51 protein-coding genes, 1 tRNA gene and 1 pseudogene (1 of these 53 running past the window's edge) are annotated in these 57,671 nt (G+C 46.0%); 39 read left to right on the top strand and 14 right to left on the bottom strand.

Annotation, left to right across the window (positions count from 1 at the left end; genetic code table 11):
• Positions 1–234 carry the 3' end of an MATE family efflux transporter gene (locus MU515_RS15240; protein WP_260261277.1) on the top strand. Its footprint begins 1,110 nt before the window's first position, so only the last 234 of its 1,344 coding nucleotides appear in the window; its start codon lies beyond the left edge, outside the window; it ends in the stop codon at positions 232–234.
• A 47-nt stretch (positions 235–281) separates the two neighbouring features.
• Here the strand turns inward: MU515_RS15240 and rraA are convergent, their stop codons facing one another.
• From rraA to efp, 3 genes are all read right to left on the bottom strand, one after another.
• On the bottom strand, positions 282–797 hold the full coding sequence (gene rraA, locus MU515_RS15235; RefSeq protein WP_260261276.1) for a ribonuclease E activity regulator RraA: 516 nt from the start codon (positions 795–797) through the stop codon (positions 282–284).
• Positions 798–872: 75 nt separating this feature from the next.
• A complete protein-coding gene (locus tag MU515_RS15230; RefSeq protein ID WP_260261274.1) occupies positions 873–1,790 on the bottom strand; it encodes a 1,4-dihydroxy-2-naphthoate polyprenyltransferase in 918 nt (305 codons plus the stop codon).
• 115 nt (positions 1,791–1,905) lie between these two features.
• Positions 1,906–2,472 carry an elongation factor P gene (gene efp, locus MU515_RS15225; protein WP_260261273.1) on the bottom strand — a complete coding sequence of 189 codons (567 nt, stop codon included), beginning with the start codon at positions 2,470–2,472 and terminating at the stop codon, positions 1,906–1,908.
• A 32-nt stretch (positions 2,473–2,504) separates the two neighbouring features.
• Between efp and epmB the strand changes: the two genes are divergently transcribed.
• The 3 genes from epmB (at position 2,505) to MU515_RS15210 (ending at position 4,587) form a co-directional block, all read left to right on the top strand.
• The gene (gene epmB / locus MU515_RS15220; protein ID WP_260261272.1) at positions 2,505–3,527 is read left to right on the top strand and encodes an EF-P beta-lysylation protein EpmB; all 1,023 of its coding nucleotides are present in this window, start codon (positions 2,505–2,507) and stop codon (positions 3,525–3,527) included.
• On the top strand, positions 3,527–4,006 hold the full coding sequence (locus MU515_RS15215) for a prepilin-type N-terminal cleavage/methylation domain-containing protein (RefSeq protein ID WP_260261271.1): 480 nt from the start codon (positions 3,527–3,529) through the stop codon (positions 4,004–4,006). Before epmB ends, MU515_RS15215 begins: the two co-directional genes overlap by 1 nt.
• A gap of 77 nt (positions 4,007–4,083) precedes the next feature.
• Positions 4,084–4,587, top strand: a complete 504-nt coding sequence (locus MU515_RS15210; protein ID WP_260261270.1) for an MgtC/SapB family protein — start codon at positions 4,084–4,086, stop codon at positions 4,585–4,587.
• An 85-nt stretch (positions 4,588–4,672) separates the two neighbouring features.
• Here MU515_RS15210 and pfkA read toward each other — a convergent pair whose 3' ends face one another.
• From pfkA to MU515_RS15195, 3 genes are all read right to left on the bottom strand, one after another.
• Entirely contained in the window at positions 4,673–5,635 is a 963-nt protein-coding gene (gene pfkA, locus MU515_RS15205; RefSeq protein WP_260261269.1) for a 6-phosphofructokinase, read from the bottom strand.
• 270 nt (positions 5,636–5,905) lie between these two features.
• A complete protein-coding gene (gene fieF / locus MU515_RS15200) occupies positions 5,906–6,814 on the bottom strand; it encodes a CDF family cation-efflux transporter FieF (protein ID WP_260261268.1) in 909 nt (302 codons plus the stop codon).
• A 119-nt stretch (positions 6,815–6,933) separates the two neighbouring features.
• The gene (locus MU515_RS15195) at positions 6,934–7,428 is read right to left on the bottom strand and encodes a CpxP family protein (RefSeq protein ID WP_260261267.1); all 495 of its coding nucleotides are present in this window, start codon (positions 7,426–7,428) and stop codon (positions 6,934–6,936) included.
• Between the two features lie 181 nt (positions 7,429–7,609).
• Here MU515_RS15195 and MU515_RS15190 point away from each other — a divergent pair, with 181 nt between their 5' ends.
• The 4 genes from MU515_RS15190 to trmL all read left to right on the top strand — a co-directional run bounded on the left by MU515_RS15190 (position 7,610) and on the right by trmL (position 10,993).
• A complete protein-coding gene (locus MU515_RS15190; protein ID WP_260261266.1) occupies positions 7,610–8,296 on the top strand; it encodes a response regulator in 687 nt (228 codons plus the stop codon).
• Positions 8,296–9,681 carry an envelope stress sensor histidine kinase CpxA gene (cpxA, locus tag MU515_RS15185; protein ID WP_260261265.1) on the top strand — a complete coding sequence of 462 codons (1,386 nt, stop codon included), beginning with the start codon at positions 8,296–8,298 and terminating at the stop codon, positions 9,679–9,681. The genes MU515_RS15190 and cpxA overlap by 1 nt, the downstream gene beginning before the upstream one ends.
• 65 nt (positions 9,682–9,746) lie before the next feature.
• Positions 9,747–10,364: a superoxide dismutase gene (locus MU515_RS15180; RefSeq protein WP_260261264.1), complete on the top strand. Its 618-nt coding sequence runs from the start codon at positions 9,747–9,749 to the stop codon at positions 10,362–10,364.
• Between the two features lie 152 nt (positions 10,365–10,516).
• A complete protein-coding gene (gene trmL / locus MU515_RS15175; protein ID WP_260261263.1) occupies positions 10,517–10,993 on the top strand; it encodes a tRNA (uridine(34)/cytosine(34)/5-carboxymethylaminomethyluridine(34)-2'-O)-methyltransferase TrmL in 477 nt (158 codons plus the stop codon).
• Between the two features lie 60 nt (positions 10,994–11,053).
• Here the strand turns inward: trmL and MU515_RS15170 are convergent, their stop codons facing one another.
• On the bottom strand, positions 11,054–11,596 hold the full coding sequence (locus MU515_RS15170; RefSeq protein WP_260261262.1) for an FxsA family protein: 543 nt from the start codon (positions 11,594–11,596) through the stop codon (positions 11,054–11,056).
• Positions 11,597–11,784: 188 nt separating this feature from the next.
• Here MU515_RS15170 and MU515_RS15165 point away from each other — a divergent pair, with 188 nt between their 5' ends.
• The 15 genes from MU515_RS15165 (at position 11,785) to MU515_RS15095 (ending at position 31,633) form a co-directional block, all read left to right on the top strand.
• Complete coding sequence (locus tag MU515_RS15165) at positions 11,785–13,665, top strand: sensor domain-containing diguanylate cyclase (RefSeq protein ID WP_260261261.1); 1,881 nt, start codon at positions 11,785–11,787, stop codon at positions 13,663–13,665.
• Between the two features lie 226 nt (positions 13,666–13,891).
• Complete coding sequence (gene aspA / locus MU515_RS15160; protein WP_260261260.1) at positions 13,892–15,331, top strand: aspartate ammonia-lyase; 1,440 nt, start codon at positions 13,892–13,894, stop codon at positions 15,329–15,331.
• A gap of 168 nt (positions 15,332–15,499) precedes the next feature.
• Positions 15,500–16,807 carry an anaerobic C4-dicarboxylate transporter gene (locus MU515_RS15155; protein WP_260261259.1) on the top strand — a complete coding sequence of 436 codons (1,308 nt, stop codon included), beginning with the start codon at positions 15,500–15,502 and terminating at the stop codon, positions 16,805–16,807.
• Positions 16,808–17,296: 489 nt separating this feature from the next.
• Positions 17,297–18,745 (top strand): YfcC family protein, encoded by a 1,449-nt coding sequence (locus MU515_RS15150; RefSeq protein WP_260261258.1) that lies wholly within the window; start codon positions 17,297–17,299, stop codon positions 18,743–18,745.
• Positions 18,746–19,882: 1,137 nt separating this feature from the next.
• Complete coding sequence (gene arcA / locus MU515_RS15145; RefSeq protein ID WP_260261257.1) at positions 19,883–21,106, top strand: arginine deiminase; 1,224 nt, start codon at positions 19,883–19,885, stop codon at positions 21,104–21,106.
• Between the two features lie 70 nt (positions 21,107–21,176).
• Complete coding sequence (gene arcC, locus MU515_RS15140; protein ID WP_260261256.1) at positions 21,177–22,088, top strand: carbamate kinase; 912 nt, start codon at positions 21,177–21,179, stop codon at positions 22,086–22,088.
• Between the two features lie 103 nt (positions 22,089–22,191).
• Positions 22,192–23,202 carry an ornithine carbamoyltransferase gene (locus MU515_RS15135; RefSeq protein WP_260261255.1) on the top strand — a complete coding sequence of 337 codons (1,011 nt, stop codon included), beginning with the start codon at positions 22,192–22,194 and terminating at the stop codon, positions 23,200–23,202.
• Between the two features lie 457 nt (positions 23,203–23,659).
• Positions 23,660–24,589 (top strand): aspartate carbamoyltransferase, encoded by a 930-nt coding sequence (gene pyrB / locus MU515_RS15130; RefSeq protein ID WP_260261254.1) that lies wholly within the window; start codon positions 23,660–23,662, stop codon positions 24,587–24,589.
• Positions 24,590–24,605: 16 nt separating this feature from the next.
• Entirely contained in the window at positions 24,606–25,070 is a 465-nt protein-coding gene (pyrI, locus tag MU515_RS15125; protein ID WP_260261253.1) for an aspartate carbamoyltransferase regulatory subunit, read from the top strand.
• A gap of 359 nt (positions 25,071–25,429) precedes the next feature.
• Positions 25,430–25,897 (top strand): arginine repressor, encoded by a 468-nt coding sequence (locus MU515_RS15120; RefSeq protein ID WP_260261322.1) that lies wholly within the window; start codon positions 25,430–25,432, stop codon positions 25,895–25,897.
• A gap of 173 nt (positions 25,898–26,070) precedes the next feature.
• Entirely contained in the window at positions 26,071–27,849 is a 1,779-nt protein-coding gene (locus MU515_RS15115; RefSeq protein WP_260261252.1) for a protein-disulfide reductase DsbD, read from the top strand.
• Positions 27,850–28,015: 166 nt separating this feature from the next.
• The gene (locus tag MU515_RS15110) at positions 28,016–28,651 is read left to right on the top strand and encodes a response regulator transcription factor (RefSeq protein WP_260261251.1); all 636 of its coding nucleotides are present in this window, start codon (positions 28,016–28,018) and stop codon (positions 28,649–28,651) included.
• A gap of 386 nt (positions 28,652–29,037) precedes the next feature.
• On the top strand, positions 29,038–29,301 hold the full coding sequence (locus tag MU515_RS15105) for a DUF4212 domain-containing protein (RefSeq protein WP_260261250.1): 264 nt from the start codon (positions 29,038–29,040) through the stop codon (positions 29,299–29,301).
• Positions 29,302–29,313: 12 nt separating this feature from the next.
• On the top strand, positions 29,314–31,041 hold the full coding sequence (locus tag MU515_RS15100; protein WP_260261249.1) for a sodium:solute symporter family protein: 1,728 nt from the start codon (positions 29,314–29,316) through the stop codon (positions 31,039–31,041).
• Positions 31,042–31,147: 106 nt separating this feature from the next.
• Positions 31,148–31,633 carry a hypothetical protein gene (locus MU515_RS15095; protein WP_260261248.1) on the top strand — a complete coding sequence of 162 codons (486 nt, stop codon included), beginning with the start codon at positions 31,148–31,150 and terminating at the stop codon, positions 31,631–31,633.
• 4 nt (positions 31,634–31,637) lie between these two features.
• Here the strand turns inward: MU515_RS15095 and MU515_RS15090 are convergent, their stop codons facing one another.
• Both MU515_RS15090 and MU515_RS15085 read right to left on the bottom strand, forming a co-directional pair.
• On the bottom strand, positions 31,638–35,066 hold the full coding sequence (locus MU515_RS15090) for a hybrid sensor histidine kinase/response regulator (protein ID WP_260261247.1): 3,429 nt from the start codon (positions 35,064–35,066) through the stop codon (positions 31,638–31,640).
• Positions 35,067–35,178: 112 nt separating this feature from the next.
• A complete protein-coding gene (locus MU515_RS15085; protein WP_260261246.1) occupies positions 35,179–36,363 on the bottom strand; it encodes a 3-phenylpropionate MFS transporter in 1,185 nt (394 codons plus the stop codon).
• A gap of 181 nt (positions 36,364–36,544) precedes the next feature.
• Here MU515_RS15085 and MU515_RS15080 point away from each other — a divergent pair, with 181 nt between their 5' ends.
• The 11 genes from MU515_RS15080 (at position 36,545) to MU515_RS15030 (ending at position 48,823) form a co-directional block, all read left to right on the top strand.
• The gene (locus tag MU515_RS15080; protein WP_260261245.1) at positions 36,545–38,371 is read left to right on the top strand and encodes a DUF294 nucleotidyltransferase-like domain-containing protein; all 1,827 of its coding nucleotides are present in this window, start codon (positions 36,545–36,547) and stop codon (positions 38,369–38,371) included.
• Between the two features lie 11 nt (positions 38,372–38,382).
• Entirely contained in the window at positions 38,383–39,015 is a 633-nt protein-coding gene (locus MU515_RS15075) for a 3'-5' exonuclease (RefSeq protein ID WP_260261244.1), read from the top strand.
• Positions 39,016–39,228: 213 nt separating this feature from the next.
• A complete protein-coding gene (gene acs / locus MU515_RS15070; protein ID WP_260261243.1) occupies positions 39,229–41,181 on the top strand; it encodes an acetate--CoA ligase in 1,953 nt (650 codons plus the stop codon).
• Between the two features lie 291 nt (positions 41,182–41,472).
• Positions 41,473–41,922 (top strand): type II 3-dehydroquinate dehydratase, encoded by a 450-nt coding sequence (gene aroQ / locus MU515_RS15065; RefSeq protein ID WP_260261242.1) that lies wholly within the window; start codon positions 41,473–41,475, stop codon positions 41,920–41,922.
• Between the two features lie 57 nt (positions 41,923–41,979).
• Positions 41,980–42,444: an acetyl-CoA carboxylase biotin carboxyl carrier protein gene (gene accB, locus MU515_RS15060; RefSeq protein ID WP_260261241.1), complete on the top strand. Its 465-nt coding sequence runs from the start codon at positions 41,980–41,982 to the stop codon at positions 42,442–42,444.
• 14 nt (positions 42,445–42,458) lie between these two features.
• Positions 42,459–43,802: an acetyl-CoA carboxylase biotin carboxylase subunit gene (accC, locus tag MU515_RS15055; RefSeq protein ID WP_260261240.1), complete on the top strand. Its 1,344-nt coding sequence runs from the start codon at positions 42,459–42,461 to the stop codon at positions 43,800–43,802.
• A gap of 200 nt (positions 43,803–44,002) precedes the next feature.
• Positions 44,003–44,890, top strand: a complete 888-nt coding sequence (gene prmA, locus MU515_RS15050) for a 50S ribosomal protein L11 methyltransferase (protein WP_260261239.1) — start codon at positions 44,003–44,005, stop codon at positions 44,888–44,890.
• Positions 44,891–45,029: 139 nt separating this feature from the next.
• On the top strand, positions 45,030–45,998 hold the full coding sequence (dusB, locus tag MU515_RS15045) for a tRNA dihydrouridine synthase DusB (protein ID WP_260261238.1): 969 nt from the start codon (positions 45,030–45,032) through the stop codon (positions 45,996–45,998).
• Positions 45,999–46,021: 23 nt separating this feature from the next.
• Positions 46,022–46,318, top strand: a complete 297-nt coding sequence (gene fis / locus MU515_RS15040) for a DNA-binding transcriptional regulator Fis (RefSeq protein WP_000462885.1) — start codon at positions 46,022–46,024, stop codon at positions 46,316–46,318.
• A gap of 238 nt (positions 46,319–46,556) precedes the next feature.
• On the top strand, positions 46,557–47,573 hold the full coding sequence (gene adhP / locus MU515_RS15035) for an alcohol dehydrogenase AdhP (protein WP_260261321.1): 1,017 nt from the start codon (positions 46,557–46,559) through the stop codon (positions 47,571–47,573).
• A gap of 263 nt (positions 47,574–47,836) precedes the next feature.
• A complete protein-coding gene (locus MU515_RS15030) occupies positions 47,837–48,823 on the top strand; it encodes a sensor domain-containing diguanylate cyclase (RefSeq protein ID WP_260261237.1) in 987 nt (328 codons plus the stop codon).
• Positions 48,824–48,835: 12 nt separating this feature from the next.
• Here the strand turns inward: MU515_RS15030 and zntR are convergent, their stop codons facing one another.
• Positions 48,836–49,270, bottom strand: a complete 435-nt coding sequence (zntR, locus tag MU515_RS15025) for a Zn(2+)-responsive transcriptional regulator (RefSeq protein WP_260261236.1) — start codon at positions 49,268–49,270, stop codon at positions 48,836–48,838.
• Positions 49,271–49,533: 263 nt separating this feature from the next.
• Here zntR and purH point away from each other — a divergent pair, with 263 nt between their 5' ends.
• Entirely contained in the window at positions 49,534–51,126 is a 1,593-nt protein-coding gene (gene purH / locus MU515_RS15020) for a bifunctional phosphoribosylaminoimidazolecarboxamide formyltransferase/IMP cyclohydrolase (protein WP_260261235.1), read from the top strand.
• 283 nt (positions 51,127–51,409) lie between these two features.
• Positions 51,410–52,702, top strand: a complete 1,293-nt coding sequence (gene purD, locus MU515_RS15015; RefSeq protein WP_260261234.1) for a phosphoribosylamine--glycine ligase — start codon at positions 51,410–51,412, stop codon at positions 52,700–52,702.
• Between the two features lie 70 nt (positions 52,703–52,772).
• Here purD and MU515_RS15010 read toward each other — a convergent pair whose 3' ends face one another.
• Positions 52,773–53,468, bottom strand: coding sequence for a DUF1481 domain-containing protein (locus tag MU515_RS15010; RefSeq protein WP_260261233.1), 696 nt, complete (start codon positions 53,466–53,468; stop codon positions 52,773–52,775).
• A gap of 49 nt (positions 53,469–53,517) precedes the next feature.
• Positions 53,518–53,790 (bottom strand): nucleoid-associated protein HU-alpha, encoded by a 273-nt coding sequence (gene hupA, locus MU515_RS15005; RefSeq protein ID WP_260261232.1) that lies wholly within the window; start codon positions 53,788–53,790, stop codon positions 53,518–53,520.
• A gap of 352 nt (positions 53,791–54,142) precedes the next feature.
• Between hupA and MU515_RS15000 the strand changes: the two genes are divergently transcribed.
• Complete coding sequence (locus MU515_RS15000; protein ID WP_260261231.1) at positions 54,143–55,240, top strand: CNNM domain-containing protein; 1,098 nt, start codon at positions 54,143–54,145, stop codon at positions 55,238–55,240.
• A 53-nt stretch (positions 55,241–55,293) separates the two neighbouring features.
• Here MU515_RS15000 and MU515_RS14995 read toward each other — a convergent pair whose 3' ends face one another.
• Entirely contained in the window at positions 55,294–55,881 is a 588-nt protein-coding gene (locus MU515_RS14995) for a YjaG family protein (protein ID WP_260261230.1), read from the bottom strand.
• 71 nt (positions 55,882–55,952) lie between these two features.
• Here MU515_RS14995 and MU515_RS14990 point away from each other — a divergent pair, with 71 nt between their 5' ends.
• Complete coding sequence (locus MU515_RS14990) at positions 55,953–56,879, top strand: D-2-hydroxyacid dehydrogenase (RefSeq protein WP_260261229.1); 927 nt, start codon at positions 55,953–55,955, stop codon at positions 56,877–56,879.
• Positions 56,879–57,454 (top strand): annotated as a pseudogene (locus tag MU515_RS14985) (uracil-DNA glycosylase family protein). The gene MU515_RS14990 and the pseudogene MU515_RS14985 overlap by 1 nt, the downstream one beginning before the upstream one ends.
• A 105-nt stretch (positions 57,455–57,559) precedes the next feature.
• Here the strand turns inward: MU515_RS14985 and MU515_RS14980 are convergent.
• Positions 57,560–57,636, bottom strand: a tRNA-Asp gene (locus MU515_RS14980).
• Positions 57,637–57,671 lie beyond the last annotated feature (35 nt).

Below are 57,671 nucleotides of genomic sequence, written 5' to 3'. Positions count from 1 at the left end.
ATCATGATGATGCTTGTCTCTGGTTTGAATGCGCTGCATGAGCCCATGCGGGCTTTCCGCTGGAGCGCAGCAAGATTGTTCTTCTTTACCTTGCCGCTGGCTTGGGTGGGTGGAGAGCTGTATCAGATTGAAGGGATTTTTGTCGGTATCGCGGTAGGTAATATTCTTGGCGGCATCTTAGGTTACGTGTACACACTACGTTTACGTGAAGAACACCTCCCCCGCTCTGCTTAAACAAAAAACGCCAGCATCTGCTGGCGTTTGTTATATCAGGTTAAGCTTTAAAGCTCTTGCTCTTCTTCATCAAGTTCCAAATCGACATTCAGAGGCTCTTGAGAAAGGATAATGCCGGTATTGTCGGCATAGAGATAATCTTCTGGTAAGAAGGTCACACCACCAAAGTTAACTGGGATGTCGGTTTCACCCTCACCTTTGTTGGTTGCGCCAACAGGAATAGAAGCGAGCGCTTGAATACCAATGCTCATGTCTTCCAACTCGTCGACTTCACGCACGCAGCCGTATACCACAATGCCTTCCCACTCATTCTCTTCAGCGAGAGTCGCAATCTCGGCATCAATCAGCGCGCGACGTAATGAGCCGCCACCGTCAACCAATAGTACTCGACCAACACCATCTTGCTCTAAAACATCACGGATAATGCCGTTGTCTTCAAAACATTTCACCGTGGTTACCTGACCAGCAAACGAAGCGCTGCCGCCAAAGTTGCTGAACATAGGTTCTACTACGTCTACTTGATCTAAGTAGATATCACACAAAGCTGAAGTATTGTATTCCATAGCATTTCGTCTCATAGCATTGGTCTATTAATCGAGTATATCCAGTCAGTAAGTCATTGCAATGACAAACGGTGATCATCTCACCAGAGTTTGAGCTATAACAACTCCAGCAAACAATAGGTTAGTCACCAAAGAACATTTCACAATAACCGGCATCATTGGAGCAATATGCGCGGGTTTTTCGGCCAGCCACACTTCCTTACCGTGTTTAAACACCACTAGGGCACTTAATAAGAATGGCAATGTGACCCAAACTGGTGTCGGTTGTAGCATCAAATAAACGATGAACGCGACCACGGCACCGGCTAGCAAAACAAAGTGATAATGCTTAGCGCGCTTTTGCCCTAAACGAACCGCCACGGTGCGTTTACCGCATTGCTCATCGTTTTCAATATCGCGCATATTATTAATGTTCAGCACCGCAACCGCCAATAGCCCACAGCCCACCGCGGGTAAAACGAGCGACAAATCAACAATGCCAGTGTGCAAAAAGTATGTCCCTGCTACGCCAAGTAAACCAAAGAAGATAAATACCGAAATATCACCAAGGCCAACATAGCCATAAGGTTTATTACCTACGGTATAAGCAATGGCCGCCGCGATGGCCAGTACACCTAAGCCAAGAAAAGCCAAGATGCTTTCCATACTATTGAGAGAATGCAGCACCAAGGTTAAACCAGAAATCGCCGTGAAGATAACATTGACGATGATCGCCTGCTTCATGGTTTTAAGAGAGACAGAACCGGATTGGATCGCACGCGTTGGGCCAAGACGTTTATCGTTGTCTGTGCCTTTGACCGCATCGCCATAGTCATTAGCAAGGTTAGAGAGAATTTGTAATAGCGTCGCGGTGACAAAAGCCAATACTGCAACGGATGCCGAGAATTTATGAGTCGAAAACGCCAGCACACTACCAGTCAATATAGAGACCAGTGCCAGTGGCAAAGTTTTAGGTCGAGCGGCATCAAGCCATATTTGTAGTGTCTGTTTCATTTTGTAAGTTTAGTAACATATCTCTATTTGAAAATTGTGTCACATCAATGATTACTCCGCAAAAACTAAAAAAGGCCACCGAAGTGACCTTTTTATAAGTTTAAGCAAGTAACGCTTACTTAACGCGACCTACGTATTCGCCAGAACGAGTGTCTACTTTGATCACTTCGCCGATTGCGATAAATAGTGGTACGCGAACAACAGCACCAGTAGTTAGTGTTGCTGGTTTACCGCCAGTACCTTGAGTATCACCTTTTAGGCCTGGGTCTGTTTCTGTTACTTCTAGCTCTACGAAGTTTGGTGGAGTAACTGCGATTGGGTTACCGTTCCATAGAGTAAGCATACAAGTGTTGTTTTCTACTAACCACTTAGCGTTCTCGCCAACCGCTTTTGTATCTGCTGCGATCTGCTCGAATGTTTCGTTGTTCATAAAGTGGTAGAATTCGCCGTCGTTATATAGATAATCTAGGTCGATATCCATTACGTCTGCAACTTCACAAGTTTCACCAGACTTAAAGGTTTTCTCTAGCACTTTACCAGAAAGAAGTTTACGAATTTTAACGCGGTTGAACGCTTGGCCTTTACCTGGTTTTACGTATTCGTTTTCCAGGATAACGCAAGGCTCGCTATCAAGCATTAGTTTAAGACCGCCTTTAAATTCATTGGTGCTAACAGTAGCCATTTTGTCCTCTTACATTCTTAGAGCTAAATTCAATGCCGCACATCATAACCCGAAATATCGAATCTGTTGAGCAAAACTGGCTCAAACAGCTAGCGAATGGGATCTCTGATCCAGCTAAGTTGCTTGAACATTTGCAGATTGATCCTGCACCTTGGCAACTTGGATTCAAAGCTCGTCGGCTATTTGCACAGCGTGTGCCGCAAAGTTTTGTCGATAGAATGGAAAAAGGCAATCCCTATGACCCTCTTTTGCGTCAGGTTTTACCGTTATCGGAAGAATTTTTGCTAGAACCGGGCTATTCAACCGATCCGCTCGATGAGCAGAACAACGATATTCCCGGTTTGCTGCACAAATATCACAACCGAGCACTGATGATAGTGAAAGGTGGCTGCGCGATAAATTGCCGCTACTGCTTCCGTCGCCATTTCCCTTATCAGGACAACAAAGGCAGCAAGCAGGTATGGCAGCAAAGTCTTGATTACATCGCCCAGCACCCTGAGCTAAACGAGATCATTTTATCTGGCGGCGATCCTCTTATGGCTAAAGATGATGAACTGCAATGGCTAATTGATGGTATTGCAGCCGTTCCTCACGTTAAGCGCCTGCGCATTCACTCACGCCTTCCGGTGGTCATCCCCGATCGCGTGACGGATCAGCTATGTTCTATGCTAGCGGAAACACGCCTACAAGTTATTCTTGTTACTCACATCAATCACGCCAACGAAATCAATGATGAATTGAGAGCTGCGCTACATAAGTTAAAGACCCTTGGTGTTACTCTCCTCAACCAAGGTGTCATGCTCAAAGGCGTTAACGACAGTGTCGAGACACAAGTTAACCTAAGTGAAGCGCTGTTTGATGCAGGGGTCATGCCTTACTACATTCATGTACTGGATAAAGTACAAGGCGCGGCGCACTTCTTTATTTCAGATCAACAAGCCAAAGCGATAATGGCTGGCGTAATGGCTCGAGTTTCTGGCTATCTTGTGCCGAAGCTAACCCGTGAGATTGGCGGCCGCACGAGTAAAACTCCACTGGATTTACACTTAGAATAATGAAAAAGATTAAAGGTTTTACGCTCATTGAATTGGTCGTAGTTATTGTTGTGCTTGGGATTCTGGCTGTGACAGCGATGCCTAAATTCGTTGACCTACAAACTGATGCTCGCATCGCTGCTTTGCGTGGACTTCAAGGGGCGATGCAAGGGGCTAACGATCAATTGTTTGGCCAAGCAGTCATTCAAAATCGTGACCGCGCGCCAAGCGAGTCAGTTGAAGGAGTAAGCACTGTTTACGGTTATGCTAAAGCAGAAAACTCCGAGGCATGGGGTAAGCTGCTAGAGGCCAATATTGAAGATACTCAATGGGGTGATGATGGCGCAGATTGGTACTTCAGCAATAACGATGCCGACGACGGTATGATCCATTACATGCCGCCGAGTAAACGCAAGATCAATGATCAATGTTTCGTACTTTACACCGAAGCAACCTCGACAGCGTTACCTTCAATTAGGCTTACAACCACCGGTTGCTAAATTTATCCTTTAGATAAAAATCTTTTGTTCGATAGGTCGGTCTTATCTAGGCATACTCCGCGCTTTTGGAGGTCAATATGCCAGCAAATATCGAACAACTACTCGACTTAGGCCCATTCAGCTGGGTTGCCCTGCTTTGCTGCGCGATCAACGGCATTCTTATTGGTGTCGAGCGACAAACGCGCGGTAAACCAGTGGGGATCCGTACCTCGATCTTAGTGATCTCCGGTACTTATTTCTTTATGTCGATGGCGGTGTCTTTATCACCGAATACACTCGACCAAGCGCGCGTACTTGGCCAAATCATTACCGGTGTCGGCTTCTTAGGCGCCGGCGTGATGATGACTTTAGATGGCAAGATTCACGGCGTGACCTCTGCAGCGGTAATTTGGGTATTGGCGGCTTTAGGAATGATGATTGGCCTTGGCTACATGCAGCAATCAGTATTAATCACCGCGTTAACTCTAACGGTATTGTTAGGGGTTGATAAGGCTGAGAACCGCATCAAGTCTCTGCGTCGTGGTGTGCATCAAAAATTCCAAAGCCGTAAACTGCCACGCAGTAAAATCAGCGATAAGTAAAGCCACCATGACAATAGCGGGCTAAAAAGCTGGCATAAAAAAACCACCTCAGCTGAGGTGGTTTTTTTCAATTCAAAGCGTTGTATTAGAACAACTCTTCAGCAACCTTGTATAGGTCGTTACGTACTGGACGCTTCATGTTCTCGATTGCATCGATGATATCATGGTGAACAAGCGCTTCTTTCTGAATACCAACACAACGGCCGCCTTGGCCTTCCATTAGTAGATGTACAGCGTAGTTACCCATGCGAGAAGCAAGTACACGGTCAAATGCAGTCGGACGACCACCACGTTGGATGTGACCAAGAACTGTTGCGCGAGTTTCGCGACCAGTTGCCGCTTCAATCTCTTTAGCTAGCTCGTTTGCATCCATCATTAGCTCAGTAAGCGCGATGATTGCATGCTTCTTACCTTTACCAATACCATCTTGGATATTTGCAATTAGCTTCTCTTTATCCAGACCAGTCTCAGGAGTAATGATGTACTCACAACCACCAGCAATTGCAGCAGTTAGAGTTAGATCACCACAGTGACGGCCCATGATTTCAACGATAGAGATACGTTGGTGAGATGAAGAAGTATCACGTAGACGGTCAATTGCATCGATAACTGTGTTTAGTGCTGTCAGGTAACCGATCGTGTAGTCAGTACCAGCGATATCGTTATCAATCGTGCCTGGAAGACCGATACATGGGTAACCCATTTCAGTCAGTTTCTTAGCACCCATGTAAGAACCGTCACCACCGATAACAACCAGTGCTTCAATGCCGTGTTTCTTCAGGTTTTCGATCGCTTTTTCACGAACTTCAACTTCTTTAAATTCTGGGAAGCGCGCTGAACCAAGGAAAGTACCGCCCTTGTTGATAACATCAGAAACGCTAGAACGGTCAAGTTGCTTAATGCGGTCTTCGTATAGGCCTAAGTAACCATCGAAAACACCGAATACTTCTAAGCCTTCAGTTAGCGCGGTACGAACTACGCCACGTACTGCCGCGTTCATGCCAGGTGCGTCACCGCCACTTGTCAAAACACCGATCTTCTTAATCATGCTCACCCTCGATCTTTGGGAATCTTGTTTCAAATTTTACGTTAGAGGCTTTCAGTTAAGCCCCCGACCAGATTCTTTTCATTGCGCAATATGTTACCTTTCCTTGAAAGGAATACTACTTTTATTTGCACGAAATTATGTAACTTTTCTACTTATGTAAGAGTATTACAGGTTTGGCAATTAACTTTGTTGATACATATCAGTATCACGTTTATTTCTTTTATCGTTGAAAAGATAGTCAATAACTTTGACTTTTCCATCTCCAACTGGCTACCAGTCCACAGACTTTTGATCCTTCTCCGAGGTATACACTACTGAGTAGGGATCTTGATGAATCAGAATGTCTGCTTGAGAAAATTCGCCTAATAATCGTATTTCTACTTCATCAGAAATACGATGAGCTTCAATAAGTGGGATATGGTCGTCTAATTCAAGATGTAATTGAATGAAACGAACCGGTCCAGACATACGAGTGCGCAATTGATGAACACCTAGTACTCCATCAACACTGGCACAAATCTGGCGAATTTGTTCGATTTCCTCATCCGGCAGCTGACGGTCAAGTAACGTTTGCACCGCCTCATACACCATCTTGGCTGCGCTATACAAAATGTAGCAGCCAATCGCTACAGCAAATATTGCATCTGCCACACCAAAGCCAAGCCAACTTAACCCTAGTGCCAGCATAATCGCCGCGTTCATGTATAAATCTGATTGATAATGAAGTGAGTCGGCAGCAATGGCTTGGCTGCCAGTCTTTGCAACCACTTGTTTTTGAAAACGCACTAATGCAAAGGTAACTAAGATAGCGAACAAACTCACATAGACACCGTACTCTGGTGACTGAAGTTCATGTGGACGGAAGAAGCGCTCGACACCATTTAGGATAAGGAAGATGGCCGAGCCAGAAATAAACATCGCCTGCGCCAAGGCCGCTAACGACTCCGCTTTACCATGACCAAATCTATGCTCACTATCGGCGGGTTGAAGTGAATAACGAATCACGATCAAATTCACTACTGAGGCGGCGATATCAAGCAAAGAATCAATCAGCGACGCTAATAAACTGACAGAACCCGTGACCCACCAAGCAGCGAGTTTTACGATCAGCAGTAGTGTCGCCACTACGGTTGCAGTCCAAGCGGCCAAGGTCACGAGCTTGGCATAATCATGTTTCATTGTTGAGCGCTTACTATCAAGTAGGATAATTAATATGCGCTAATTATAACCAGCTAATCGCAAATGCAACAAGGCAGCCACTTGGGCTGCCTTGTAAAGTCATTTAGTAAAACAAAGAATTAGTTACGGTCTTTGCGCATTTCAGCACATTTGCTCGCACGTTCTTTACTTAACTCTACAAACTTCGTTTTTTGCTCAGGAGTCAGCACGCTTAGCATTTCATGCTGCTTCTCTAGCATTTTCACCTTACGCTCAGTTTGTTTCTCAACCATTTGTTTCGCTAGCTCATTCGCCGCCGCTTGGTCGAAGTTGTCAGCAAGAACCAGTTGCTGCACTTTTTCTTGATGCGCTTGGCGCTCAGCTTTGTGCGCTTCAAAGTTTGCTTCGAACTTGGCTTTCATCTCTTCTTTGCTTGCTTTGCGCATCTCTTTAAATTGCTCTTTTTGCGCATCGGTTAAATCAAGCTGCTTCATAATGCCGCGATCCATGCCCATACCACATTTACCATGTGGGCCTTTATGATCGCCTTTACCGCCAAATGCGAAAGCTGATGCGCTACCAAGTGCTAGTGGAACAATCGCTGCTGCTAATACAAGTTTCTTTGTCAGTTTCATAATCAATACCTTCTGTTTCGTAGACAGGCTGCCCGTTGCAGCGCTTGAGTTTAGAATACGACCCCACATGTAAAGTGACGTCTAGAGAGCGTAAAGAATCGTAAAGAGCAAAAATTAGGCTAATGGTTGCGCCAAATAATCAGTAATATAAATACTAGAAGGTATTTATAAGGGCACTGCCATGGCACACATTTTATTGATTGATGACGATACGGAGCTAACCAGCCTACTAAAAGAAGTATTGAGCTTCGAAGGCTTTACCGTATCAGAAGCCAATGATGGCGAGGCCGGACTTATTGCACTAAGCCAAGAGATTGATTTGATCTTGCTTGATGTGATGATGCCAAAGCTCAATGGGATGGAGACATTAAAACGTATCCGAGAAAATTGGGAAACTCCCGTTTTAATGCTGACGGCAAAAGGGGAAGAGATCGATCGCGTTATCGGCCTTGAACTGGGCGCGGATGATTACCTGCCTAAACCTTTTAGCGACCGTGAATTACTCGCGCGTATTCGTGCTATTTTGCGTCGTACGCAGAGTAAAGCCAGTGCAAAGCCTAGCGACTGCTTACAATACCAAGACATCACCGTCTATCCGGGCAAACAAGAAGCGTATTGCCAGCAACAATTGATCGACCTAACCACTACTGAATTTGCCCTACTCAGCCATTTTATTCAGCACCCAGGGGAAACGCTCACTAAAGAAAATCTTAGCTTAGATGTGCTGGGTAAACGTTTAGCGGCATTTGACCGTGCGATTGATATGCATGTCTCTAACCTGCGTAAAAAACTGCCTGAGCGCCTCGATGGTAAAGCGCGCATCAAAACTTTGCGCGGCCGAGGCTACCTGTTGGTAGAGGAGGATTAATGCGCCTGCCTCGTATCACTAGCCTTTATGGGCGCATCTTTGCCATTTTCTGGCTCACCATGTTGTTGGTGCTGATCGCGGTACTCTCGCTGCCCCATTTAGATCCGCGCAAAGCGCGAGATATTCCATCAGAAAACCTCGATAGAATGGTCAAGTACAGCCAACGAGTCGAGCAGCAGTTTGCTCACTACAAAAGCCTTAAGCAAATCATTCGTCGCATTGAATCTTTACGCCCAAAACCACACGATCCTAAACCGCGCTACTTCATCAGCGATTTAGATGGCAACATTCTCACCACCAGCAAAAGACGAGACTTCAAACAGCGCGCGTTACAAAACCTTATCTCATCGGTCGAATCTTTAGAAAGCCCTAAGCAGAAACTGTATGGCCATTTTATGCTTGCTGGCCCCGTGCCGATTACCCTCGCAAATGAACCTTTACTGATGTATGTGGCATACAAGTGGGATCAACCGCCACCGTTCTTACTGCGCATGTTCGATAGACCACTGCAATTACTGTTAGCAGTAATGCTTGCCAGTACTCCACTGCTGCTTTGGCTAGCATGGGCGCTCAGTCAACCAGCACGCAAGCTAGAGCGAGCCGCCAAACGTGTCGCTAAAGGGGAATTTATCGCTGATCCTGAGCTTGAGAAAGGCACCAGTGAATTTAGACAAGCTGGGGCGAGCTTTAACCAAATGGTCGAGGGGATTAATCAGATGATCTCTGGTCAGCAACGATTGCTATCGGATATCTCCCACGAACTGCGCTCGCCGTTAACTCGCTTACGCATGGCCACCGCACTTGCCACACGCAAACAAGGGGAAAGCCCAGAGCTAACCCGCATCGATACCGAAGCGCAGCGCCTCGAACAGATGATCGGTGAACTATTAGAGCTATCACGTATGCAAGTGGACAGCCACACCGAGCGTGAAACTCAACCGCTATCAAGCCTTTGGGAAGAGATCCTTAACGACGCACAATTTGAAGCTGAACAAATGGGCAAAACACTGAGTTTTACGCCGATTCCGGATCGCACCATTTCAGGCCAGCCTAAATTACTGATGAGTGCCATCGATAATATCGTGCGTAACGCGATTCATTATGGCCATGACCAAGTGGATGTAGAGCTGAACGTTTCCAATGATCACGTCTACATTACCGTAGATGACAATGGCGAAGGTGTACCCGAGCAAGAGTTGGACGCCATTTTCAGACCTTTTTACCGCGTATCCACCGCGCGTGATCGTCATAGCGGCGGCACAGGTTTGGGGCTGGCGATCACCGAAAGTGCGGTGCGTCAACATAGCGGAACGATCGTTGCAAAACGCAGTGCATTAGGCGGATTAAGAGTTGAGCTTTGTCTGCCTATCAATAACCCTACCTAATACATTGTTGATAATCGATCTCATTATCATTTAAAGTAATCCTTCTTATAATAAGGAGGATTACTATGTCGCACGTATTTCCCGAGCTACCTTACGGTTACGATGCTTTAGAGCCGTATATCGATGCCAAAACAATGGAAGTTCATTACAGCAAACACCACCGTACTTACTTTGATAAATTCGTCGCTGCTATCGCAGGCACGGATTTGGAAAATCAAAGCCTAGAAGAGATCTTTGCTAACATTTCAAGCCACTCACCTGCGGTACGCAATAACGGTGGCGGTTTCTACAACCACATTCTTTACTGGAACTGTATGAAGCCCAACGGTGGCGGTCAACCTGATGGCGCACTTGCTCAAGCCATCGTCGACACCTTTAGCAGCTTTGAAGCGTTCCAAGAGCAATTTACTCAAGCGGCGATCAACACCTTTGGTTCTGGCTTTGCTTGGCTAGTGGTCAAAGATGGCAAACTTGCAATTGCCTCAACCAGCAATCAAGACAACCCGAAAATGGATGTCGCTGCCGTTCAAGGTGAGCCGATTCTAGCGCTGGATGTATGGGAACACGCTTACTACATCAGCTACCAAAACCGTCGTCCAGAATACATTGATGCGTGGTGGAATGTTGTCAACTGGGAAGCCGTAGCAGAAAACTACTCTATTGCTCGCGCACAAGGCGCATAACCCTCCCGTACTCACCCATCTTTTATGGCGCTGAGATTGCCTTGCCATCCTCAGCGCCTATCTCTCGACACACTTTCATACCGACTCACCCTGACGCTTTAGTTCAATTAAGGGTATACTCCTTGCCAGTTTTGAATAGGTAGAATGCTTCTATGTTTGATATTGCACTGTACGAACCAGAAATCGCCCCAAACACCGGCAACATTATCCGTTTATGCGCTAACTGCGGCGCAAACTTGCACTTGATTGAGCCGCTAGGTTTTGACTTAGAAGAGAAAAAGGTTCGTCGTGCTGGGTTGGATTATCATGACCTTGCGCGAGTGAAACGCCATAAAAATTACCAAGCGTTTATCGAATATTTACAACAGCGTGATGGCGATTTCCGCCTGTTTGCCTGCACCACAAAAACCACAGGCCATCATGTTGATCCTAGCTACCAACAAGGTGACGTATTGTTGTTTGGCCCAGAGACACGCGGCTTACCTGCTGAAGTAATTGAAAGCCTGCCAATGGAGCAACGTATCCGCATCCCGATGATGCCAGATGCACGCAGCTTAAACCTTTCTAACGCGGTGGCTATTATTGCTTATGAAGCGTGGCGACAGTTTGGTTTTAACGGCGCGCAGTAAGCTCGACTCTCCAAACACAAAAAAGGGCGCAATGCGCCCTTTTTACTATTCAAAATCCGATTACTTTAAGCGTGGATGATCGTTGTCATCATCGTCTTTACGCTCGTATTCACCTTCGAAGGTGTTACCATCCTCTTTTTTATCAAATGGATTCGATTGGAATGGGTCTTGGTCAAATGGTCCTTGCTGACCACCTTGAAAGCCGCCACCATAGAAACCGCCGCCTTGGAAGTTTCCACCAACCGATTTCACCACCATTTTGCTCATCAAATATTTCGCAATTGCTGCGCGCGGCATAGGCAGTAGTACTAACATACCCAACGCATCAGTCATAAAACCGGGAGTCAGCAGCAATACGCCTGCAACCGCCAGCATGACACCTTCGAAAATCTGTTGAGCTGGAAGCTCACCCTGTTGCAAGCGCGTTTGCACGCTCATCAATGTTTGTAGCCCTTGGCTGCGCACCAGAGAAGCACCGACAAACGCGGTAATCAAAACCAATGCAATGGTTGGCCATAAGCCTAGAAACCCGCCCACTTGGATAAACAGGCCAATCTCAATAATCGGTACAAAAATAAACAGTAATAATAAGATAGGAAACACACGCCCTCCTTTGTTAGTTACACACTACAACTAACCCTCTAAGCCGACAAGTTTTATACCTATAGAAATGTTACAAAGTTAATTGAAAAAGGGTTCAGACTGGCCTACGGTATAAGAAAACAATATAAAACATCACACATATTATGAGACGAGTATTTCGCATTGCACGGAAAATGCTGGTTTTGTGGTTGGCTTTGACACTCATTCCTCTTCTCTATTACTGGTATTTGAGCAATAAGACCCAAGACGAACAGCTACAACAACTGCAAATCCAAGGTTTGCAGTTTCTATCCTACGTGGATGAAAGAGCTGCGCGTATCTACTCCGAAATAGATAAAACACTGTATGAGATAGGCCACTCTTCGCTGCTGTATGATTTCGCTCTGCATGAGCAGACCAATTTACAGCACTACTTAGAGAAACAATGGTTTATCACTTCACTCAACTCATCTCGTTTTGATCAGCTGCGATACCTCAATAATGATGGGCAAGAAGTTATCCGAGTGGACTTCCCTCACACGGCAAAAAGCCCCTACATCGTGCCTAGAGATCAGTTGCAAAACAAAGCCCATCGAGACTACTTTCAATACGCCCTGCGTCTGCGCAGCGATCAGACGGGCCATGTAGGGTTAGACTTAGAGTATGAGTTTGGCAAAGTCGTATTACCTTACAAGCCGGGGTTTCGCGTTATCTACCCAATAGAAGGGGAAGCGCGGATGGGTTACTTCATTGCCAACCTCGACGTGCTGCAAGTCGTGCAAGAAATCACTCAAAACAGCCAAGGCTTACCGGTAAGTTTTATCGACCAATCGGGCTACTACATTCTCAGTAGCGATACCTCAAGACTGTTTGGTCATCTGATTGAGTCGCGCCGTCAATTTGCCATTCCCACCGAACAACCAGAGCTTTGGCAAGCCATTCAAGACAGTCAAAAACCTTTTGGCAGCATCAATACTACCGATGGACTCTATATCTTCCGTCATATCCAAACGCCGCTGTTTGCTCAAATCGACGGACTCACCTTAATCACACTCTACCCAGCATCGCTATTGGCGAGCAATGTAGAAAACCAACTGGCTATCGCTCGACCTGAGCTAGTCATCGTTTGGTTGGTGCTTGGCCTGCTTTCGATGACTCTTGCTGCCATGCTTGAGTTCTATCAAAGCAAACAACTCAATCAAGCCTTCTCCGATTTAATGGTCGAGAACAGTAACGCAATATTGCTAACCGATAGCCACTTTAATCTTATTCGTGCCAATACGCGCTTTTTAGAGCTGACGCATTTTAATCACCATCAGCTGTTAGGTAAGCGACTGCGCCACTTCCTCAGAGAGCAGAGTAAATGGCAACAGATAAAACAACAGTTACAGGAAAAAGGCGATTGGAAAGGCGTATTAGAGCTATTCAATCAACAGATGGAGGTTGTGGCGTGCGAGACTGAGATTCGTCCGCTCAATCGCACTCTAAATAAAACCAAAGGCCAAACCACCAGCGACTACTACGTGCTTTCGTTTACCGACATCTCAGAACACCACAACCGCATTGCGCAGCTAAAAGATCTAACAGAGCGAGACCCAGCAACATTGCTTTGGAACAAGCGTAAGTTTGAGTCACTACTGATCAAACATTGTCGCTTACTCACGCGCTACCCAGATCACCCAGTCAGCTGTCTTGCGATTATCGACATTGATAACTTCAAGCAAGTCAACGACAGCAAAGGCCACAACTATGGTGACCAAGTGATCATGTACCTTGCCGCTAAGCTCAAACAATCAGTCAGAGAAACCGATGAAATTGCCCGCATTGGTGGCGATGAGTTTGCGGTATTGCTACACCACACAACCGCAGAACAAGCAAACCAACTAATGAGCCGCATCAGTAATGCGATTGACCACTCCGCTGAGTTTACTTTGACGATCAGTGTTGGCGTGGCGCAAATGGAAACCGACTGGCAAGCTAGCTTTAACAATGCCGATAGCGCGCTATATCAAGCCAAACATTGTGGCCGCAACTGTGTAATCAGTCACTCTGCCTCTAATGTCACGCCGATTGGCAACAGCTCTGCCTAACAATTATTCGTTAGCAATCGGACACCTATCTCATGCGATGAAATTATTTTCATTCCTTTGACTTAAATAGTGATCCACTTACTATTTTTATGCGCAAAGTACAGTATCATGTGCCACATAAGTCAGGACGGATTTTCCAGCCAAACACTCTGACGAATGGATTCTTACTTGCAGAAATGGCTAATAACAACGTTTATTATCAGAATAATTCTCTAAGGATCCACCTATGGCTACAACCACTGAAAACAAAGCAGCCACTCGCATTGAAGAAGATCTATTAGGTCAACGTCACGTTCCGGCAGACGCGTACTACGGCATTCACACTCTACGCGCAATCGAAAACTTCAACATTTCTAACGTTACTATCTCTGACGTACCTGAATTTGTACGTGGCATGGTAATGACCAAAAAAGCTGCGGCTCTTGCTAACAAAGAGTTGGGCGCAATTCCTAAAGATGTAGCCAACTACATCATCGAAGCATGTGACTTAATGCTTGAAACTGGCAAGTGCATGGATCAGTTCCCATCTGACGTGTTCCAAGGCGGCGCTGGTACATCAGTGAACATGAACACCAACGAGGTTATCGCTAACCTTGCCCTTGAGCTAATGGGCAAAGCAAAAGGTGAATACCACCTAGTAAACCCAAATGACCATGTGAATAAGAGCCAATCGACTAACTGTGCTTACCCAACGGGCTTCCGTATTGCGGTATACAACAGCGTACAAAAACTGATTGAAGCGATTGAATACCTAAAAGGCTCATTCGAAGATAAAAGCCAAGAGTTCAAAGACGTTCTTAAGATGGGTCGTACTCAGCTTCAAGACGCAGTGCCAATGACTGTGGGTCAGGAGTTCCACGCTTGGGCGGTAACGCTTAACGAAGAAATTCGCGCACTTGAATACACGTCTAAGCTACTGCTTGAGATCAACCTAGGTGCAACGGCAATCGGTACTGGTCTAAACGCTCCAGCAGGTTACCAAGGCTTAGCGGTTAAACACCTTGCAGAAGTAACCGGCCTTGAAGTTGTACCAGCAGAAGACCTAATCGAAGCAACATCTGACTGTGGTGCATACGTAATGACCCACGGCGCGCTTAAACGCCTAGCGGTTAAACTGTCTAAGATCTGTAACGACCTACGTCTGCTTTCTTCTGGTCCTCGTTCTGGCCTAAATGAATTGAACCTACCTGAGCTTCAAGCGGGTTCTTCTATCATGCCAGCAAAAGTTAACCCAGTAGTGCCAGAAGTTGTAAACCAAGTGTGTTTCAAAGTACTTGGTAACGACAACACAATTTCATTCGCAGCAGAAGGCGGTCAGCTACAGCTAAACGTAATGGAGCCAGTGATTGCACAAAGCATGTTTGAATCACTATCGATTCTTTCAAACGCATGTGTGAACCTACGCGACAAGTGTGTTAGCGGCATCACTGTGAACAAAGAAGTGTGTGAAGGCTACGTATACAACTCTATCGGTATCGTTACTTACCTAAACCCATACATTGGCCACCACGAAGGTGACATCGTAGGTAAGATTTGTGCGGAAACCGGTAAGAGCGTACGTGAAGTAGTGCTTGAGCGAGGACTACTCACTGAAGAAGAGCTGGATGACATTCTTTCCGTTGAAAACTTCATGCATCCGACGTATAAAGCCAAACGTTACGAATAACATTACCAAGGAGGGCCCCAAACGGGGCCCTTTTTTAGCGCTGAATATTTTGCGCTTCACCGTGATGGCAGCCTATACATTGCGCCAAATACTTATAAGGATATAGAGCCATCACGACCAGTCTACACTTGACGTGTAAGTAGGCTGATTACAATTTGAGGGTCATTTATGGTAGCTGTCGAGCTGTTAGTGGTTCTGCTCTTTATTTTTATCGGGGCACGAATCGGGGGAATTGGTATCGGCTTTGCCGGTGGTGCGGGCGTAATCGCCTTGTCACTAGGCTTAGGCGTACCAACAAGCCAAGCGTTTATTCCGGTAGACGTGATTTTAATTATTATGTCAGTCATCACCGCAATCGCAGCAATGCAAGTTGCTGGCGGTATGGATTGGTTGGTACAAGTGGCGGAAAACTTTTTGCGCAAGAATCCTAAGCGCATCACCTTTTACGCGCCAATTGTCACCTTCTTGATGACTTTGATGGCTGGTACAGGTCATACGGCGTTTTCTACGCTGCCTGTGATTGCAGAAGTCGCTAAAGGCCAAGGTGTGCGCCCATCGCGTCCACTGTCTATTGCGGTTGTAGCATCACAGATCGCCATTACGGCTTCGCCAATTTCGGCTGCAGTTGTGGCGTTTGCTGCGATGCTTGCGCCAAAAGGGGTTGATTACTTAACGCTATTGGCTGTTTGTATCCCAACCACTTTTATCGCCTGTATGGTTGGTGCGTTTGTTGCAAACTTTATGGGTAGCGAGCTAAAAGACGATCCTGTTTATCAGCAGCGTCTAGAGCAAGGCTTGATCAAGCTGGCTTCGGAAAAGAAACGTGAACTTTTGCCGACAGCAAAAACAGCCACGTTCATTTTCTTAGCTGCGATTGCCATGGTGGTGTGCTACGCCGCAGCGATTTCAAAATCAGTCGGTCTAATTGAAAACCCTGCACTTGGCCGTAACGAAGCGATCATGACAGTGATGTTAGCGGCCGCGGCAGCAATTGTTCTGTTTACTAAAATTGATGCCAACAAAATCCCAGCTGCCAGCACATTCCGCTCAGGTATGACAGCTTGTGTGTGCGTATTAGGTGTTGCATGGCTTGGCGCGACATTCGTTAATGCTCACGTAGATGCAATTAAAGACGTCGCGGGCGAACTACTTGCTGATTACCCATGGATGCTAGCGTTAGTACTATTCTTTGCTTCTATGCTGCTCTACTCGCAAGGTGCAACCACGGTAGCCTTGATGCCGGCTGCCCTAGCAATTGGTGTTGCGCCTCTAACTGCAGTCGCTTCTTTTGCGGCTGTGAGTGCGTTATTCGTATTACCAACCTACCCAACGCTGCTTGCGGCGGTAGAGATGGACGACACGGGGTCTACCCGTATCGGTAAGTACGTGTTCAACCACCCATTCTTTATTCCTGGCGTTGCAACCATTGGTTCAGCCGTGGCACTTGGCTTCGCTTTTGGTGGTCTATTGATATAGAACTCATCGCTGTAACAGAAAAGGAGCTGCGGCTCCTTTTTTATTTCACTCAGCGTAAAAATATCTGGATCACACTGCATTTTTGACATTAGTCAAAAACATGCTCAAAAGTTCAATTAATAGCACTATTCAATATAAATGAATAAAATTCCCACTTTATTCCTAAGTCCGCAAAAACTGCCCTAATGAGCGTGTAGCACATAGACTCTCAAGCATATAAATCCCAATAAATTAACCAATTAACCCTAGTAAAAACCTTAAAACCTCAACTCAAAAAATATGGGCTATTTTTTTGTGAAGATCACCAAAGTTACGGTTTCAATCACCTCTTACAATATCGACCAAGCAGATTATTTTAATAATTAAGCTCATTGATATTTAATATATTCCAATAACAAAAGTTAATAACTTATCGGTTATTTAATTTTTATAACTATACCTATTAGTCGCTGATTCACTTTTATTTCGTATAAAAGTAAGGAGATAGCCATGACAACCCAGACTGTACAAAATGAAGAGAAAAAAGGCGGCTTCTTCGCCAACTTTAAGTTCCCTTCCGCATACACCATTTTATTTGTTCTAATCGCCCTAGTTGCTCTAATGACTTGGATCGTTCCTGCTGGTCAATATGACCGTGCAATGAACGAAGACTTAGGCCGTGAAGTTCCAGTAACTGGTACTTACCAAGCCGTTGAAGGCAACCCACAAGGCGTTATCGATGTCTTGTTGGCGCCAATCGATGGTTTCTACGACCACAACTCTTATGAAGCGGCAGCAATCGACGTTTCACTATTCATCCTTATTATCGGTGGTTTCCTAGGTCTTGTTACTAAAACAGGCGCTATCGATGCGGGTATCGAGCGAGTCACAGACCGCTTGAAAGGCCGTGAAGAAATGATGATTCCTATCCTGATGGCACTATTTGCCGCAGGCGGTACCATCTACGGTATGGCGGAAGAGTCACTACCATTCTACACCCTTCTAGTACCTGTTATGATGGCAGCTCGCTTTGACCCTCTAGTAGCAGCAGCAACTGTTCTTCTTGGTGCTGGTATCGGTGTACTAGGTTCAACCATCAACCCATTTGCAACGGTAATCGCAGCGAACGCATCAGGCATTCCATTCACTGACGGTATTGTTCTACGCGTTATCATGCTAGTTATCGGTTGGGGTATCTGTGTTGCTTACGTAATGCGCTATGCTCGCATGGTTCGCGCTGACCAAACTAAATCTATCGTTTACGACAAGTACGAAGAGAACAAAGCACACTTCCTTAAGAATGCTGATGCTGGTTCACTAGAGTTCACTGGTACTCGTAAGCTTATCCTTGCTATCTTCGCTGCATCTTTCGGTGTGATGATTTACGGTGTATCTGTTGCAGGTTGGTGGATGGCAGAAATCTCTGCGATGTTCCTAGCGGCAACAATCCTAACCGGTATCGTAGCTCGCATGAGCGAAGAAGAGTTCACGTCTAGCTTTATCGACGGTGCACGTGACCTACTAGGTGTAGCACTAATCATCGGTATTGCACGTGGTATCGTTGTAGTAATGGACCGCGGTATGATCACTGATACTATCTTGTTCTCTGCAGAGCAAATGGTAACTGGCCTATCGTCAGTAGTATTCATTAACGTAATGTTCTTCCTAGAAATTCTACTATCGTTCCTAGTACCTTCAACTTCAGGTCTAGCGGTACTAACTATGCCAATCATGGCGCCACTTGCAGACTTCGCTGGCGTAGGTCGTGAGCTTGTAATCACTGCTTACCAATCTGCTTCTGGTCTAGTTAACCTAATTACTCCTACATCAGCGGTAGTAATGGGTGGTCTAGCAATCGCTCGCGTTCCTTACGTACGCTGGGTGAAATGGGTAGCACCGCTACTAGGTATTTTGCTTGTATTCTGCATCATCGTACTTAGCTTAGGCGCAATGCTTTAATCCTTAAGTAGACCGCATAGTTTGAGCCGCCTCCGGGCGGCTTTTTTATTACCTGAACCTTTGTAAAATCCCCCTCTGATATCCGCTCGCTTATCGCTTTGCGTGCGCGCCATCCCCCTTCTCGGGCACATTATTAGACGCTCAAGGCAAACCTCTAAGCGCCCCTGTTCCTAGCGTTAAATACACCTGTTCGTTTAACACAACCAAAAGAAAAGCGTTGTTCATATCAGTGAAGTTCGACTCATCTTACCGTTACCCAAGTGAGATGGCCGTTTAAGGCAAAGCTCCTATGTTTACACCTGGTCAAGATAAGGTAGTGACATCCTCTTTCTCTCGCTGCGATCCTAAATCTCCCCCCCCTTAATCTCGTTTATTGCATGCGCGTTGCTTGAGGCAACGTTCTGTAGCTGGCGAGCTTTTCGCTCAATAGCAGCGACTGTTATTAGATTCACAACGGGCTAACCCATTCCCACTTTTTCAAGCTATCAAATAACCTAAACATTCATACTATCGAGCAATAAACTCACTGGTATTTCTTGCAGTAATTTTGTGGTTTTTATTATTTGGCATAATTAGTTACTTTTATTCGCTATTTATAACGAGCATCATTCACTTAATTTAACCCATTATAATCACCAGCCAATCTGATTAGATTCAACGCACCAAAAACTGCTTTTTTTGGACATTTTCAATATGTGATCAAAGTAATATTTGCCGATATTTTTTTTGTTACCAGAAGATTAATTCGCGTCGCGAAATCAACTAACTAGCACGAATAAATGCATATATTCATATTTTGACTAAAATGACACTAGTTTTTCATAGGAATAAAGTTTCTCATTTATTCAAGAATGCTCACTCTCGGGTCAATTCAATGCATAAACTTCCCAAAAAACAGCCTAAGACCTTTAACTTTATGCATTGTTAACAGTGAATAGATATTGTTAACCTCGGCTAAAAAACACCCAAATACAATATAAATCGAACTGTGATTGACCTCTAAGATCCCCCGCCAGAGAGGGGTAATATGAATTCCAGACAAGAGAAATGAATTAAAAAATTCATCTTATATTCCCTACAAAATAAATATTAGTTTTTAGAAATAAAAATTAATTCAATTAATAGAGAGATACGATCATGAGTAAGTTTTACGTAGGTTCTGAAATCGGTCAATTACGTCGCGTTCTTGTTCACCGCCCTAGACGCGCTCTTACTCACCTAACACCTTCTAACTGCCACGACTTGTTGTTCGATGACGTATTAGCAGTAGAACGTGCAGGTGAAGAACACGATGTATTCACTAAGACACTTCGCGAGCAAGGCACTGAAGTTTTACTACTGACTGACCTACTAGCTGACACTCTAGCAGTGCCAGAAGCAAAAGAATGGCTACTTAGCCATCAAGTTTCTGATTACCGTCTAGGTAAAACATTCGCAAACGACGTTCGCGTTTACCTAAGTGATCTTCCAAACCTAGAGCTAGCTAAGATTCTTACTGGTGGTCTTTCTTACGCAGAGATGCCAATGAAATCTTCTTCAATGATGCAAGGTCTTCACGCTCCAACTGACTTCATCATCGAACCTCTACCAAACCACCTATTTACTCGCGACACTTCTTGCTGGGTATACGGCGGCGTATCTATCAACCCAATGGCTAAGCCTGCTCGTCAACGTGAAACAAACCACGTTCGTGCTATCTACCGTTGGCACCCAACATTCGCTGGTCAAGACTTCATCAAGTACTTCGGCGATGACGAAAGCATCAACTACGACAACGCAACTATCGAAGGCGGTGACGTACTTGTTATCGGTCGTGGCACTGTACTTATCGGTATGTCTGAGCGTACTACAGCACAAGGTGTTGAACACCTAGCATCTGGCCTATTCAAACACGGTCAAGCGAAACAAATCATCGCGATGGAACTACCTAAGCACCGCTCTTGCATGCACTTAGATACAGTAATGACTCACATGGACGAAGACACATTCTCTGTTTACCCAGAAGTGGTTCGTAAAGATGTGAAATGCTGGAGCCTAACTGGCGACGAATCTGGCGCTGTAAACGTGAAAGAAGAAGGCTACTTCGTTACTGCTATCGAAAAAGCACTAGGCGTAGACAAGCTAAACCTAATCACAACTGGTGGTGACAACTTCCACGCAGAACGTGAGCAATGGAACGACGCGAACAACGTTCTTACAGTGAAACCAGGCGTAGTTATCGGCTACGAAGGCAACACTTACACCAACGAGAAATACGACAAAGCTGGTATCACAGTTCTACCTATCCCAGGTGACGAACTAGGCCGTGGTCGTGGTGGTGCTCGCTGCATGAGCTGCCCAATCGAACGTGATGGCATCTAATAAAGTTTTACTAGGGTAAATCGGTTGGGGTGGCTCCACCACCCCAACCCACTGCAAAGAGAATAAGAATATGACTAAGCAAACTGTTGTTGTCGCTCTAGGTGGTAATGCTCTACTTCGTCGTGGTGAACCACTAGAAGCAGATGTTCAACGCCATAACATTGAGATTGCGGTAAACACCATTGCAAAAATTGCACAAGAGTACAACGTGGTTCTAGTACACGGAAACGGCCCACAAGTTGGTCTGTTAGCTCTGCAAGGTCTGGAATACAAGAAAGTAAATCCTTACCCGCTTGACGTGTTAGGTAGCGAAACTCAAGGCATGATCGGTTACATGCTAATGCAGGAATTTAAAAACCAAATCCCTGAAGCAAACGTAACTTGCATGCTAACTCAAATGACAGTTGATCCAGCGGATCCTGCATTTGTAGACCCAACTAAGCCAATTGGCCCTGTATACGCAGAAGCTGAAGCTCGCGAAATGGCAGAGAAATACAACTGGACAATCAAACCAGATGGCGAGTACTTCCGCCGTGTAGTTCCTAGCCCACTACCAACTGGCATTATTGAACACGATGCAATCACCACACTTATCGATCAAGGTCACCTTGTGATTTGTACTGGTGGTGGCGGTATCCCAGTGAAACGTGAAAACGGCAAACTGGTTGGTGTAGAAGCAGTAATCGATAAAGACATGTCAGCAGCATTCCTTGCGAAGCAGCTAGGCGCAGACGCTCTATTGATTCTGACTGATGCAGACGCGGTATACCTAGATTGGGGTAAACCAACTCAGCACGCACTGCACTCAACAACTCCAGAAGAGTTGAAACAGTACCAGTTCGACGCAGGTTCAATGGGACCAAAAATCGATGCCTCTTGTGAGTTCATCAATCAAGGCGGCAAATTAGTTGGTATCGGATCTCTACAAGATGGCCTACGCATCCTAAAAGGCGAAGCTGGCACTTGTATCCGTGGCAACTAATGAATCAGTGAAACACCAATAACGAATTTAACGACTACCAACGCTCTTTCACCCCTACTTTCCCTGCACAGAAAGAGCGTTTTTTAAATAGAAGGAAAACATCATGGCTTTCAACCTACGCAACCGTAACTTCCTAAAACTATTAGACTTTACTCCTCGCGAAATTCAACACATGTTGGATCTATCTGCTGAGCTGAAAAAAGCGAAATACAACGGCTATGAGCAACCACGCCTAAAAGGCAAAAACATTGCTCTAATCTTCGAGAAAACTTCAACTCGTACTCGCTGTGCATTCGAAGTTGCGGCATTTGACCAAGGCGCTCAAGTTTCTTACTTAGGCCCATCTGGTTCTCAAATTGGTCACAAAGAGTCAATGAAAGATACAGCTCGAGTTCTAGGTCGCATGTACGACGGTATTGAGTACCGTGGTTTCGGTCAAGAAATCGTAGAAGAGCTAGGTGCATACGCAGGTGTTCCAGTATGGAACGGTCTAACTGACGAATTCCACCCAACTCAAATCCTAGCTGACTTCCTAACTATGATGGAACACGGCCGTGGCAAACAACTTCGTGAAATCAAGTTTGCTTACCTAGGCGACGCTCGCAACAACATGGGTAACTCTCTAATGGTTGGTGCTGCGAAAATGGGTATGGACATCCGTCTAGTTGCTCCTAAAGCGTTCTGGCCTGAAGAAGCTCTAGTAGCTCAATGTCGTGAAATCGCAGAAGAAACTGGTGCGAAAATCACTCTAACTGAAGACGTTAAAGAAGGCGTTCAAGGTTGTGACTTCCTATACACTGACGTATGGGTATCTATGGGTGAAGCGAAAGAAGCATGGGCTGAGCGTATCAACCTAATGATGCCTTACCAAGTAAACATGGACATGATCAAAGCAACTGGTAACCCAGATGTGAAATTCATGCACTGTCTACCAGCATTCCACGGCGAAGACACTACTGTAGGTAAAGAGCTTGCTCAAGAATACCCACAACTTAAAGATGGTGTTGAGGTTACAGACGAAGTGGTTGAGTCTAAGCACTCTATCGTATTCGACGAAGCTGAAAACCGCATGCACACTATCAAAGCAGTAATGGTTGCAACTCTAGGCGACTAACTTGCCGAAAACATCAACCTTGGCGAAACCGTTCTCCAGTAGCTAGGGTTTGATAGAGCAGGGAATGCGGGCCGCATTCGAAGTTACTCTCGTATTACTTCGAATAAAGCCCGCATTTTTTTTCGCTCAAAAACCGCATAACTCCCCGCTAAACCTTACCAATCAACACCTTCACTCACTCGCCATAATTATCCAAAATATGCATAAATATCCGACAGTTGGATATTTTATATTAACCCTTGCAAGGCGAAAATTTGTCCGTATAATCCTCCGCAATTTGTCTAAGGAGTATCAGATGAAATCGCTATTAGCCGCGCTAATTTATTTAACGAAACGCCAAAAATTATCGGCGTCGTTACTGATTTCTTCTTACTCTATTGATCCTATTCAAGCCTCCTAATTATTAGGGGGCTTTTTTTTGTCTGATGTTTACCTAACCTGGCGAGGAAAGACTGTTATGGCGCATTCGTTATTCAACAAGCACATTATCTCCATTCCTGAACTAAGCCGAGCTGAGCTTGAGCTGATTGTCGATACAGCAGCACGACTCAAAGCAGAGCCGAACCCTGAACTATTGAAAAACAAAGTAGTCGCAAGCTGCTTCTTTGAACCGTCAACTCGTACTCGTCTATCGTTTGAAACTGCGGTTCAACGTCTAGGCGGCACTGTGATTGGTTTTGATAACGGTGGTAACACTTCACTGGCGAAAAAAGGCGAATCACTAGCGGATTCAGTGCAAGTTATCTCTTCTTATGTTGACGCTTACGTAATGCGCCACCCACAAGAAGGGGCTGCTCGTCTAGCCGCTGAGTTCTCAAACGGCGTACCAGTAATCAACGGCGGCGACGGTGCAAACCAACACCCAACGCAAACCCTGCTTGACCTATTCTCTATCTACGAAACGCAAGGCACATTAGACAACCTAAACGTCGCGTTTGTAGGTGACTTGAAATACGGCCGCACTGTGCACTCGTTGACTCAAGCTCTAGCAAAATTCAACAACGTGCGTTTCTTCTTCATCGCACCAGATGCTCTAGCAATGCCAGATTACATCTGTGAAGAGCTAGAAGAAGCGGGCATCAAGTTCTCAATGCACAGCAACATCGAAGAAGTGGTGCCAGAGCTAGACGTGCTATACATGACTCGCGTACAGAAAGAACGTTTTGACGAATCAGAATACGCGCACATGAAATCAGCCTTCATCCTAACAGCAGCAACGCTAACCGAAGCGCGCGACAACTTAAAAGTGCTTCACCCACTGCCACGTGTTGATGAAATCACGACTGACGTTGATAAAACTAAGCACGCTTACTACTTCGAACAAGCAGAAAACGGCGTATACGCGCGTGAAGCCCTACTGGCACTTGTTCTAAACGAAACAGTTTAATTGCAGGAGACATATCATGGTGAAACAAACTCAACTTCAAGTAGAAGCGATTCGCAACGGTAGTGTAATTGACCACATCCCTGCAAACGTTGGCATCAAGGTGCTAAAACTGTTCAAAATGCACAAGAGCAATCAACGCATCACGATCGGTTTGAACCTGCCTTCATCAGCACTAGGTGGCAAAGACTTAATCAAAATTGAAAACGTCTACTTAACTGAAGATCAAGCTAACCAGCTTGCGCTTTACGCACCGAAAGCGACGGTAAACCAAATTGAAGAGTACAAGGTAGTTAACAAACTGAACCTTTCTTTACCAGAGCGTATTAAGAACATTTTTGTCTGTCCGAACAGCAACTGTATTTCTCACGGTGAGCCAGTAGAAAGCAACTTTAAAGTGCAACAAAAAGCCGAAGATATTCAGCTGAAATGCCACTACTGTGAAAAAGTATTCTCACGCGAAATTATGCAGGACGCTCGCTAAGCCGAGTAGCACACGAATCTCCACATTCGCGAAATAACATGATGGATATTTATGCCAATTGAGGCATAAATATCCATTTTTACTTTTTTTTACTAGAAAAATCAGACCATTAAACTGGTTTTATAATTGAGATCCCCTTCAAAAAGCCGCCTACCCTTTGGTGGTAAACTAGCTTCACTATTCAAAGTCACCCTGCGCAATGACACCTTCTGGCGAAAGTCTCATGCCGTCATTATGCACAAGTGACCAATACTGAACTAAAGTCACTCCGAGGATCGGCGAGTGCAACCATTACCAAGGATGAATTAAATCCATACGTCGATATGTAAGGAGTTCCCGTGAGTGAAACTCTAAACCCTATGGCAAACCAATATGCCGAAGATAAAACGCTAACAGCTGCCTGTAAGAGATTGCTTCAACAACAAAGTTTTAGTACTCAAAATGATCTAAGAGAAGCGTTAGTAAATATAGGCTTTGAAGGAATTAGCCAATCTACCGTATCGCGCTTGTTGTCCCAATTAGGGGTAGTGAAAGTACAAAATGCCTGTGGCAAAAAAGTGTACTGCATTACCGTTGAAACAGCGCCGGTTCGAGTGGAATCGTCGATTTCTTCTCAAATTGAGTTCATTACTCACAACCAAGCAATGGTTGTAGTAAAAACTCACCCTGGCAGTGCACAACTTGTGGCTCGCTTGGTCGACATTGACCCACATACTGAAATTCTAGGTACCGTGGGCGGTAACGATACAGTATTAGTGATTCCAAAAGATGTGCAAAACATCGACGCGTGCGAACGCGTAGTGAAAACCCGCTTAGGGGTTGCTTAGCTCTACTTAAAGTTGGGTGCTGGTCACCCAACTTCCTTTCTTTACGCTTATTTGAAACTATTTGGCTGTTTTCTCTGTCCTATTGAGTCTATCGAGACTTTTTTCTCTCTCACAGGAGAAAAATGGTTTGGATTGGGTATAAAATAAACCAAATTTTAAATAAGTGACCTGTTATGCGTTTTGTTTTTTCGCTCATAATGCTGTGCGTTGCCATGCTATCGGCCCCTGCGATGGCACTGTTCAACAACAATTCTGACTCTCTACTCGGCAGCGATAGCAATCGCTTTGTGCCAGTAGACGAAGCCTTCCCGTTCAACTATTACCAGCAAGGCGACAAAGTTTTTCTCGATTGGCAGGTCAAACAAGATTATTACCTGTACCAAGAACGCATTACGATCAGCGCAGAAAAGGCCAACATTGGTACGCCAGACATGCGTGATGGTAAGCCATACACCGATGAGTTCTTTGGCGATGTACACATCTACACTCAGCCACTGTTTGTGGAAGTGCCGCTAGAAAGCTATCAAGATGGTGCGCGATTGATTGTTCAATACCAAGGCTGTGCTAAAGCTGGGTTCTGCTACCCGCCTGAAACGCGCATGATTGATCTTGAGCCTTTTAGCCCTTCTACATCAACAACAAGCGATGCTACAAAACAAGCGCAGCCAACACCTACAACCGCAGATGCGCCAGTATCAAAAGAAAGCTCATTGGCGGACAAATTAGCTGACAATTGGTGGACACCACTACTCTTCTTAGCTTTAGGTATCGGCCTTGCTTTCACACCTTGTGTGCTACCTATGTACCCGATCTTAACCAGTATTGTACTAGGCAGTGGCAAACTTTCTCATCGCCGCGCGCTGGGGTTATCGTTCATTTACGTACAAGGTATGGCGCTCACTTATACCCTACTCGGCTTAGTGGTGGCCTCTGCGGGCATGCAATTCCAAGCGGCGATGCAGCACCCTTATGTATTGATCGGTTTAAGTGTGCTGTTTGTGGTGTTGGCCGCATCCATGTTTGGCCTATACACCCTGCAACTGCCTGCGAGCGTGCAAACATGGCTGAGCGGATTGAGCAACAAACAACAAGGTGGCAGCTCTGTCGGCGTATTCGCGATGGGCGCTATTTCTGGTTTGGTGTGTTCACCGTGCACCACTGCGCCACTTTCTGGCGCACTGCTTTACGTGGCGCAAAGTGGCGATCTACTCACTGGTGCTATTGCTCTTTACGCGCTTGCTATGGGTATGGGTATTCCATTGATCCTCGCAGCAGTGTTTGGCAACAAACTACTACCTAAAGCAGGCGGTTGGATGGACAGAGTGAAGACCTTATTTGGCTTTATTCTGCTCGCCGCGCCAATCTTCTTACTTGAACGTTTAATCCCTGAATTCTGGTCAACGGTACTGTGGTCTGCACTCGGTATTGTTGCGTTCGGTTGGCTATACCATTGTAAAAACAGCCTACCTTTTGGTGGCTGGAAGCAAAGCACAGTAGGCATCATCGCAGTATTAGGCCTCTTTGTTTCAGCGCAACCGCTGATCAATCATTGGATCAACCCAGCCCAGCAACAAAGCAGTGAACACAGCGTCGAATTCATCCGAATTAGCAGCGTCACCCAGCTAGAGCAACAACTGGCGGCGGCAAAACAAGCCGGTAAACCCGTGATGCTCGACTTCTATGCCGACTGGTGCGTAGCATGTAAAGAGTTTGAGAAATACACCTTCCACACACCGAATGTTGAAGCGCGTCTAACGGACTTTGTATTACTGCAAGCAGACGTGACTAAGAATGAACTGCAAGACATTGAGATGCTGCAAAAGCTCAATGTACTTGGCTTGCCGACCATCGAGTTTTGGAATGCCCAAGGTGAACACATCACCAATGCGCGTATTACGGGCTTTATGCCAGCAGAGACCTTCTTAGCTCATCTAGACAGCCACCAGCTCTAGAACTCTCCGTTACAAAAGGACAATGCCTGCAACCACTGGGTATTGTCCTTTCTATTAACAATCGGCAAAACTCGATTTAGTTCAGACTTTTACTGCCTAAAGATTGTTCAATGACGCAAACGGGTTAATAATTCCATTAACTAAATTACAATAAGTGATTAACGTCATGGATTCGACTTACACTATTATCATTGCCGATGATCACCCCCTGTTTCGCAATGCCCTATTTCAGTCTATTCACATGGCGATCAGTGGCGCGAACCTTTTGGAAGCTGATTCTCTAGAAGCGCTGTTAAATCTATTGGCCAAAGAGCCTGACCCAGATTTACTGCTACTCGATCTGAAAATGCCCGGTGCTAATGGCATGTCTGGCCTAATGCAGCTAAGAGCTGAATACCCAGATCTGCCTATCGTTGTCGTTTCTGCAAGTGAAGAGCCCGCGGTGGTCACCCAAGTCAAAAGCCATGGCGCATTTGGCTTTATCCCTAAATCTAGCGACATGCGCGAGCTCATCAGCGCGCTTAACCAAGTATTGAATGGCGAACCTTTTTTCCCTGAAGGTTCGATAACCAACAATGCGGCATGTAATGACTTAGCAGAGAAAATAGCAACGTTAACTCCTCAACAATACAAAGTCCTCGGAATGCTATCTGATGGTTTATTGAATAAGCAGATCGCTTACGAATTAAATGTATCCGAAGCCACCATCAAAGCCCATATGACGGCCATTTTCCGAAAGCTCGGGGTTAAAAATAGAACTCAAGCGGTTATATTACTCCAGCAATTAGAATCAGAAGCTTAGCTAACAACCCACTGATTTTAATTCCGCTGTGTACTATGCATATCTTCTTATGTTTACTTCACTACACCTAGAGGAGGTCAGCCATGCTGACTTCCCCATCTCTTGATGCTATCTAGCTCTGTTAGAAACCCTCTCCCTCTAGAGGCTTAAAATTCCTGCGTCAGTTAATAGATTCAACAATAAATTAGACTATCGCCTTAGACCTTTGGCTAATTTAACACAACATTAACATCACAAAAATCACACCCATTGCCATAAGCGCCCAATAAATGGACGTTTTTTGTTTTTATTGCCGCGACTAAAGTTGAAAAGAGTTCTTGCTAACACCTTGCTATTGTAAATCTTGAAACATTTTATTAACAACAAACAATCGTAAGGAGACGGCAATGGCGTTTGAAAGCGAGGAACGAGCCAAAGCCTACTGGAACAAGAACGTAAAACTGATGATCAACTTAATGATCGTATGGTTTGTCGTATCTTTTGGCTGCGGCATCTTATTTGTTGATGTGCTTAACCAATTTCAATTAGGTGGTTACAAACTTGGATTCTGGTTTGCTCAGCAAGGCTCAATCTACACATTCTTAGGCATCATATTCTACTATGCGTGGAAGATGCGCCAAATCGACCGCGAATTTGATGTGGATGAGTAAGGAGCAACTCAGATGGACTTGAAAACTATCACTTATCTCGTTGTAGGCGCGACTTTTGTCCTCTACATCGGTATCGCGATCTGGGCTCGTGCTGGATCGACTAAAGAATTCTACGTTGCCGGTGGCGGCGTAAACCCAATCGCAAACGGCATGGCAACAGCCGCTGACTGGATGTCTGCAGCGTCATTCATTTCTATGGCTGGCTTAATAGCCTTCATGGGTTACGGCGGTAGTGTGTTCCTAATGGGCTGGACAGGTGGTTATGTACTACTTGCTCTACTATTAGCGCCTTACCTACGTAAGTTCGGTAAGTTCACCGTGCCAGAATTTGTTGGCGAACGCTTCTACTCAAACACAGCTCGCGTAGTAGCGGTTGTGTGTCTGATCATTGCATCGGTCACGTATGTAATCGGTCAAATGAAAGGGGTCGGCGTTGCGTTTGGTCGTTTCCTTGAAGTGGACTATTCAACTGGCCTACTGATCGGTATGTGTATCGTATTCATGTACGCGGTTATGGGTGGCATGAAAGGTATTACCTACACGCAGATTGCTCAATATTGCGTACTCATTCTTGCTTACACTATCCCTGCAATCTTTATCTCTCTGCAACTGACAGGTAACCCACTACCACAAATCGGCTTAGGCAGTACCATCGCCGGAACCGATGTCTATCTGCTCGACCGGCTCGACCAAGTGGTGACCGAACTCGGATTCAGTGAATACACCACTCAAGTCCGTGGCGACACTCTCAATATGTTTGTCTACACCATGTCACTGATGATTGGTACTGCGGGTCTGCCACACGTAATTATCCGCTTCTTTACAGTACCAAAAGTGCGTGATGCACGTACGTCAGCAGGTTGGGCACTACTGTTCATCGCAATTCTATATACAACTGCACCAGCGGTTTCTGCGATGGCTCGTCTAAATCTAATGGACACCGTTAACCCATCTCCAGGTAAGCACCTTGCTTATGATGAGCGTCCTGACTGGTTCAAGAACTGGGAGAAGACAGGTCTACTAGGCTTTGAAGATAAGAATGGCGATGGCGCAATTCAATACACTTCAAGCAAAGAGACCAACGAGCTGAAAGTTGACCGTGACATCATGGTACTGGCTAACCCTGAGATTGCGAAACTGCCCAACTGGGTCATCGCTCTGGTTGCTGCAGGTGGCTTAGCAGCCGCACTTTCAACCGCAGCGGGTCTACTACTAGCGATATCTTCGGCCATCTCTCATGACTTAATTAAAGGGGTGATAAATCCAAATATCTCCGAGAAGAAAGAGCTGCTCGCCAGCCGGATATCCATGGCGGTCGCGATTGCAGTTGCCGGTTATCTCGGCCTTAACCCACCGGGCTTTGCCGCCGGTACGGTAGCTCTGGCCTTTGGTCTTGCGGCCTCCTCCATCTTCCCTGCGTTGATGATGGGTATCTTCAGCAAAGGGATCAATAAAGAGGGTGCGATTGCCGGTATGATCGCAGGTATCAGTATCACGCTATTCTACGTATTCCAGCACAAAGGCATCTTGTTTGTTGCTGATTGGAAATACCTAGAAAGCTGGGGCAGCAACTGGTTCTTAGGTATCGAACCAAATGCCTTCGGTGCTATCGGTGCCCTATTCAACTTCATCGTCGCGTTCGCAGTATCGAAAGTAACAGCAGAAACGCCGCAAGAAGTGAAAGACTTGGTTGAGCACGTACGTGTACCAGCCGGTGCTGGCGGTGCGGTAGATCACTAATATAACACTCAAAACACAAAAGCCCCTGCGGGGGCTTTTTTTATCTTAAAACTCTGTTTATCTTAACTATGCCCAAGTATTAACGTTAGTTGCAAGGAAGCCGACAATGTTCAAGAACAAGCACTTCATTATTGCCTTATTAGTTGCGCCGATTCTCTCTGTCATCGCTTACTTTGGGGTTGACTTAGCGGTCAGTGAAAAGCCGCATGCCGCTGAAAAAGGCCAATCCTACAAACTTCTCAGCAAATCAAATTGTCGTTATACCAGTGGCCTGTGTGACATGGTCAATGGTGAGTTTAAAGTGCAGTTCCGCGCGGAAAAACACACTCAAGATGCGCTTGAGCTGTCATTGAAATCCGCTTTCCCATTGGAAGGCATCAAGCTTTCTTTAGTCGATAGCCAAGACGAGCAAGGCACACCAATCGACATGCAAAGCCGCGATGAATCCGGCACTCAATGGTACGTAACACTACCCGCGCCAAACTCCGAAGAGAGCTGGCTACGTGTTGCGATTAAAGCCGATGGCACCTTGTATTATGGCGACACGCAGACCCTATTCACCAAGTACGAGACGCTATTTACCGACAACTAAGTCGCTAATTCACTCGATTTAAAATCGCCCTGAGCTTAAGTGGTTTCACTGGCTTAGGGATAAAACTAAAGTTATTCGATTTAATGCCATCGAGCATCTCATTGGCGCGGTCGGCGCTAATAATGACGCCAATAAAGCTATCGCCTAACCGCAGACGGCACTGCTGCAATACTTCTAACCCTGTGCGGCCATTATCTAGACGATAATCGGATAAAATCACATCTGGCCGCCAAGCTTCATCGATAGCTTTCAAGCTGCCGACTAAATCCGTCGCAGTGCGTACATTGCATCCCCAACGTGCTAGCAGTTGCTCCATACCAATCAAAATATCCGTTTCGTTATCGACACAAAGAACGTTGAGATGGCTTAAATCAGACGGAGCACTCTGAGGCTGTACTAAAGGCTTCTGTACCGCTGCAGAATCAGCTTGTTTCAGCGTGATAGAGAATACGCTGCCCTGACCTGGCCATGAGCGCATTGAGATTTGATGGCCGAGCACATTTGCAATGCCTTTAGATATCGCAAGGCCAAGCCCTAAGCCTTGGTCATAACGCACTTGGCTACCACGGTTAAACTCTTCAAAAATTTCTAATTGCTTATCTTCATCAATCCCTAAGCCGTTATCCCACACCTCAATACGCGCTTGCTTTCCGACGCGGCGTACACCAAGCAATACTTTACCTTTAGGGCTATAACGAAATGCATTGGTTAGGAAGTTTTGTACCACTCGGCGCAAAAGTTTCGGGTCCGACTGCACCAATAACTGACTCGGAATCATCGCAAACTCGATGCCTTGCTGCTTAGCTAGAGCACTAAACTCCGCATTCAGATTGGCCAATACATCATTGATGGCAAAGCCGTAAACGTTGACATCTAACTTGCCCGATTCCAGTCTTGAGATATCAAGCAAATCACCAATCAAATCTTCCGCTGCGCCAAGCGCGCTCTCAATATGAGTGGCTAATTTTTGTGTTTCTTGCTCTTTAGCAACCTCAGATAGCGAGGAAGCAAATAACCTTGCTGCATTGAGTGGCTGCATCAAATCATGGCTTACTGCTGCTAAAAAGCGTGATTTTGACTGCGATTCACGCTCCGAACGTTGCGTGGCACTAACGAGTTGTTTATTGAGACTCTCTAGCTCTTGCGTACGCGCATGGACACGCTCTTCCAACGTTTCGTTGGCTTGTTTTAATGCTTGCTCCGCATCGCGGAACACCGTGATATCGGTAAAGCTCATCACAAAGCCACCGCCCGGCATTGGGTTGCCTTGCACCTCGATCACGCGGCCATCGGCACGCACCCTTGATGACGTGTGCCTTGTGCCTTGCTCTAAATGATAAATACGGCGACGCACGTGATCTTCCGGGTCACCCGGGCCACACAAGCCTTGCTCAGCATTGTGACGAATTACATCAGCAATTGGCCGCCCTACTTGGATTAATCCCGCAGGAAAGACAAACAACTCCAAATAGCGCTGGTTCCAAGCCACCAGCCTTAACTGCTTATCGACTACAGCGATGCCTTGGCCTATATGTTCAATCGCGCCTTGCAGTAATCCGCGGCTAAAGTCGTACAGCTCAGAGGCTTCATCAACGATGGTGGCCACTTCTTCTAGCTGCATGTTTCTACCCTGCAAAGCAGAAGTAAGCACTAACTTAGCTGATGAAGCACCAAACACCCCAGCCAGCACACGCTCGGTATGACGAATCAAACTGGAAGGCGCTTGTTGGTTGGGCATTAAGGTTTCACGCTGCTGTGACCAAAACTGCTGAAACGCACTACGAACCCGAGTGCGACCCACAAATCTCGACGCCAGCATTTCTAACTCAGCAACCGTTACGCGGCTTTGGTATAAGCTAATATTTTCGCTTTCTGGCAGTGGAGTACCAATGAAAGAGGCCGATTGTAATCGCTCACTTAAACTTGCCCTTGTCGCCAGTGAAACCAACAAATAACAAACGGTATTAACCAACAGGCTGAGCACAATGCCCCAGTCTGAACTTTGAATACCCATCTCCGCTAAGTAGCGCGGTGGCTCAATAATCCACAACAATAAGTTGCTGTGACTGTCACCCGCTAACATGTCAGTGGCCGACATTAAGGTAATGAGCCACAGGGCAAAGCCAAACAGCAACCCGACGTACACCCCTTTACGATTACCCTGTCGCCAATACATCCCACCAATCAATGCTGGCGCGAACTGGCTTATCGCCGCAAATGAGAGAAAGCCTATTGCCGATAGTGAGTGAATACTTCCTAACGCTTGATAGAAACCCCATGCACCGAGTAACAGCAACAAGATCAACGCACGGCGAATAATCAGCAACATGCCAGAAAATTGCCTGTGATCGCGCTGGGTCAGCTTCATTCTGCGCAGCAACAGTGGCATCACTAAATCATTGGAAACCATAATCGCCAGTGCGATGGTGGATACAATCACCATGCCACTAGCCGCCGACGTGCCACCGAGAAAAGCCAATAACGCCATATCTGGCGCACCGAAGGCCATAGGTAAACTGATCACATAAGTATCAGCGCTGACACCACTGAGTAGCCCTTGCCCTACCCAAGCAATAGGTAATACAAACAGCCCCATTAGCACCAAATAGAGCGGGAATAACCAGCGCGCAGTATGCAGATCTTGAGCCCTTTCATTCTCGACGACCATGGTATGGAACTGGCGAGGCAGGCAGAGAATCGCCATCATGGTCAACGTCGTGTGAATCACAAGCGTCGGAATATTGGGGGATTGGTAAGTTTGCGCTGCAATATCAAGCAGCACAATGTCATCACGATCGAGTGCTAAAAACAGAATAAAACAGCCAACAGCTAAGAAAGCCACCAGCTTTATCAGAGACTCAAACGCAATCGCCATCATCATACCGCGATGGTGCTCGGTATTATCAATATGGCGAGTACCAAATAACATAGTGAAAATCGCTAAAGCCATTACCACTAGCCATGACACATCTACCCCGCCCGATTTCATTTCAAGCTGAGGCGCGATCACTTCAAGCCCCATGGTAATGCCGCGTAATTGCAACGCGATATAAGGCAGAATACCGATCACCGCAATCAAGGTAATAACGACCGCCAAACCTTGGGATTTGCCATAACGGGCAGCGATGAAGTCAGCAATTGAAGTGATGTGTTCACGCTTGGCGACTAAAATCAGTCGCGCTAAGATTCGCCAACCAAAGGTGAAGACAAGAATAGGCGCAAGATAGATAGGTAGGAAAGACCAAGGGTTACTGCTGGCTTGACCAACCGTGCCGTAGAAAGTCCATGAGGTGCAGTACACAGCAATCGACAAGCTGTATATCCATGGCCGCCACTTAGCTAACCATGTCTGCTTTTTATCGCCATACCAAGCTATGAGAAATAACAAGCCCAGATACAAAAGCGATACCGGAACGACTAACCATCCTTGCATCAGATACCCTTATCTAGTTTTCGAATCCATGAAAGCTATAAGTAATAAAAAACCTCTCCGAAGGGAGAGGTTTTATTAAACAACAGTATGATTAAATATCAATCAGTTGAGGTTAATTCTGTGCTTCAGGCTCGGCTTTATTGAGTGGTTGTGCCGCTGCTGGTTGACGATCCAACTTGATAAACAGCGCAGCGATACCCATTGCGGCCATCGCCCAGAACACATTCGCCCCCCAGTTTTCATAACCCCAACCGCTTAATGCCGTCATTAGCGCAATAAACGCACCCAGCGGAATGGCGTTGTACAAGGCTTGCAGCGCCACCATCTTGTGCTCATCCGATTCTTGAATGTATTGAATTGCTGCGATATGCGCCATCGCAAACGTCACGCCATGCAATAATTGAATCGCCACCAAGGCGACCAGCGCCGTCGTTGATGCCGTTAACCCCCAACGCATTGCCACGCCAAGCGAAGCCACCACGAACAATGTACGTAACGTCCAACCTGAGAACATACGCTTACTCAAAGCAAATACTGCCACTTCAGCGACTACGCCGAGGCTCCATAGGTAACCGATGATATCTTCCGAGTGGCCAGCTTCTTTCCAATAGATCGCACTAAAACTGTAGTAAGCCGCGTGACTGCCTTGAATCAAAGCAACCAGTAATAAGAACTTCATCACCGAGCTATCCGACAGCAACTCAAGTAGATTTGGACGCTCAGCCGTTTGCTCTGAGGTTGTTACTGGCATTGGGTTGGTCGCACGCATACCCACTACCAATGAGAACAGCACACCCGCAAATGCGGTGTAGAGAATCATGTCGCTGCCGTAGATGGAAACCAAGTAGCCAACCACAGTCGAACCAGCGATAAACGCAATAGAACCCCATAAACGCGTACGGCCGTAATCGAGCATTTTCAGGCGCGAGTAGTAGTTCGCCATAGCATCAGACAATGGCACAATCGGGCCGCAGCATAAGTTAAACATCACCGTTGCCAGTGCCATTAGCCAAAAGCTACCGCCAGTGAAAAAGTGAAAACCTACAAAAGCTAACGACGCCAAGCTCAACCAGCGCAATGCTGGCATCAGGTGCTCAACTTTATGAATACGTGGCGTAATTAAAAGGTTAGCTACACAACGCGTTGCGAAACCAATACCCACTAACAAACCAATATCGGTTGGCGATACGCCTTGATCTTCAAACCACAACGCCCAAAACGGTAGGTAAACACCGTAAGCAAAGAAAAATCCGATGAAATATTGAGAAATCCAACCATATGGGGATGGGGTAAGCATGACGACCTCTTATACAACCACTTGAAGGCAAACATTATCCTCTGAGAATTAAGGAATAAAAAGGGAATATTATCTGTTCCGACCTTTCCTCATTCCGTGCGGCCTTTCGACCAAAGTCGTCTGGAATCATCGAGTAAATTTGCCACACTTACCTTGCAGATATTTATTCTCAAGGTGAATCATGCCAGACAAATTCAATATGCAGTCTCCACCGTTTGATCGCTTAAATGAGGCGCAACAGCAATCATTGCGTTCCTCTTTAGACGTGGCGTACTTTCGAGAACGCGAGACCATATTGCAATCTGGCTCCGCCAGCTCTCACCTACATATATTGATCAAAGGTGCCGTTGAGGAGCAATCTAACGACGGCAAAGAGATCTTTGCGCATTATGCCAATGATGATCTATTTGATGTCCGCGCTCTCTTTGATGGGCAGGCAAAACACAGTTACATCGCGCTAGAAGATACGTTGGCTTATCTACTGCCTAAGTCGGTTTTTGTCGATTTATACAATCAAAATGGCCAGTTCGCTGCTTACTTTGATAACAACCTTGCCAAGCGACAGGCCCTGCTTGAGGCAGCGCAGCAACAAAAAAATCTGGCCGAATTTATCTTAACCAAAGTAGATAGTGATATTTATCATCCACCGATGATCATCTCTCACTCTCTACCGCTTAACCAAGTGACTGCAGAGCTTAAGTCCAATGCACTGGACTCAGCATTAATTGAGCTTGCCAATGACGACCCGCGCTTAGCTAAAGCACCGAACGAATTACCTTACGGCATCATTACTCGCACCAATATGCTGCATGCGGTAATGCTGGATGGCTTACCGCTCGATACTCCGGTCGGAGAAGTGGCAACCTTTCCGGTAGAGCATGTTGATGATGGTGATTTTCTGTTTAATGCCATGATCACAATGACCCGCAACCGCATGAAACGTCTCATGGTTTGTGATGGTAAACAGCCCATTGGCATGCTCGATATGACGCAAATTCTCAGCGCGTTCTCGACTCACTCTCATGTACTGACACTCAGTATTGCCAGAGCCAGCAGCGTTGAAGAGTTAGCCATTGCTTCTAATCGTCAGCGGCAATTGGTCGACAGTTTACTCAGCAACGGCATCCGTACTCGATTCATCATGGAGCTGATTTCTGCCGTTAACGAACAAATCATTGAAAAGGCCTTCGAGTTGATTGTGCCGCCAGCGCTGCATGATCATTGCTGCTTAATTGTTTTAGGCTCAGAAGGACGCGGAGAACAAATCCTCAAAACCGATCAGGACAACGCGCTGATCATTAAAGATGGCTTAGAGTGGCATCAATGCGGAGCCATCATGGAAAAGCTTACCCATACTTTGCAGCAGCTCGGCTACCCACTTTGCCCGGGCAATGTCATGGTCAATAATCCGCAATGGGTGAAAACCCAAACTGAATGGCAAACTACCCTTAGCCAATGGTCGAAAGCCACCAGCGCCGATCAGGTAATGAATTTGGCTATCATGGCCGATGCTCATGCAGTCGCAGGCAATAAAGACATATTGTTACCAGTCAGTAAGCACTTACATAAAATCATGCTTAATAACATGCTGACACTGCAAGATTTCACGCGCCCAGCACTACACTTTTCAATCCCTCTCACCCTGTTTGGTAACGTAAAAAAGGACAAACAAGGCTTAGATGTCAAAAGCGGAGGCATCTTCCCGATTGTGCATGGCATAAGAGCGCTAAGCTTAGAATATGGCCTACGCGAGAAAAACACCTTCTGCCGGATTGAAGCCTTAGCCAACAAAAACATCCTCGAACCAGATACCGCAGACAACCTTGCGGAAGCGCTGAAGCTGTTTTTTAAGCTGCGCTTGAACCAGCAACTCTCCAATCAACACAGTCATAACCGAATCGATTTAAGCCAATTAGAGCGTAGCGAGCGGGACTTACTACGTCATAGCTTCCACGTGGTGAAGAAATTCAAACAGTTCTTAGGTTATCACTATCAAATCCGAGATTAAGGAGTACGGAGATGAACTGGCTACGACGTCGTTATTGGCATTACAAACTCAAAGGCTCGCCCTATCAATCCTATTTCGGCAAGCTGAATAAAAATGAATATGTCTCACTAGATTGTGAGACCACCAGCTTAGATCCTAACCGCGCTGAGCTGGTGACCATTGCGGCAACCAAAATCATCGACAATCGAATCATCACTAGCGAACCGTTTGAGGTTCGCCTGCGAGCACCGCAATCTCTTGATTCTGGCTCAGTACGCATCCATAAAATTCGCCATAAAGATCTTGAAGATGGCATTGATGAGAAACAAGCCCTCATTCGGCTGCTTGAGTTTATTGGCAATCGTCCATTAGTGGGTTATCACATTCGTTATGATAAGAAGATTCTCGATATTGCTTGTCGTAAACAGCTCGGATTCCCTCTTCCTAGCCCACTGATTGAGGTGAGCCAGATCTACCATGACAAATTAGAACAGCACCTCCCCAATGCCTATTTCGACTTAAGTTTAGATGCCATCTGTAAACACCTCGATTTACCGCTGCAAGATAAGCACGACGCCTTGCAAGACGCGATTTCCGCAGCATTAGTGTTTGTTCGCTTAACCAAGGGCGATCTGCCAAGTCTAAACTTTCCTTATCAGCGATAGCCTCGATTTTGAGGCATCCCGCTCAATTTAAGCCTGCGCTAAGTTCGCGAAGTTCAGCCTCTCATCCTAAAGTCTAATTGTAGAAACAGGCGCTGTGATTGACAGTTATAGCATTGCATATCATCAAGCTATGTTCGCGACGCTGCCGCAAGTCTTGATGACTAGGATGTCTTCCATCGATGAGAAGACAACTGAATTCAAAGGAGAGAAGCAATGAGTGAAGCCCACGTTTATCCGGTAAAAGAGAATATTAAAGCCACCACACACGCGGATAATGACACCTACCTAGCCATGTACCAACAGTCAGTGACTGACCCTGAGGGTTTCTGGGCAGAGCATGGCAAAATCGTTGATTGGATTAAGCCATTCACTCAAGTTAAAAGCACATCGTTTGATACTGGCCATGTCGATATTCGCTGGTTTGAAGATGGCACGCTTAACGTATCGGCTAACTGTATTGACCGTCACCTTGCTGAGCGTGGTGATGATGTTGCCATCATCTGGGAAGGTGATGACCCGGCTGATGATAAAACCCTAACCTTTAATGAGCTCCATAAAGAAGTGTGTCTGTTTGCCAACGCCCTAAAAGAGCAAGGCGTTCGCAAAGGTGATGTGGTGTGTCTCTACATGCCAATGGTGCCAGAAGCAGCGGTTGCCATGCTGGCTTGTACGCGTATTGGTGCGGTTCACACCGTAGTATTTGGTGGCTTCTCTCCTGAAGCACTGTCAGGCCGTATTATCGACTCAGATGCAAAAGTCGTGATCACCGCTGATGAAGGCGTGCGCGGCGGCCGTGCTGTACCACTGAAGAAAAACGTTGATGAAGCGCTAACAAACCCAGAAGTGAAAACCATCTCTAAAGTGTTAGTTCTAAAACGCACAGGTGGCGATATTGATTGGCACGAACATCGCGATGTTTGGTGGCACGAAGCAACAGAAAATGTCTCTGCCGATTGCCCACCAGAAGAGATGAAAGCCGAAGACCCACTATTCATTCTCTACACCTCTGGTTCAACTGGTAAACCTAAAGGCGTACTTCACACCACTGGCGGCTACTTAGTGTATGCCACCATGACGTTCAAATACGTGTTTGACTACCAAGAAGGTGAAACCTTCTGGTGTACCGCTGATGTGGGCTGGATTACCGGACATACTTACCTAATTTATGGCCCACTAGCCAACGGCGCTAAAACCATTCTATTTGAAGGCGTGCCAAACTACCCAAGTACCGCTCGTATGAGTGAAGTGGTCGATAAACACAACGTTAATATTCTCTACACCGCACCAACGGCGATTCGTGCCCTCATGGCGAAAGGTAATGAAGCAGTAGAAGGTACAAGCCGCTCTAGCCTGCGTGTGATGGGTTCAGTGGGTGAGCCAATCAACCCAGAAGCTTGGGAGTGGTACTACAAAACCATTGGTAACGAAGCCTCTCCAATTGTCGATACTTGGTGGCAAACAGAGACTGGCGGTATTCTTATTGCCCCTCTACCGGGTGCAACCGACCTAAAACCGGGCTCGGCCACTCGTCCATTCTTCGGTGTGCAACCTGCGCTAGTTGATAACATGGGCAACATTATCGAAGAAACTGCGGCCGAAGGTAATCTGGTTATCCTTGATTCATGGCCGGGTCAGATGCGCACCGTTTATGGTGACCATGAACGCTTTGAGCAAACCTACTTCTCGACCTTTAAAGGCATGTACTTTACCAGTGATGGCGCTCGTCGCGATGAAGATGGCTACTACTGGATCACAGGTCGCGTGGATGACGTGCTTAACGTATCCGGTCACCGCATGGGTACAGCAGAGATTGAATCGGCACTGGTCGCACACGATAAAATTGCCGAAGCGGCGATTGTCGGTATCCCTCACGATATCAAAGGCCAAGCAATTTACGCTTACGTCACGCTGAATGATGGAGAGTTCCCAACTGCTGAACTGCATAAAGAAGTGAAAAATTGGGTGCGTAAAGAGATTGGCCCAATTGCTACGCCAGATGTACTGCACTGGACAGACTCTCTACCGAAAACTCGTTCCGGTAAGATAATGCGTCGTATCCTACGTAAGATCGCCACAGGCGATACCAGCAACTTAGGTGATACTTCCACCCTTGCCGACCCAAGCGTAGTAGAGAAGCTGATCGCAGAAAAAGCCGAATTAGCTTAATACATTGCAAATATCCAAAGCCGTCACATCGTGGCGGCTTTTTTCATGCCAGCGCTCCACTCTAGATCACTAACTCTGCCTCTAAGCGGCAAAATTCTGTTATCTCGGTTACACTTTCTGTATGCCAATATGGGTGATTAGACCAGTAAATTGCTGCTAATTGCTCTGAATTAGCTATAATCTGGGACGATTTTTAAAAAATCGCACAGTTTTATTACAAAAAACGTGCTGATTTATCGTATATTTGGGAACATGATTGTTCTACTCACGATAAAGGAAGATAGCAACATAATGTCAGCAAAGTCTCGAATTCTTGTCCTAAACGGCCCGAATCTAAACTTATTAGGGTTACGCGAGCCAGCACATTATGGCTCACAAACGCTCGATGACATCATCGCAACGTTGACTACGCAAGCGCAGCAAGCGGATGTTGAGTTAGAGCATCTTCAATCAAATCGTGAGTATGAGTTAATTGAAGCGATCCACGCCGCATACGGCAAAGTGGATTTCATCATTATTAACCCAGCAGCATTTACCCATACGAGCGTGGCACTGCGCGATGCCTTATTGGGAGTTGATATCCCATTTATCGAGGTACATCTATCCAACGTTCACGCACGAGAACCCTTCCGTCACCACTCGTACCTGTCAGATAAAGCACAGGGCGTTATTTGTGGTTTGGGCGCGCAAGGCTATGAATTTGCTCTGTCTGCTGCCATTACACAATTGCAGGCAAAGTAACCTAACACTCTACAACCGCACTGGTTGTCTTACTCACAAGTTAAAGAGAAAGAAAAGATGGATATCCGTAAAATCAAGAAACTGATCGAATTAGTTGAAGAATCTGGCATTGCTGAGCTAGAGATCTCTGAAGGTGAAGAATCGGTACGCATCAGCCGTCACGGCGCTGCGGCACCTGTAGCGGCTCCAATTCAATACGCAGCAGCACCTGCTCCAGTTGCAGCACCAGTAGCAGCGCCTGCGGCGGCACCTGCAGTTGAAGCAGAAGCGGCACCTGCAGTACCTGCTGGTCACCAAGTTCTTTCTCCAATGGTTGGTACTTTCTACCGCTCTCCAAGCCCAGATTCGAAATCATTTGTTGAAGTTGGCCAAAGCGTAAACGCTGGCGACACGCTATGTATCGTTGAAGCAATGAAAATGATGAACCAAATCGAAGCAGACAAATCTGGTGTTGTAACTGCAATCCTAGTTGAAGACGGCCAACCTGTTGAATTCGACCAACCACTTGTTGTTATCGAGTAACTTGAGGCCCAGCTATGCTAGATAAATTAGTCATCGCGAACCGAGGTGAAATTGCACTTCGTATCCTTCGCGCATGTAAAGAGCTAGGTATCAAAACTGTAGCGGTACACTCTACCGCGGACCGCGACCTTAAACACGTACTGCTTGCAGACGAAACAGTGTGTATTGGTCCTGCGCGCGGTATTGATAGCTACCTAAATATTCCTCGCATTATCTCAGCGGCAGAAGTAACAGGAGCAGTGGCAATCCACCCTGGTTACGGCTTCCTATCTGAGAATGCTGACTTCGCTGAGCAAGTTGAGCGCAGCGGCTTCATCTTCGTTGGCCCTAAAGCAGATACAATCCGCATGATGGGTGACAAAGTTTCTGCCATCACTGCGATGAAGAAAGCTGGTGTACCTTGTGTACCAGGCTCTGACGGCCCGCTAGATGATGACGCACAGAAGAACAAAGCACACGCTAAACGTATCGGCTACCCAGTAATCATCAAAGCATCTGGTGGCGGCGGCGGTCGTGGTATGCGTGTTGTTCGTAGCGAAGGTGAGCTTGTAGAAGCTATCGCTATGACTCGTGCTGAAGCAAAAGCAGCCTTCAACAACGACATGGTTTACATGGAAAAATTCCTAGAAAACCCACGTCACGTTGAAGTTCAAGTGATTGCTGATGGCCAAGGCGGTGCAATCCACTTAGGTGAGCGTGACTGTTCAATGCAGCGTCGTCACCAAAAAGTGGTTGAAGAAGCACCAGCACCGGGTATCACGGAAGAGATGCGTAAGTACATCGGTGAACGTTGTACTCGTGCATGTATCGAGATTGGTTACCGTGGCGCTGGTACGTTTGAGTTCCTATATGAGAACGGCGAATTCTACTTCATCGAGATGAACACTCGTATTCAGGTAGAGCACCCAGTAACAGAGATGGTAACTGGCGTAGACCTAATCAAAGAACAGCTGCGTGTAGCTGCAGGTCAACCTCTGTCATTTACACAAGATGATATCAAGATCCGCGGCCATGCGATTGAGTGTCGTATCAACGCTGAAGATCCTGAGCGCTTCCTACCTTCACCAGGTAAGATCGAACGTTTCCATGCGCCAGGCGGCATGGGCGTACGTTGGGAATCGCACATCTACACAGGTTACACAGTGCCTCCTCACTACGATTCAATGATCGGTAAACTGATCACTTACGGTGAGAACCGTGACGTAGCAATCGCACGTATGAAGAATGCACTAGGCGAAATGATCGTTGAAGGCATCAAAACTAACGTGCCGCTACAAGAAGCGATCATGAACGATGAAAACTTCCAACACGGTGGAGCAAACATCCACTACCTAGAGAAGAAACTTGGTCTGCAATAAGCCGATTTCATCGAATGAAGATTAAGAAAATGCTCACCTTGGTGAGCATTTTTTATATCTACACTATCGAAAAAAGAACTCAAGTAGCTGCTCAGCTCAAGCCGAGCCCTTAGCAGATAATTATTCTGGCTATCTTCTCACCAAAGATCTGCTACACTCACCGCCAATCACACTTTCAACCCAATTAAGAGCTCATACTCATGCCTTGGATTCAAATTAAACTCAACGCGACGAACCAAAACGCAGAACAAATCGGCGATATGCTAATGGAAGAAACTGGCGCATTGTCGGTCACTTTCCTAGATGCAAAAGACAACCCGGTATTTGAACCTCTGCCAGGTGAAACTCGCTTATGGGGTGATACGGATATCCTAGCGCTGTATGACGCTGAATCAGACACCAACTGGGTGGTTGAGCAAATTAAAGCAAGCAACATGCTCGTTGAAGGTTTCGCTTACAAAGTTGAACAGCTTGAAGATAAAGATTGGGAACGCGAGTGGATGGACAACTTCCACCCAATGAAGTTTGGCGAGCGCCTATGGATTTGTCCAAGCTGGCGCGATGTACCAGATCCAGAAGCAGTCAACGTAATGCTAGACCCAGGTCTTGCGTTCGGTACGGGTACTCACCCAACGACAGCGCTATGTCTAGAGTGGTTAGAAAGCATCGACCTTACCGGTAAAACGGTAATCGACTTTGGTTGTGGCTCAGGCATCTTAGCTATCGCCGCTATCAAACTAGGCGCGGAAAAAGTCGTGGGTATTGATATTGACCCTCAAGCACTAGTGGCTTCAAAAGAAAATGCCGATCGCAACGGCGTTGCTGATCAACTAGAAGTTTACCTTCCAGAAAACCAACCTGAAGGCCTCATTGCAGACGTGGTTGTTGCCAACATTCTTGCCGCACCACTACGCGAACTATCGCCTATTATTAAGGGCCTCATCAAGCCAAATGGCCAACTTGCTATGTCGGGTGTTTTAGATACGCAAGCTGAAGATGTAGCCACCTATTATCGTGACGAGCTTCACATTGATCCTATCGCATCACAAACAGAGTGGTGTCGTATCTCGGGTCGCAAGCAAGGCTAGATAAGGTTTTTGAGCTTAATTGTTTGAAATTTATGCAAATTAGCAAAACAATTTGTAAATGCTCAAATAATAGTCTTTTCACACAGTAAAAAAATGCGTAAAATGCGCGCCCTTGCTGGTACAGAACTGTGAAGACGTTTTGAAAATAGGAAATCATCAACTTAAGAATAATCTCATCGTGGCCCCGATGGCCGGTGTCACCGATAGACCGTTTCGAGAGTTGTGTCTCCGCTATGGCGCGGGAATGGCTGTCAGTGAAATGATGTCCGCAAACCCGAAGCTATGGAATACGTCTAAATCAAAACAACGCATGGTACACGAGGGTGAATCGGGCATTCGCTCAGTACAGATTGCGGGTTCTGATCCTCAGCTTATGGCCGAGGCGGCTCAGTTCAGTGTTGAAAACGGTGCGCAAATCATCGACATCAACATGGGTTGCCCAGCCAAAAAAGTGAATAAGAAGCTGGCGGGTTCTGCGCTACTTAAGTTTCCAGAAATTATCGAAGATATTCTGAAAGCGGTAGTCAATGCAGTGGATGTCCCTGTGACATTAAAAACCCGTACTGGCTGGGATACAGAGAATAGGAACTGTGTCCAAATCGCTAAATTAGCCGAAGACTGCGGCATACAAGCGTTAGCGCTCCATGGGAGAACTAAAGCGTGTATGTACAAAGGAGAGGCCGAATACGACAACATTAAAGCGGTAAAACAAGCCATCTCTATTCCGGTTATCGCAAACGGTGATATCGATAGCCCAGAGAAGGCGAAATTTGTACTGGAATATACCGGTGCAGACGCTTTGATGATTGGACGCCCTGCCCAAGGTCGTCCGTGGATTTTCCAGGAAATCCAACACTATTTGGAAAACGGCACTGCTATGCCTGATCTTCCTGTGCAGGAAGTGAAAGACATAATGCTGGCTCATGTTGTTGCTCTACATGAATTCTATGGAGAGTACTTAGGCCCTCGCATCGCTCGTAAGCATGTGGGTTGGTACCTAAAAGAGCATGAACAAGCAAATGAGTTTCGCCGTACCTTCAATGCTATCGATGCAGCCCCGCTGCAACTTGAAGCACTCGAAGGTTATTTTGATAACGTTGCACCATAATTACGAGAAGAGCTAGACCGAATATGTTCGAACAAAATCTGACTTCAGAAGCATTAACAGTAACAACAGTAACTTCACAAGATCAAATCACGCAAAAACCACTACGTGATTCTGTTAAAGCATCTCTTAAAAACTACTTGGCACAACTAAACGGCCAAGAAGTTACAGAACTATACGAATTAGTTCTAGCTGAAGTTGAACAGCCACTACTAGACACCATCATGCAGTACACTCGCGGTAACCAAACTCGCGCAGCAACTATGATGGGTATCAACCGCGGTACTCTTCGTAAGAAACTAAAAAAATACGGCATGAACTAATCAGCCTTATTTGAGTTCCAAAAAACGCGCTTATTTCAAGCGCGTTTTTTTATGCCTGCTGTATACGCTCACTCCACTTACAGTAAGGTGTCATGGGCTTTTTACCCCACTCATAAGTTTCCCTGCCAATAAACCCTACTTTTTGTAGCACTTTTTTTATGACTCACATCAATGTTTGTAGCACATTATCGATCAAGAATGATTATCGTTTTCATTAACCAAACGGAGAAGAAAGATGATGAAAGCTGCAGTAGTTAGTGAATTTAAAGGCCCATTGGTCATTAAAGACATTCCACTACCAAACGTAAAAGCGCGTGATGTTTTAGTAAAAATCCACGCGTGTGGTGTTTGCCATACCGATTTACATGCCTGCCACGGAGACTGGCCTGTAAAACCGAAAATGCCACTTGTACCTGGCCATGAAGGCGTAGGTGAAATTGTTGAAGTTGGCAGTGAGATTCACCACCTGAAGGTAGGTGATCGTGTTGGCGTACCATGGCTATATAGCGCATGTGGTCACTGTGATTACTGTCTAGAGGGTCAAGAGACACTATGTCTAGACCAACATAACGCCGGTTACTCTGTCGATGGTGGCTATGCGGAATACTGCCTAGCAAACGGTGAGTATGCGATAAAAATTCCTGACGGCCTTAGTTATGTCGACGCTGCACCGCTGTTCTGCGCAGGTGTAACCACATATAAGGCTCTTAAAGTCACGGGCGTAAAACCTGGCCAGTGGGTCGCGATTGTAGGTGCAGGCGGCTTAGGCCACTTAGCGATTCAGTACGCAGTCGCGATGGGCATGAATGTTATTGCTGTAGATACAGGCGAAGATAAACTGGCGCTAGCTAAAAAGTTAGGCGCACAGCACTGCATCGACTTTATGCAGCAAAGCCCTTCAGAGCGTATCCGTGAAATCACATCTGGCGGTGTTCATGGCGTAGTTTGTACTGCTGTATCTAAACCAGCCTTCCAAGAAGCGTATGCAGCCGTTCGTCGTGGTGGTGCATGTGTACTTGTTGGCCTTCCACCTGAAGAAATGCCTATTCCTATTTTCGACACCGTCTTGAATGGCGTTAAGGTGATTGGCTCTATCGTAGGTACACGAAAAGACTTACAAGAGTGTCTACAGTTCGCAGCTGAAGGCAAAGTAAAAGCCATAACGGAAGTGAAACAGCTAGAAGATATCAATGATATTTTTGCTGACATGGAAAAAGGTGAAATCACAGGCCGTATTGTGATGGAAATGGCGTAAGCCAGCCATGCAACAAGGCCAAGCCTATTGGCCTTGTTGTTTTTATAGTTTCAGCCCACCAGCCCAAGCAGCAAGGGCTAGCACGATATTCTAAGGGAGATCGTTTCACTAGATATAAACCCAAGCTCATAATTTAACTGGTTTGTTAAAGCATTTGAAATTAAGTCAATGAAAATAATTACTTATTATGTGAAGTAACATAATTGCCATATTCACCTAATTAGATAAAATGACTGTTTCGATGTTCGTAAAGGATGTAATTCATGATGACTCAAAGTCGCGAGGAGTGGTTAGATTTTCTGCTCAACGCTCTGCCAGATCATGTCTTCTTGCTAAACGAGCATGGCCACTATGTCGATAGCTTTGGTGGCAACTACCATTCAGACTCATTTGATGCCAAAAGTTATATTGGCATGCACCTCAGTGACGTTTTCTCCACCAGCAAAGCACAAGAGCTCCAACGCCATATCGATCGTGTCATCGAAAGCCAAGAGACTCTAGTCGTGCGTTATAGCGTAAAACTGCATGACCATATTCTGCTACCTATTGAAGAAATTCAGCAGCTAGAACACCCAGAAGAGAGTTGGTTTGAAGCCATCATCAAGTTCGTAGATTCTAGCTCTGAGAATAAGCAAGTGATGTGGTCAGTTCGTAATGTAACTAAAGCCCATTTGCTCGAAAAAGAACTGAAAAAACTGTCTGAAACCGATGAACTGACCGGCGTCTTAAACCGACGAGCATTTATCAATGGCCTTGAGCGAGACTTCAACGCAAATAGCCAAAATGGTCATAACCTAGCTTGCTTGATGGTAGATATCGATCACTTTAAAGAGATTAACGATCTCGTTGGCCACCTCTCTGGTGATGCTGTGATCGCTCAAGTTGCTCAAATCTGTAAAGGGCTGATCCGCAGTTCTGACTATATCGGGCGTTTAGGTGGGGAAGAGTTTGGTATTGTTCTTAGCAACACCAATGCAATTCAAGCTTATGACATCGCCGAGCGCATTCGCCAATCGATCACTGATACGCCATGTCATGTGGACGGCCACACGATTCATCCGACCGTCAGCATTGGCGTAGCTGAACTCAATGAAGACGTTAGCTCAGTCAAATCGCTACTGGTTGAAGCAGACAAAGCCATGTACTACTCAAAACGTACTGGCCGAGATCAGGTAACTATTTACCATAGCAGCCTACCCGACCTAAAAATTCAATCACCAACCAAGGCACGTATTCTCCGCGCAAGTTAGTTCAAACCCATCTTAGTTACAGCAAGAACCATCATGATGTGTTTCTTCACTGGCTAATGCGCCAAGTATGGAACAATGGCTTGCATCATCATCCACATCACCACAACACGCATCATTAATTTTGGTAAGTGCCACTTTAATTCTGGTTAATTCTGCGATCTTAGCGTCAATCACCTCTAACTTAGCCGAAGTGATCGCCTTTACTTCAGCGCAGCTGTGTTCTGTCGCTTCTAATTTTATCTCTAGCAGTTCTTTGATTTCTTCTAAGCTTAACCCCAAATCTTTCGCTTTGAGGATAAACGCCACCTGCTTTTGATTTTCTTCGCTATAGAGTCGGTAACCCGATTCACTTCTACCAGCGGGCTTAATGAGGGTATTTTTCTCGTAGAATCGCAGTGTATCGGTTGTCACACCACAACGTTTTGCCAGTTCGCCTATCTGAAACATAACTTTCCCTATTAACTATCTCGTTACTTTTAAAGCCAAAGATGGCCTTTTTCACAATTATTTTTGAGATGCCAAACGATTGCGCGAGCTTTTTTGTAATAAATTAGTTAGAATGTGCGCCATCAAATTCAGAGCTTATTTTATGCTCAAGAGTTCGAGTAAAGGTCTTTACCAAAACTGGCCAATATTCTACTTCAATATGTAGAAACAAGTTCATTTTTGGCAAACATCTTTTAATTCGTGAATTTGAGGAAAACGGAAGCATGAATAACGCTCGTCCAATTCGCCGCGCGCTTATCAGCGTATCAGACAAAACAGGTATTGTTGAGTTTGCTCAAGCACTCGCTGATCGTGGTGTCGACATCTTGTCTACCGGCGGTACTGCTCGCCTACTAGCAGAGCAAGGTATCTCAGTAACGGAAGTTTCAGATTACACTGGTTTCCCAGAAATGATGGACGGCCGTGTTAAAACGCTTCACCCGAAAGTTCACGGTGGTGTACTAGGCCGTCGTGGCCAAGACGATGACGTGATGGAAAAGCACGGCATCAAACCAATCGACATGGTTGTCGTTAACCTATACCCATTCGCTGAAACCGTTGCCAAAGAAGGTTGTACTCTAGCTGACGCTGTTGAGAACATCGATATCGGTGGTCCAACAATGGTTCGCTCTGCAGCCAAAAACCACAAAGACGTAACTATCATTGTAAACGCTGGTGATTACACGCGTGTGATTGCAGAAATGGACGCAAATGACAAATCTCTAACGCTAGAGACTCGTTTTGACCTTGCTATCGCAGCATTCGAGCACACAGCAGCTTACGACGGCATGATCGCTAACTACTTCGGCACTATGGTTCCATCTTACGGTGAGAACAAAGAAGGTGACGAAGAAAGCAAGTTCCCACGCACTTTCAACCAGCAGTTCGAGAAGAAGCAAGACATGCGCTACGGTGAGAACAGCCACCAAGCAGCAGCCTTCTACGTAGAAGCTAACCCTGAAGAAGCATCTGTTTCGACTGCTCGCCAAATCCAAGGTAAAGCCCTTTCTTACAACAACATCGCTGATACAGACGCAGCACTTGAGTGTGTGAAAGAGTTCGATGAGCCAGCATGTGTGATCGTTAAACACGCAAACCCATGTGGTGTAGCTCTAGGTAAAGACATCCTTGAAGCTTACGACCGTGCGTTCAAGACAGACCCAACGTCTGCATTTGGCGGCATCATTGCATTCAACCGCGAACTAGACGCAGCAACGGCTACCGCTATCACTGAACGTCAATTCGTTGAAGTTATTATTGCACCTTCTGTATCTGCTGAAGCAGTAGAAATCGTTGCGGCTAAGAAAAACCTTCGACTACTTGAGTGTGGCGAGTGGACAACCAAAACAACAGGTTTTGATGTGAAGCGCGTTAACGGTGGCCTACTGGTTCAAGACCGTGACCAAGGCATGGTGTCTGAAGATGACCTTAAAGTAGTTTCTAAACGTCAACCAACAGCTGAAGAGTTAAAAGACGCTCTATTCTGCTGGAAAGTAGCGAAGTACGTGAAATCTAACGCGATCGTATACTCGAAAGGTGACATGACTATCGGTGTTGGCGCAGGCCAAATGAGCCGTGTTTACTCAGCGAAAATTGCAGGTATTAAAGCGGCTGACGAAGGTCTACAGGTTGAAGGTTGTGTTATGGCATCAGATGCGTTCTTCCCATTCCGCGACGGTATCGATGCGGCTGCAGAAGCGGGCATCAAATGTGTTATTCAACCGGGTGGCTCAATGCGTGATGACGAAGTTATCGCTGCAGCAGATGAGCATGGCATGGCGATGATCTTTACCGGTATGCGTCACTTCCGCCACTAATTTCCTCTTCGTATTTGGCACTGTGGCGTCGTTAGCTGCTTTCGCCCACCCCGGTCACATAGCAGGCTATGCTCCCGGGGATGGGCTCAATTGCTGCCTAGCCACATCACCAACTACTTTGAGCAAGACTTATTTAATTTAGCTAATTTGAAATACTCTTAGATTTAGAAATTTTCATTTTAAAGCAAAGCCATATTGATAAGGTCAAGGAGAGCTCGCGGAGTTTATAACATGCTCGACACAGAGATTAGCAATATGGCGCAGCTATCAAAGGATAAATAAAATGAATGTACTAATTATTGGTGCCGGCGGTCGTGAGCACGCACTAGGTTGGAAAGCAGCACAAAACCCAAACGTTGAAACTGTATTCGTTGCGCCAGGTAACGCAGGTACAGCACTTGAGCCAAAGCTTGAAAACGTAAACATCGACGTTGAAGCAATTTCTGAACTTGTCGCTTTCGCACAAGAGAAGAAAATCGAGCTAACTATCGTTGGCCCTGAAGCACCATTGGTTATCGGTGTGGTTGATGCGTTCCGTGAAGCTGGTCTACCTATCTTTGGCCCAACAGAAGCCGCAGCGCAACTAGAAGGCTCAAAAGCTTTCACTAAAGACTTCCTAGCTCGCCACAACATCCCAACGGGCGCATACGCTAACTTCACTGAAATCGAACCGGCACTCGCTTACGTTCGTGAGCAAGGCGCTCCGATTGTGGTTAAAGCCGATGGCCTAGCGGCAGGTAAAGGCGTAATTGTTGCGATGACTCTGCAAGAAGCAGAAGATGCAATCAAAGATATGCTAGCAGGTAATGCCTTTGGCGAAGCAGGCAGCCGCGTCGTTATCGAAGAGTTCCTTGATGGCGAAGAAGCAAGCTTTATCGTAATGGTAGATGGCAAGAACGTTCTACCAATGGCAACAAGCCAAGACCACAAACGCGTAGGTGATAAAGATACAGGCCCTAACACTGGTGGTATGGGGGCTTACTCTCCGGCGCCCGTTGTTACTCAAGAGATCCACAACCGTATTATGAACGAAGTCATCTACCCGACGGTAGAAGGTATGGCTGCAGAAGGTCACCCATACACAGGCTTCTTATACGCAGGTCTAATGATTGATAAAGACGGCACACCAAAAGTTATCGAATACAACTGCCGCTTTGGCGACCCAGAAACGCAACCAATTATGATGCGTATGGAATCAGATCTTGTAGAGCTTTGCCTGACAGCAATTGAAGGTAAGCTAGACCAAGCTGAATCTAAATGGGATCCTCGCGCTTCGATCGGTATCGTACTTGCGGCTGGCGGCTACCCTGCTGCATACGACAAAGGTGACGTTATTTCTGGTCTACCGACAACCGAAGTTGAAGGTGAAAAAGTGTTCCACGCTGGTACTGCTAATAACGCTGTTGGCGATGTAACGACCAACGGTGGCCGCGTATTGTGCGCCACAGCTCTAGGCAATAGCGTTTCAGAGGCTCAGCAACGTGCATACAAGCTTGCTAAGCAAATTAGCTGGAATGGTATGTTCCACCGCAATGACATCGGTTACCGTGCGATTGAGCGTGAAAACAAGGCGTAATTAATCGCCTGTCATCAAAATCAAATAAGGCGCTCATGAGAGCGCCTTATTATTATCTATTCAATAGAATTTAATCTTCGATCAGCTGCGGACGCTCGATACATTCTTGATCGTCGTCAGCCAGCATCAGCAAGTCATTCACCACCACTCGGTTCACACGACCACTACCAACAAAAGTCAGATAGTTATCAATGCCTTCAAGGCGTGAAACGACGAAACTTGGCAACGTCTGATTAAACTCGATACTAGAGTAGCTGCGGCCATCACATGTTTCAAAAGTAGAACCATCCCAATAACCCTGCATCAACTCTAAACCAGCTTTATCCTGCTGCTTAGTTTTTCTCGCCACGGCTTGGGCTTCTTGGATAAGTTGATCGAGCTTGGCGGCTTTCAGCGGTAACACTTTACCATCGATGCGAAACTGCTGGTAAACCGCTTCACCTTCTTGGTTAAATCGAACGTGAATGCTGTAAGGAACGAGTCCTTGATCATCTTTAAGTTGCTCGCCTTCACGCATTAGCTCTCTTACGCTGCCGCCTTCCCAACGGTAGTTACTCTTGTACCAACCGTAATCGCCAACCGTTACATAGTCTGCCGCTGTAACAGGCAAAGTCAGACGCTCTGTATACCAGTACATACTGGTCGCATCGCCCATACTCTGGCCGCCAGAATATTGCGACAGTTGCTCTAAAGATAAATCGGTTGGGCTAGAAGAACAGCCAAGAAGAAAAGAGGTGATGAGTGAAGGTAGAAGAAATTTTTTCATAGGGGTTTAAGTATGCACCGAAGCAGTAATCGCTTCGGTGCACTCTATATTATTTCACTGATTCTTTTAGTGCTTTACCAGCTACGAATGCAGGAACGTTAGCAGCAGCGATTTGAATCTCTGCGCCAGTTTTAGGGTTACGGCCAGTACGTGCAGCACGGTGGTTCACTTTGAATGTACCAAAACCAATTAGTTGAACTTGGTCACCCTCTTTAAGTGCGCCTGTTACGCCTTCAAGAGTTGCTTCAAGAGCAGCTTTAGCTTGAGCTTTAGATAGGTCTGCTTTCTCTGCGATAAAGTCGATTAATTGGGTCTTGTTCATTAGGTTTCCCTTCTCATGTGTTATCGAATTCAACTCACTCTAAAACATAAATGCCCCATCTGGCAAAGGTTTGTAGCGATTCTTTGGCTTCAATGCCGTACTTTTAACCACAATATGAGTAATAACTCACAATTTGTTACTTTGTGAGTCATAATGAATACTTGTTTTTCAACCAATTTAACCTTATTTATAAATCGCTAGAGCTACGTGAAGCCTGATATTACGGGGCTTAAGCGAATACAAAATACTCACACCAATAATGCCCAGGCATAGCGAAACACCAATTTTATTCATTGATAGAATGTGTATGCGCAGCAAAGTTAGGTCGTGGTGACTACTTTATAGGAACAACATGTTACTGCTTTCAATATACGTCTCTGTCGCGATTGGCGTGTCATTTATCTGTTCAGTTCTTGAAGCTGTACTTTTAAGTATTACTCCAAGTTACTTGGCTCAAATGCGCCAAAATGGCCATCCTGCTGCAGATAAGTTGTCAGCATTAAAGCAAGATATTGACCGCCCTCTTGCTTCAATTCTGACTTTAAACACTATTGCTCACACCATTGGTGCTGCTACTGCGGGTGCGCAAGCTGCTGTGGTATTTGGTAGTGAATGGCTAGGTGTGTTCTCAGGCGTACTTACCCTAGGTATCCTCGTTCTATCTGAAATCGTACCGAAGACGATTGGTGCAACTTACTGGCGTCAACTAGCGCCATCAGCCGCTAGCGTCCTACGTTGGATGGTTTGGGCACTGACACCGTTCGTTTGGTTCTCCGAGCAAATAACGAAACGTCTAGCGCGCGGCCATGAAGCACCAAAAATGCGTGACGAGCTTTCAGCAATGGCAATTCTAGCCAAAGAGAGTGGTGAGTTTGCTGAAGGCGAATCGAAAATCTTGAGTAACCTACTTGGTATTCAAGATGTACCTGTCACTCAGGTGATGACGCCGCGCCCAGTGGTTTTCCGCGTCGATGCTGAAATGACCATTAAAGAGTTTTTGGTCGAGCACCGTGATACGCCTTTCTCTCGTCCATTGGTGTATAGCCAATCGAATGACAACATCATCGGCTTTGTACACCGCTTAGAGCTATTTAAGCTGCAACAATCGGGCTGTGGTGACAAACAGCTAGGTGCTGTGATGCGCCCTGTACATGTGATTCTAAACACCATGTCATTACCGAAAGCCTTTGACCAAATGCTATCGAAGCGTCTACAGCTTTCAATGGTGGTAGATGAGTACGGCACAGTTCAAGGCCTATTAACTCTTGAAGATATCTTCGAGCACCTAATTGGCGAAGAGATTGTCGACGAAGCTGACCGCGCGACCGACATGCAAGAGCTCGCATTCGAGCGTTGGGAAAAATGGAAAGAACGCCATGGTGTAATCGAAAGCCGTGACGACGACGAAGAGCAAGACAAACCAGATAGCGACGCTAAAGAGAATAAATAATTCTTTAGCCTTGGTAAACTAAAAGGGAGCCGAAGCTCCCTTTTTTATTCTGCTTATAGAGCAATACCGATGTTGCTCACGCCTTCTTCTTTCAGCTCAGCACGTAAATCTTTGATCAACTCAATATCGCGCTCTTGAGCCTCTTTCAATGGTCTAAAGATAGCCCATTGCACATCCCACTCTTCACAAACCGCTTCATTTTCTTTCTGGTTGCTATTAGTAATTTCTTCACCTGTTTGCGCTTCTTCAAGCTGCGCTACAGTCATCACAGATTGTTGGCTAACTTCCAGCATACGATCCATAAGATCATCGCGATCAAGCAAACCGTGCAATAGCGTCGATAGAGATACACAAGCATCAATCGCTGGATACACACCGTAAAAGTCGAAATCTTCAGACGTTGGAATGATCTCTTCTAGCTTCTCTAACTGACGCTCAAAGTTAACCTTGGCCGTTTTAACCGTTAACTGCTCCCAGATTGAATCAAGGATGTCACGATAAATTCTCGCCTCAGCAAACTTGGTACTTTCACAAAACATTGCATAATTAGGGTACATACGTTCACACAGACAAGCCATAAAGGTAATCTGTTTCCAAGGTTCTAACTTCTCAAGGCGAAGTTGGAGCGGGTTCTGTAGCATAGGGACTCGTTAATTGAAGAAAAATACAGCGGAAGTGTACTTGATAACCAGAACGGAAAAAAGGAAAGCTGATGAACAATTTCACCCATAAGCTCTACATTCTGACCGAGAATGACAACAAGTACCTGCAACTCTTCAATGAGCTTAGTCTGCCGAATATAGAATTAACAACTAATAAGGCGCAAGCGACCATATTATTGGCCTCACCACCAAAAGCCGCGGAGCAGATTGAAGCATTTGAGAGTCTAGAGTGGCTACAATCGATATACGCAGGAGTGGATACGATTGTACCAAAGTTAAATCATAGCGATGTTCTACTGACCAATGTAAAGGGCATCTTCGGCCAGCAAATATCTGAGTATGTCTTAGGCTATTTGCTCCAACACTACCGAGACTTAAACCAATATGCGATAGATCAAACACAAGCAAAATGGCATCCGCGCCTTTATAAGCCAATAAAAGATCAAGTAATGGTCATTCTAGGTACGGGGTCTATTGGCTCATACCTGGCTCAAGTCGCCAAAGCATTTGGGATCAAGACGCTAGGCGTTAATCGTAGCGGCATTCCGACACTCAACTCTCCGTTTGATGAAACCTTCCACGTACAAGAGTTAGATAGTGCATTGGTGCACGCCAATATTCTGGTAAACACACTACCAAGCACACCAGAAACAAAGCATCTGTTAAACCAAGACAAATTTAATCACTGCCATGACGCTCTACTGTTCAACGTAGGCAGAGGCAGTGTCGTGTGTGAAAAGAGCCTATTGGAAGCGTTGGATCAGGGTAACATTCAACATGCCTTTCTCGATGTATTTGAACTTGAGCCATTGCAAAAATCGCACCCATTTTGGCAGGACAAACGAATTACGGTTACTCCGCACATATCAGCACTCAGTCAACCAGAATCAGTGATAGAGATCTTTGCTGAAAACTACCATCGTCTCACTGACGGTTTCCATTTATTGCATGAAGTCGATTTAGAGAAAGGCTATTAATGCTAGAGCAGTTATTGCAGCAGGTAAGAGCGTGTAAGCGGTGCGAGCCAGAACTCCCTTTGGGCGCAAATCCAGTAATTCAAGCAAGCCCAGAGGCGAAGTTGTTAATCGTTGGCCAAGCGCCTGGAATACGAGTTCACCAATCATCGATTCCATGGAATGATCCTAGCGGTGACAGGCTTCGTAAGTGGCTACAACTCTCACCAGAGCAGTTCTATGACCCTAAGCAGATAGCAATAATGCCGATGGGTCTTTGCTATCCGGGAAAAGGTAGCAGCGGCGATTTACCGCCAAGAAAAGAGTGCGCTCCACTATGGCACGAAAAGATCCTAGAACAGCTTCCTAATATCGGTATGACGCTGCTCATTGGCCAGTACGCACAAAATCATTACCGACAAGATAAGCCCAAAACGCTCACCGAAACAGTGCGTGAGTGGTAACGCTGGGCACCTAATTATCTTCCTCTACCTCACCCATCCCCACGCAACACTCTATGGCTTAAAAAGAATCCGTGGTTTGAAGAAGAAGTCATTACCTATATTCGTCAATACGTACATCAGCACCTAAATAACTAACCCCGCTTCCAGATACAACAAAGCCCTGCTAAAACTGGCAGGGCTTAAAATCATTTGCTTCAAAACGAAAAAGACCTCAGCATTTCTGCTGAGGTCTGAAATAAGTGGCGGAGCGGACGGGACTCGAACCCGCGACCCCCGGCGTGACAGGCCGGTATTCTAACCAACTGAACTACCGCTCCGCACTGGTTAGACTCTTGAGTCTAAATTTAAAGCC

It is taken from the genome of Vibrio intestinalis, from assembly GCF_025195085.2.
GTDB classification, from domain to species: domain Bacteria; phylum Pseudomonadota; class Gammaproteobacteria; order Enterobacterales; family Vibrionaceae; genus Vibrio; species Vibrio intestinalis.
The sequence above is the reverse complement of the archived record's forward strand: the minus strand, read 5'-3'. Positions and strand labels throughout refer to the sequence as shown.

Bases quoted from the DNA above. Each gene is read 5' to 3' on its own strand.
- rraA (WP_260261276.1), bottom strand. From the start codon at position 797: ATGGAATACAATACTTCAGCTTTGTGTGATATCTACTTAGATCAAGTA.
- MU515_RS15230 (WP_260261274.1), bottom strand. From the start codon at position 1,790: ATGAAACAGACACTACAAATATGGCTTGATGCCGCTCGACCTAAAACT.
- efp (WP_260261273.1), bottom strand. From the start codon at position 2,472: ATGGCTACTGTTAGCACCAATGAATTTAAAGGCGGTCTTAAACTAATG.
- epmB (WP_260261272.1), top strand. From the start codon at position 2,505: ATGCCGCACATCATAACCCGAAATATCGAATCTGTTGAGCAAAACTGG.
- MU515_RS15215 (WP_260261271.1), top strand. From the start codon at position 3,527: ATGAAAAAGATTAAAGGTTTTACGCTCATTGAATTGGTCGTAGTTATT.
- MU515_RS15210 (WP_260261270.1), top strand. From the start codon at position 4,084: ATGCCAGCAAATATCGAACAACTACTCGACTTAGGCCCATTCAGCTGG.
- pfkA (WP_260261269.1), bottom strand. From the start codon at position 5,635: ATGATTAAGAAGATCGGTGTTTTGACAAGTGGCGGTGACGCACCTGGC.
- fieF (WP_260261268.1), bottom strand. From the start codon at position 6,814: ATGAAACATGATTATGCCAAGCTCGTGACCTTGGCCGCTTGGACTGCA.
- MU515_RS15195 (WP_260261267.1), bottom strand. From the start codon at position 7,428: ATGAAACTGACAAAGAAACTTGTATTAGCAGCAGCGATTGTTCCACTA.
- MU515_RS15190 (WP_260261266.1), top strand. From the start codon at position 7,610: ATGGCACACATTTTATTGATTGATGACGATACGGAGCTAACCAGCCTA.
- cpxA (WP_260261265.1), top strand. From the start codon at position 8,296: ATGCGCCTGCCTCGTATCACTAGCCTTTATGGGCGCATCTTTGCCATT.
- MU515_RS15180 (WP_260261264.1), top strand. From the start codon at position 9,747: ATGTCGCACGTATTTCCCGAGCTACCTTACGGTTACGATGCTTTAGAG.
- trmL (WP_260261263.1), top strand. From the start codon at position 10,517: ATGTTTGATATTGCACTGTACGAACCAGAAATCGCCCCAAACACCGGC.
- aspA (WP_260261260.1), top strand. From the start codon at position 13,892: ATGGCTACAACCACTGAAAACAAAGCAGCCACTCGCATTGAAGAAGAT.
- MU515_RS15155 (WP_260261259.1), top strand. From the start codon at position 15,500: ATGGTAGCTGTCGAGCTGTTAGTGGTTCTGCTCTTTATTTTTATCGGG.
- MU515_RS15150 (WP_260261258.1), top strand. From the start codon at position 17,297: ATGACAACCCAGACTGTACAAAATGAAGAGAAAAAAGGCGGCTTCTTC.
- arcA (WP_260261257.1), top strand. From the start codon at position 19,883: ATGAGTAAGTTTTACGTAGGTTCTGAAATCGGTCAATTACGTCGCGTT.
- arcC (WP_260261256.1), top strand. From the start codon at position 21,177: ATGACTAAGCAAACTGTTGTTGTCGCTCTAGGTGGTAATGCTCTACTT.
- MU515_RS15135 (WP_260261255.1), top strand. From the start codon at position 22,192: ATGGCTTTCAACCTACGCAACCGTAACTTCCTAAAACTATTAGACTTT.
- pyrB (WP_260261254.1), top strand. From the start codon at position 23,660: ATGGCGCATTCGTTATTCAACAAGCACATTATCTCCATTCCTGAACTA.
- pyrI (WP_260261253.1), top strand. From the start codon at position 24,606: ATGGTGAAACAAACTCAACTTCAAGTAGAAGCGATTCGCAACGGTAGT.
- MU515_RS15120 (WP_260261322.1), top strand. From the start codon at position 25,430: ATGGCAAACCAATATGCCGAAGATAAAACGCTAACAGCTGCCTGTAAG.
- MU515_RS15115 (WP_260261252.1), top strand. From the start codon at position 26,071: ATGCGTTTTGTTTTTTCGCTCATAATGCTGTGCGTTGCCATGCTATCG.
- MU515_RS15110 (WP_260261251.1), top strand. From the start codon at position 28,016: ATGGATTCGACTTACACTATTATCATTGCCGATGATCACCCCCTGTTT.
- MU515_RS15105 (WP_260261250.1), top strand. From the start codon at position 29,038: ATGGCGTTTGAAAGCGAGGAACGAGCCAAAGCCTACTGGAACAAGAAC.
- MU515_RS15100 (WP_260261249.1), top strand. From the start codon at position 29,314: ATGGACTTGAAAACTATCACTTATCTCGTTGTAGGCGCGACTTTTGTC.
- MU515_RS15095 (WP_260261248.1), top strand. From the start codon at position 31,148: ATGTTCAAGAACAAGCACTTCATTATTGCCTTATTAGTTGCGCCGATT.
- MU515_RS15090 (WP_260261247.1), bottom strand. From the start codon at position 35,066: ATGCAAGGATGGTTAGTCGTTCCGGTATCGCTTTTGTATCTGGGCTTG.
- MU515_RS15085 (WP_260261246.1), bottom strand. From the start codon at position 36,363: ATGCTTACCCCATCCCCATATGGTTGGATTTCTCAATATTTCATCGGA.
- MU515_RS15080 (WP_260261245.1), top strand. From the start codon at position 36,545: ATGCCAGACAAATTCAATATGCAGTCTCCACCGTTTGATCGCTTAAAT.
- MU515_RS15075 (WP_260261244.1), top strand. From the start codon at position 38,383: ATGAACTGGCTACGACGTCGTTATTGGCATTACAAACTCAAAGGCTCG.
- acs (WP_260261243.1), top strand. From the start codon at position 39,229: ATGAGTGAAGCCCACGTTTATCCGGTAAAAGAGAATATTAAAGCCACC.
- aroQ (WP_260261242.1), top strand. From the start codon at position 41,473: ATGTCAGCAAAGTCTCGAATTCTTGTCCTAAACGGCCCGAATCTAAAC.
- accB (WP_260261241.1), top strand. From the start codon at position 41,980: ATGGATATCCGTAAAATCAAGAAACTGATCGAATTAGTTGAAGAATCT.
- accC (WP_260261240.1), top strand. From the start codon at position 42,459: ATGCTAGATAAATTAGTCATCGCGAACCGAGGTGAAATTGCACTTCGT.
- prmA (WP_260261239.1), top strand. From the start codon at position 44,003: ATGCCTTGGATTCAAATTAAACTCAACGCGACGAACCAAAACGCAGAA.
- fis (WP_000462885.1), top strand. From the start codon at position 46,022: ATGTTCGAACAAAATCTGACTTCAGAAGCATTAACAGTAACAACAGTA.
- adhP (WP_260261321.1), top strand. From the start codon at position 46,557: ATGAAAGCTGCAGTAGTTAGTGAATTTAAAGGCCCATTGGTCATTAAA.
- MU515_RS15030 (WP_260261237.1), top strand. From the start codon at position 47,837: ATGATGACTCAAAGTCGCGAGGAGTGGTTAGATTTTCTGCTCAACGCT.
- zntR (WP_260261236.1), bottom strand. From the start codon at position 49,270: ATGTTTCAGATAGGCGAACTGGCAAAACGTTGTGGTGTGACAACCGAT.
- purH (WP_260261235.1), top strand. From the start codon at position 49,534: ATGAATAACGCTCGTCCAATTCGCCGCGCGCTTATCAGCGTATCAGAC.
- purD (WP_260261234.1), top strand. From the start codon at position 51,410: ATGAATGTACTAATTATTGGTGCCGGCGGTCGTGAGCACGCACTAGGT.
- MU515_RS15010 (WP_260261233.1), bottom strand. From the start codon at position 53,468: ATGAAAAAATTTCTTCTACCTTCACTCATCACCTCTTTTCTTCTTGGC.
- hupA (WP_260261232.1), bottom strand. From the start codon at position 53,790: ATGAACAAGACCCAATTAATCGACTTTATCGCAGAGAAAGCAGACCTA.
- MU515_RS15000 (WP_260261231.1), top strand. From the start codon at position 54,143: ATGTTACTGCTTTCAATATACGTCTCTGTCGCGATTGGCGTGTCATTT.
- MU515_RS14995 (WP_260261230.1), bottom strand. From the start codon at position 55,881: ATGCTACAGAACCCGCTCCAACTTCGCCTTGAGAAGTTAGAACCTTGG.
- MU515_RS14990 (WP_260261229.1), top strand. From the start codon at position 55,953: ATGAACAATTTCACCCATAAGCTCTACATTCTGACCGAGAATGACAAC.